This window comes from Veillonella sp. ZSJB6 (genome assembly GCF_051549505.1).
Classification (GTDB): Bacteria; Bacillota; Negativicutes; order Veillonellales; family Veillonellaceae; genus Veillonella.
In genome coordinates, this window is record NZ_JBPUGE010000007.1 from 1 (window position 1) to 57671 (window position 57671).

Annotated in this window: 44 protein-coding genes and 4 tRNA genes (1 of these 48 running past the window's edge); 9 read left to right on the forward strand and 39 right to left on the reverse strand. The window is 39.1% G+C overall.

The features are described from left to right. Positions 1-485: 485 nt before the first annotated feature. Positions 486-1217, forward strand: a complete 732-nt coding sequence (locus tag ACSV5T_RS08110; RefSeq protein WP_438320740.1) for an SIMPL domain-containing protein — start codon at positions 486-488, stop codon at positions 1215-1217. Here ACSV5T_RS08110 and ACSV5T_RS08115 read toward each other — a convergent pair. Next, on the reverse strand, positions 1198-1944 hold the full coding sequence (locus ACSV5T_RS08115) for a ubiquinone/menaquinone biosynthesis methyltransferase (RefSeq protein ID WP_105090261.1): 747 nt from the start codon (positions 1942-1944) through the stop codon (positions 1198-1200). The two genes, ACSV5T_RS08110 and ACSV5T_RS08115, sit on opposite strands and share 20 nt — an antisense overlap. A 343-nt stretch (positions 1945-2287) precedes the next feature. Between ACSV5T_RS08115 and sstT the strand changes: the two genes are divergently transcribed. Continuing rightward, positions 2288-3508, forward strand: coding sequence for a serine/threonine transporter SstT (sstT, locus tag ACSV5T_RS08120; protein WP_438320741.1), 1221 nt, complete (start codon positions 2288-2290; stop codon positions 3506-3508). Positions 3509-3652: 144 nt separating this feature from the next. Beyond that, the gene (locus ACSV5T_RS08125; RefSeq protein WP_438320742.1) at positions 3653-5170 is read left to right on the forward strand and encodes a dihydrolipoyl dehydrogenase family protein; all 1518 of its coding nucleotides are present in this window, start codon (positions 3653-3655) and stop codon (positions 5168-5170) included. A 98-nt stretch (positions 5171-5268) separates the two neighbouring features. Here the strand turns inward: ACSV5T_RS08125 and ACSV5T_RS08130 are convergent, their stop codons facing one another. The 4 genes from ACSV5T_RS08130 to ACSV5T_RS08145 form a co-directional block, all read right to left on the reverse strand. Beyond that, a complete protein-coding gene (locus tag ACSV5T_RS08130; protein WP_438320743.1) occupies positions 5269-5925 on the reverse strand; it encodes a peptidase in 657 nt (218 codons plus the stop codon). A gap of 134 nt (positions 5926-6059) precedes the next feature. Further along, positions 6060-7181, reverse strand: a complete 1122-nt coding sequence (locus tag ACSV5T_RS08135; protein ID WP_438320744.1) for an AI-2E family transporter — start codon at positions 7179-7181, stop codon at positions 6060-6062. Between the two features lie 191 nt (positions 7182-7372). Beyond that, complete coding sequence (locus ACSV5T_RS08140; RefSeq protein ID WP_295825046.1) at positions 7373-8398, reverse strand: OmpA family protein; 1026 nt, start codon at positions 8396-8398, stop codon at positions 7373-7375. Positions 8399-8724: 326 nt separating this feature from the next. Beyond that, on the reverse strand, positions 8725-9420 hold the full coding sequence (locus ACSV5T_RS08145) for an MIP family channel protein (protein WP_438320745.1): 696 nt from the start codon (positions 9418-9420) through the stop codon (positions 8725-8727). A gap of 311 nt (positions 9421-9731) precedes the next feature. Here ACSV5T_RS08145 and ACSV5T_RS08150 point away from each other — a divergent pair, with 311 nt between their 5' ends. Next, entirely contained in the window at positions 9732-10439 is a 708-nt protein-coding gene (locus ACSV5T_RS08150; protein WP_438320746.1) for a glutamine amidotransferase, read from the forward strand. 350 nt (positions 10440-10789) lie between these two features. On the opposite strand, the gene ACSV5T_RS08155 is transcribed toward ACSV5T_RS08150, so the two are convergent. The 8 genes from ACSV5T_RS08155 to ACSV5T_RS08190 form a co-directional block, all read right to left on the reverse strand. Continuing rightward, positions 10790-12199: an MATE family efflux transporter gene (locus ACSV5T_RS08155; protein WP_438320748.1), complete on the reverse strand. Its 1410-nt coding sequence runs from the start codon at positions 12197-12199 to the stop codon at positions 10790-10792. A gap of 256 nt (positions 12200-12455) precedes the next feature. Continuing rightward, the gene (locus ACSV5T_RS08160; RefSeq protein WP_438320749.1) at positions 12456-20588 is read right to left on the reverse strand and encodes an ESPR-type extended signal peptide-containing protein; all 8133 of its coding nucleotides are present in this window, start codon (positions 20586-20588) and stop codon (positions 12456-12458) included. Positions 20589-21135: 547 nt separating this feature from the next. Then, entirely contained in the window at positions 21136-26961 is a 5826-nt protein-coding gene (locus tag ACSV5T_RS08165) for an ESPR-type extended signal peptide-containing protein (protein WP_438320750.1), read from the reverse strand. Between the two features lie 405 nt (positions 26962-27366). Continuing rightward, positions 27367-28401 carry a biotin-dependent carboxyltransferase family protein gene (locus tag ACSV5T_RS08170; RefSeq protein WP_105093990.1) on the reverse strand — a complete coding sequence of 345 codons (1035 nt, stop codon included), beginning with the start codon at positions 28399-28401 and terminating at the stop codon, positions 27367-27369. Then, complete coding sequence (gene pxpB / locus ACSV5T_RS08175; RefSeq protein WP_438320751.1) at positions 28391-29131, reverse strand: 5-oxoprolinase subunit PxpB; 741 nt, start codon at positions 29129-29131, stop codon at positions 28391-28393. The genes ACSV5T_RS08170 and pxpB overlap by 11 nt, the downstream gene beginning before the upstream one ends. Before the next feature lie 74 nt (positions 29132-29205). Beyond that, a complete protein-coding gene (locus ACSV5T_RS08180; RefSeq protein WP_438320752.1) occupies positions 29206-30402 on the reverse strand; it encodes an NRAMP family divalent metal transporter in 1197 nt (398 codons plus the stop codon). Between the two features lie 159 nt (positions 30403-30561). Then, a complete protein-coding gene (locus tag ACSV5T_RS08185; protein ID WP_295825983.1) occupies positions 30562-31332 on the reverse strand; it encodes a LamB/YcsF family protein in 771 nt (256 codons plus the stop codon). A 260-nt stretch (positions 31333-31592) separates the two neighbouring features. Beyond that, complete coding sequence (locus ACSV5T_RS08190; RefSeq protein WP_438320754.1) at positions 31593-33782, reverse strand: ATP-dependent Clp protease ATP-binding subunit; 2190 nt, start codon at positions 33780-33782, stop codon at positions 31593-31595. 337 nt (positions 33783-34119) lie between these two features. Here ACSV5T_RS08190 and ACSV5T_RS08195 point away from each other — a divergent pair, with 337 nt between their 5' ends. Both ACSV5T_RS08195 and ACSV5T_RS08200 read left to right on the forward strand, forming a co-directional pair. Further along, the gene (locus tag ACSV5T_RS08195; RefSeq protein ID WP_438320755.1) at positions 34120-34281 is read left to right on the forward strand and encodes a hypothetical protein; all 162 of its coding nucleotides are present in this window, start codon (positions 34120-34122) and stop codon (positions 34279-34281) included. Then, positions 34278-34682 (forward strand): type II toxin-antitoxin system death-on-curing family toxin, encoded by a 405-nt coding sequence (locus ACSV5T_RS08200; RefSeq protein ID WP_438320756.1) that lies wholly within the window; start codon positions 34278-34280, stop codon positions 34680-34682. The genes ACSV5T_RS08195 and ACSV5T_RS08200 overlap by 4 nt, the downstream gene beginning before the upstream one ends. A gap of 263 nt (positions 34683-34945) precedes the next feature. Here ACSV5T_RS08200 and ACSV5T_RS08205 read toward each other — a convergent pair whose 3' ends face one another. From ACSV5T_RS08205 to ACSV5T_RS08330, 26 genes are all read right to left on the reverse strand, one after another. After that, positions 34946-35818 carry a DUF2806 domain-containing protein gene (locus tag ACSV5T_RS08205; RefSeq protein WP_438320758.1) on the reverse strand — a complete coding sequence of 291 codons (873 nt, stop codon included), beginning with the start codon at positions 35816-35818 and terminating at the stop codon, positions 34946-34948. Positions 35819-35882: 64 nt separating this feature from the next. Beyond that, a tRNA-Arg gene (locus ACSV5T_RS08210) sits at positions 35883-35959 on the reverse strand. A gap of 97 nt (positions 35960-36056) precedes the next feature. Then, positions 36057-36130: transfer RNA gene (locus ACSV5T_RS08215), tRNA-Gly, on the reverse strand. A gap of 9 nt (positions 36131-36139) precedes the next feature. Beyond that, positions 36140-36216: transfer RNA gene (locus ACSV5T_RS08220), tRNA-Pro, on the reverse strand. 272 nt (positions 36217-36488) lie between these two features. Beyond that, a complete protein-coding gene (locus ACSV5T_RS08225; protein WP_325192068.1) occupies positions 36489-37694 on the reverse strand; it encodes an NAD(P)-dependent malic enzyme in 1206 nt (401 codons plus the stop codon). Positions 37695-37962: 268 nt separating this feature from the next. Further along, positions 37963-38745: an adenosylmethionine decarboxylase gene (speD, locus tag ACSV5T_RS08230; protein ID WP_438320759.1), complete on the reverse strand. Its 783-nt coding sequence runs from the start codon at positions 38743-38745 to the stop codon at positions 37963-37965. 76 nt (positions 38746-38821) lie between these two features. Then, positions 38822-39319 carry a metallophosphoesterase family protein gene (locus ACSV5T_RS08235; protein ID WP_438320760.1) on the reverse strand — a complete coding sequence of 166 codons (498 nt, stop codon included), beginning with the start codon at positions 39317-39319 and terminating at the stop codon, positions 38822-38824. A 66-nt stretch (positions 39320-39385) separates the two neighbouring features. Further along, positions 39386-39961 (reverse strand): XTP/dITP diphosphatase, encoded by a 576-nt coding sequence (locus tag ACSV5T_RS08240; RefSeq protein WP_438320761.1) that lies wholly within the window; start codon positions 39959-39961, stop codon positions 39386-39388. 1 nt (position 39962) lies between these two features. Next, the gene (rph, locus tag ACSV5T_RS08245) at positions 39963-40718 is read right to left on the reverse strand and encodes a ribonuclease PH (protein ID WP_156719664.1); all 756 of its coding nucleotides are present in this window, start codon (positions 40716-40718) and stop codon (positions 39963-39965) included. 201 nt (positions 40719-40919) lie between these two features. Continuing rightward, complete coding sequence (locus tag ACSV5T_RS08250; protein ID WP_438320762.1) at positions 40920-42350, reverse strand: histone deacetylase family protein; 1431 nt, start codon at positions 42348-42350, stop codon at positions 40920-40922. Continuing rightward, positions 42340-44061 (reverse strand): hydantoinase/oxoprolinase family protein, encoded by a 1722-nt coding sequence (locus tag ACSV5T_RS08255; protein WP_438320763.1) that lies wholly within the window; start codon positions 44059-44061, stop codon positions 42340-42342. Before ACSV5T_RS08255 ends, ACSV5T_RS08250 begins: the two co-directional genes overlap by 11 nt. A gap of 71 nt (positions 44062-44132) precedes the next feature. Then, positions 44133-44783, reverse strand: a complete 651-nt coding sequence (locus tag ACSV5T_RS08260; protein WP_295206244.1) for a coenzyme F420-0:L-glutamate ligase — start codon at positions 44781-44783, stop codon at positions 44133-44135. A gap of 12 nt (positions 44784-44795) precedes the next feature. After that, complete coding sequence (locus tag ACSV5T_RS08265; protein WP_105085335.1) at positions 44796-45335, reverse strand: hypothetical protein; 540 nt, start codon at positions 45333-45335, stop codon at positions 44796-44798. A 12-nt stretch (positions 45336-45347) separates the two neighbouring features. Next, the gene (gene murI, locus ACSV5T_RS08270) at positions 45348-46151 is read right to left on the reverse strand and encodes a glutamate racemase (protein ID WP_438320764.1); all 804 of its coding nucleotides are present in this window, start codon (positions 46149-46151) and stop codon (positions 45348-45350) included. Then, positions 46144-46563, reverse strand: a complete 420-nt coding sequence (locus ACSV5T_RS08275; protein ID WP_295206252.1) for an acyl-CoA thioesterase — start codon at positions 46561-46563, stop codon at positions 46144-46146. Before ACSV5T_RS08275 ends, murI begins: the two co-directional genes overlap by 8 nt. Positions 46564-46681: 118 nt before the next feature. Next, complete coding sequence (locus tag ACSV5T_RS08280) at positions 46682-47026, reverse strand: YkvA family protein (RefSeq protein WP_314357304.1); 345 nt, start codon at positions 47024-47026, stop codon at positions 46682-46684. A gap of 19 nt (positions 47027-47045) precedes the next feature. Beyond that, complete coding sequence (locus ACSV5T_RS08285) at positions 47046-47897, reverse strand: hypothetical protein (RefSeq protein WP_156719658.1); 852 nt, start codon at positions 47895-47897, stop codon at positions 47046-47048. Between the two features lie 137 nt (positions 47898-48034). Further along, a complete protein-coding gene (locus ACSV5T_RS08290) occupies positions 48035-48802 on the reverse strand; it encodes an SDR family NAD(P)-dependent oxidoreductase (RefSeq protein ID WP_257847276.1) in 768 nt (255 codons plus the stop codon). Between the two features lie 11 nt (positions 48803-48813). Continuing rightward, positions 48814-49608 carry a TSUP family transporter gene (locus tag ACSV5T_RS08295; RefSeq protein ID WP_438320766.1) on the reverse strand — a complete coding sequence of 265 codons (795 nt, stop codon included), beginning with the start codon at positions 49606-49608 and terminating at the stop codon, positions 48814-48816. A gap of 64 nt (positions 49609-49672) precedes the next feature. Beyond that, positions 49673-49969, reverse strand: a complete 297-nt coding sequence (locus tag ACSV5T_RS08300) for a YerC/YecD family TrpR-related protein (RefSeq protein ID WP_005387967.1) — start codon at positions 49967-49969, stop codon at positions 49673-49675. 9 nt (positions 49970-49978) lie between these two features. Continuing rightward, a complete protein-coding gene (locus tag ACSV5T_RS08305; protein ID WP_005387966.1) occupies positions 49979-50632 on the reverse strand; it encodes a methionine ABC transporter permease in 654 nt (217 codons plus the stop codon). Further along, positions 50613-51659 carry a methionine ABC transporter ATP-binding protein gene (locus ACSV5T_RS08310; protein WP_005387964.1) on the reverse strand — a complete coding sequence of 349 codons (1047 nt, stop codon included), beginning with the start codon at positions 51657-51659 and terminating at the stop codon, positions 50613-50615. The genes ACSV5T_RS08305 and ACSV5T_RS08310 overlap by 20 nt, the downstream gene beginning before the upstream one ends. Positions 51660-51714: 55 nt before the next feature. Continuing rightward, on the reverse strand, positions 51715-52572 hold the full coding sequence (locus tag ACSV5T_RS08315) for an aminotransferase class IV (RefSeq protein WP_005387963.1): 858 nt from the start codon (positions 52570-52572) through the stop codon (positions 51715-51717). A 174-nt stretch (positions 52573-52746) separates the two neighbouring features. Beyond that, a complete protein-coding gene (locus ACSV5T_RS08320) occupies positions 52747-53868 on the reverse strand; it encodes an acyltransferase (protein WP_227721511.1) in 1122 nt (373 codons plus the stop codon). 10 nt (positions 53869-53878) lie between these two features. Beyond that, the gene (locus ACSV5T_RS08325) at positions 53879-55693 is read right to left on the reverse strand and encodes a DUF4127 family protein (protein ID WP_438320769.1); all 1815 of its coding nucleotides are present in this window, start codon (positions 55691-55693) and stop codon (positions 53879-53881) included. 128 nt (positions 55694-55821) lie between these two features. Further along, positions 55822-56469, reverse strand: coding sequence for a trimeric intracellular cation channel family protein (locus tag ACSV5T_RS08330; protein WP_105085324.1), 648 nt, complete (start codon positions 56467-56469; stop codon positions 55822-55824). An 83-nt stretch (positions 56470-56552) separates the two neighbouring features. On the opposite strand from ACSV5T_RS08330, the gene tadA reads away from it, so the two are divergent. The 3 genes from tadA to ACSV5T_RS08345 all read left to right on the forward strand — a co-directional run. After that, positions 56553-57098, forward strand: coding sequence for a tRNA adenosine(34) deaminase TadA (gene tadA, locus ACSV5T_RS08335; RefSeq protein ID WP_438320791.1), 546 nt, complete (start codon positions 56553-56555; stop codon positions 57096-57098). Further along, positions 57052-57142 (forward strand) — tRNA-Ser (locus ACSV5T_RS08340). Before tadA ends, ACSV5T_RS08340 begins: the two co-directional genes overlap by 47 nt. Positions 57143-57278: 136 nt before the next feature. Further along, positions 57279-57671: the 5' portion of an MFS transporter gene (locus ACSV5T_RS08345; protein WP_060924120.1), read on the forward strand. The gene runs 795 nt beyond the window's last position; only the first 393 of its 1188 coding nucleotides appear in the window; it begins with the start codon at positions 57279-57281; its stop codon lies beyond the right edge, outside the window.

Genomic DNA, 57671 nt, shown 5'->3' on the forward strand with positions numbered 1-57671 from the left:
ATGTCAAAACCCGCACTCTGGCATATGTTCAATCATATGATTGATTACCTATCATTGTTCAGTTTTCAAAGATCTGTTATCAGTTTCACGCTTCAGTGAAGCGCCATCTGACGACTTGATTATAATAACATGTGAACATTTTCATGTCAACACATTTTATAATCTTTTTTGAAGTTCTTTTGAACCTCTAAGTGCATTACTACACTCATTAAGAAACAGTCGCTCGAACGACTGTATGCATATTATAGTATAACCAAAATATAATGGCAACCCCTAATTCTCAATTTCACACAACTTTCATTACAGGTTCATTTTACAGTCCAAAATCAAAAGATTGATTTCATACAACCAATTATGTATAATGTAGCTGTAATATAGACTTTTCCGCTTATTCACTTCTATATTCTGATGTGATTCTATATTACGAATTAGTTCTATATTATAGTATTTATAAATAATACTATAATAGTGTAAGGAGATTGAGTATGAAATTATCCAAACGTTTATTATCTAAAACAGTTGCTATTGCTGCTGTATGTGCAACTATGGCTACTGCAGCCTTTGCTGCGCCACAAGGTACTTTTGATTCTTCTGAAATTCAAATTACAGGACAAGCCTCTCGTTCTGTAGCACCTAACTATGCGATCTTAACACTTGGTATTACTAGCGAAAACACTAATATCAATGCTGCAAAATCTAACAATGACCGCATCATGAGTGATTTGATTAGTAAATTAGGTCATTTAGGTATCGATAAAAAAGATATTTATACCTCTAATATTTCTATTAACCCTACTAGTGATTACCAAGAAGGCAAACGAATCAATACGGGTTATAATGTGTCTAATCGTGTAACTGTAAAAATCAATAATCTTGATAATGTAGGAAAAGCCGTTGATGCTGCTGTTAGCGCTGGGGCTAATGATATCAACAACCTTTCTTTCCAAAATGATGTATCTCAACAACTATCTGATTCATTAACTACAGAAGCAATTCAAGACGGTCGTCATAAAGCTGAGGTTATCGCTGCAGCCCTTGGCCGTACATTAGGACCTGTAAAAACAGTTTCTATCAGTACACCTCAAACAAGCTCTATGGACTCTGGTTACTATCGTAACGCAGTAATGTTAAAAGCGTCTCTCGAAACTGCTACTCCTGTTGAAAAAGGATCATTAGTAGTTTCTCAAGACGCTAATATTACTTATTATTTACAATAGAATTTTCTGGTACCACACCTTCGTGTACCGCTACAATGCCGCCTGTCAATTCATGATAGGTGGCATTTTCATATCCTAAAGATTTCCAAATTTCAAGAATCTCACTTTGATGTGGATATCTACGTAAGGATTCTGGTAACCACGCATAGGAGGAGTTATCCTTACTTAATTTACCTATAATAGGTAATATATAGGAGAAATAGAAATTATATAGCTGTTTGAAACCAAACATACTTGGTTTCGCTAACTCCAACACAACTACTTTCCCACCTGGTTTTACAACACGTTGCATTTCAGACAATACTTGTTTAATATCCGGTACGTTACGCATAGCAAAGCCGCTCATAGCCGCATCAAATGTATTATCTGCATATGGTAATGCCATTGCATCACCTTGAACAAGATTAACTTGATCTAGTAAACCAGCATCTTCAATGCGTACGCGACCTTGATCAAGCATCTCACTATTAAAGTCCAAAGCCTCTACCTTTAATGTTGGTTCTTGACGTAATGCTTCTTTTGTAAATACACAAGTACCACAAGCTACATCAAGTATTCGTTGATTTGGACCTATATTCATTGCTTTTACAGAAAATTTGCGCCAGTAATAATCTTGGCCAAAGCTTAAGACTGTATTCATCAAATCATAATTCTTAGCAATATTAGAGAATACACCTTGCACAAACTCTTCTTTATCTGCATATGTTTTAAATTCTTTCGTATTCATTATGGTCCTTTCACTAATCAAGAACTATATTCAAACTCTTTACTCGCATAGTATATCATACTATGACGCCTATCAAAAGAATCCTATTATATATACTATATATAGTAACTATGTAAAGAGCACATATTTAGTTAAAGTAAAATATTCATTACGCTTAAAACTAGCTTATTACAAAATAAACATCGTTATCAGTCACAGTAGATCCAATTTAACTATATATTAATAACTATGATATTCTCTATTGCCACTAATCTATGTTCGTTGTATAATGACATATGTCCATGTTGAAAAGATATTTTTTCCATGGTCTTTTATTAGTTTTTATTAAGTATTGGAGTGTACTATGAATCGATTTGTAAAATCAATCAATAGAGTCAGTCTAATCCAACAAATTATCATAGGTTTGATTATTGGTATTTTGACAGCTCTATATGTGCCAGAAGTGGCAAATGAACTTGCTTTATTAGGCGTTCTCTTTGTTGGTGCTTTAAAAGGGATTGCACCAATCCTCGTATTCTTCCTTGTTATTGCGGCTATCAGTAAACACCGTTCTGGTCAAAAAACAGGGATGGGATCTGTAATCACATTATATTTATTAGGTACATTCCTTTCTGCAGCGCTTGCTGTAGTCGTAAGCTTTATGTTCCCTACTACATTACACCTTGCAGCTAGTGCAGCTGATGCAGCTCCACCACAAGGGATCGTAGAGGTTATGAAAACACTTTTAAAAAATATTGTTGATAACCCTGTGAAAGCCTTAATGACCGCTAACTATATCGGCATTTTAGGTTGGGCCCTTATCATTGGTGGTGCGTTACGCCATGCACCAATGAATACTAAAGAAGTAATGGAGTCTATCGCTCAAGCTATTACAACTGTAGTAGGTTGGATTATCCGCTTTGCTCCTCTAGGTATTATGGGTCTCGTAGCTGACTCTATCGCTACTAACGGTATTGAAGCTTTAATCGGCTACTTCCAATTACTCGTATTACTACTTGGTTCTATGATTTTCGTAGCATTAGTAGTAAATCCACTTCTATCTTTTGTATACCTTCGTCGCAATCCATATCCATTGGTATTTAAATGTTTGCGTGAATCTGCTATCTATGCGTTCTTTACTCGTAGCTCTGCAGCAAACATTCCTGTTAACCTTGATTTAGCAAAACGTTTAAAACTTAACCCTGATATGTATTCCGTATCCATTCCATTGGGTGCTACTATCAACATGGGTGGTGCAGCGATCACAATTACAATCATGACATTAGCTGCTGCACATACACTTGGTATCGTTGTAGATGTCCCTACAGCAATCCTTTTATCTGTTATTGCTACAATCGGTGCTTGTGGCGCTTCTGGCGTTGCTGGTGGTTCCCTACTTCTAATTCCTCTAGCTTGTTCTCTATTTGGTATCTCCAATGATATTGCAATGCAAGTTGTAGGTGTAGGTTTCATCATTGGTGTTTTACAAGACTCCACAGAAACAGCTCTTAACTCCAGTACAGACATTCTCTTCACAGCTACTGCAGATTATGCAAAACGTGGCTACCACGAAAACTGGAATTAACACCTATAGGCGGTCCTTCGGGACCGTCTTTTTTTGTGTTCAATGGATAGAAAATCAGCCATCTATATTGATTTTCTTCAATATAATGTTATAATAGAGTTAATGATAATAACTATTAATAGATATAAATAGAAAGGAATCAACATGAAACAATACGATATTATTGTAGTTGGTACAGGTGGTGCAACCATCGTAGCTGATGCTGCTATCAAAGTGGGTAAAAAAGTAGCTATCATTGAAAAAGGCAAATTTGGTGGCACATGCCTAACTCGCGGTTGTATTCCTACAAAGGTTATGGTTACAGCAGCTAATGCAATCCAAGAGGTAGAAGAATTCAAAAAAATCGGTATTAATGTTAGCAATGCTACTATGGACTGGGACACCGTTTCTAAACGTACATGGTTTAAGATTGACGAATCCGCAGGCATCTACGATTATTACAACGCTTTCGATAATGTTGACGTATACCGTGGTGCAGCTAGCTTTGTATCCGATAAGGTTATGAACATTCATCTCAACGATGGCTCTGGTACTGTAGAAATCACAGCCCCTACTATTATTCTTGGTACTGGTGGCTATAGCAATATTCCGAATGTACCAGGCTTACAAGAGGCAGGTTATCTTTCTAGTGAAAGCCTTTTTGGCGATAAATTCCCTAAACAACCATATAAATCCCTCGCAGTACTCGGTGCTGGTCCTATCGGTGTAGAGTTTGGCCATGTATTTGATGCTGCTGGTACTGAAGTTACCATCATTCAGCATAATGTACGTCTTGTACCTAAGGAAGACGAAGAGATGTCTGAACATCTTCTCCAAAACTATCGTGCTCGCGGCATCAATGTTATATTGAACCAAGACACTGTTGAAATCCGTCAAGAAGACGGCCTCAAGGTAGTAGTCACAAAAGATCGTACTACTGGTGAAATTACAGAGACAAAGGTTGAAGAAATTCTAGTTGCTGCCGGTATTCGCCCTGCTGTCGAAGAATTACACCTTGAAAATACAGGTATTGAAACATTACCAAAAGGCTGGATCAAAACAAATGAATTCCTCGAAACATCTGTAGATGGTATCTATGCATTAGGTGATGTAAACGGCGAGCCTGCATTCCGCCACCGCGCAAACTACGAAGCAGATATTATCGCCCATAATCTATACTTTGCAAAAAACGAAGAAGATTTCCGTTGGGCACGCTATGATACATTGCCAAAGGTTACCTTCTCCTACCCTGAAATCGGTAGCGTAGGGCTAACTGAAGCAGAAGCTATTAAAGCGGGTTACAATGTAGGTGTAGGTAAAAACTACTACTCCTCTACAGCTAAAGGTTATGCAATGGGTATTAATCCTGGCGATGTAAATGATGGCTTTGTAAAAATCGTAGTCGATAAAGATACAAATCATATCCTTGGTATGCATGTAACAGGCCCTCAAGCCTCCATCTTATTCCAACCTTACGTTAACCTTATGAATAGCGGTGTAACACCATTGACAGCTATCAATGAAGAAATCGCTTCTGAACGTACAAAACGGTTACGTGAAAAAGGTATTACTCGTGATATGGATCCTAAATCCGTTATCACTGTAGGTGAAACTATGAGTCCACACCCTTCTCTTGTAGAGGTAATTATGTGGACACAAGTATACTACGAACACCGTTGGTAATACTAACTACATAATAACTACGTAATAACAATGTAACAACGACAAAAAGGACTGTGTATAAACACAGTCCTTTTATTATGTCGAATATTCTAAATGGATTAACGGCCCATATCAATAGTGTTATCCCAAATAATATTTGTTCTGCGACCATCGAAGCCTTGATCTGGTTCAGGAGGTAATTTACTAGATTTAGTTTGACCTACATAAGCACCTGTTTCAGCGTCTACAGTAACTACAGTCTTTTTACCGTCTTGATGCATTGTCATATAGTATAGGATTTTACCTTCATGAGCTTCAATTTTCCAGCCTTTTACAACTGCATCAGCACCAAGTTGTTGTTTTGCAACGCGTTCAGCTTGAGCTGCTTCAATTACTTTATCCTTATTGAAAATCTCACCAATAACTTTTTTAGGTTTGCCACCCTCTTCCATATCGGAAGTATTACCAGTGATTACGTCTATTTTCATTTTGTATTGATGATATTTACTATAACCTACTACTTTGTAACCATAGTTCAAATCGTTGGAGTTAAGCTCTACAGAATGTAGTGCTGCATTAGGATAGCGATTTTGGAAAATAGTACCAATTTTACTCATAGTCATAACCATGGATTCGCCTGGTGCACGTTGTACAGAAATATCAGTACTTGTTTCAGGTTTTGTTTTACGCGCATCTGCTACACTTGGTGTAGCAACGGACAATACGCCAACCGCTAATACACCTGTTAATGCCATAGAAATTAACTTTTTATTCATTACATATCCTCCTACTATATACAATGCTTTTACCAATAATAAAAGTCATCTGTATACTAGAATTACTATAAGTTCGTGCTATATACAACAGCACACAAAACATACATAAATAGATATATTATTTAGACAATATACTATAAACCTTCATTTGATGCAAGTCGATCATCTACGTCAGTCATGAGCAATTTGTAACATGTAGCTACTAAAGGTACGCCAATCAACATGCCAGTAACGCCCATTAAACTACCGCCAACAATAACAGCTGCAAACACCCACAAACCAGGTAAGCCAACGGAATTACCTACGATCTTAGGATAAATAAAGTTACTTTCAATTTGATGAAGCACTTCTAAGATAATCACATAGATCAATGCATCCATAGGGCTTACAGTGAGTAAAATAACCGCACCTATCACGCCGCCCACATAAATACCTAGCAATGGAATTAATGCAGTAAGGCCGATAACACAGGCAATTGTAGTGGCATATTCAATATTGAATGCCCATAATGAAATACCAACCATGATACCTAAAATCAAGGCATCTATGAACTGGCCTACAAAGAAGTTACTGAACGTTTGAACAGCAACACGTGTAACATAACTAACACGGTTAACCCACTCATCAGATGCATAGGCCCTTAAAATACGTTTACCTTGCATCATAAGTCGCTCTTTATCGAGCAACATATAAATGGCAAAGATTAAACCTAAACCTATATTCAAAGTCCACGATAAGGCTGTCCCCATCGCATTCACAAGGTATGTACCACCCTTTGTGCCCCACTCGCGCGTATACTTCACAACACTTTCACCACTCAAGGTATCCATCAATGTTTGATTGGATGCCATTGGAATAGTTGATGTAAGATGTTGCATCCAAGATTGGAAGTCTGTATACAACTGCGGTGAAGAAGCCACGATGATCGACATGGAGTGAATCAATTGTGGAATCGCCATGCGAGCAATAAAATAGACGATAGCACTGATTGTGACAAAGGATAAAACGAGGCTTAAAGGTCGTCTAATTTTATTTTTCCAACCTGTTTTACTCTTGGGCCACAGCCAGCGTTCATAACGCACCACTAGAATATCTAGCACAAATGCGATACAAGCACCTACTATAAGCGGAACAAAAGCTGTAACGACGGCATCAATAGCATTAGCAATATCGCTGATACGCAGTGCCATCATAATCATAACACCCGCCAATATTATGGCCCCTATGAGCGGTTTATAATACTTAAATCTTTTCATATATAACCTACTTTACTATACTCACAACGCATACATTACCAAAACTTAATGAACATTGTATGACCTACGATTGTATGCAAGCTTAGTATAACACAAAAGTCCACCTTATCACATGCTCGGTCCCCCGATGAACACGAGAGCATGATAGAAGGTGGACTATATTGTATGTCTAATCTAAATTAGATTAAAGATTAGCGATGAATGTAAACGTCTACACGACGGTTTTCAGCTTTACCTGCTGCAGTGGAGTTAGTTGCAACTGGTTTAGTGTCGCCATTAGCAATACCGATTAAACGATCAGCAGATACGCCGTTGTTTACTAAGTATTGAGCTACGTATTGTACGCGGCGTTCAGACAAGCCAACGTTGTATTGAGGAGTTGCGTCAGTATCAGCATTACCCAACAATTTAACTTGGTCTTGAGAGTATTGGTTAGCAGCATTTACAGCAGCTGTTAAGTTTGGATATTGGTCTGCACGAGCTACATCTTGGTCGGAATCGAAGTAGATGGAGTCTACATAGTAATCCAATTTAGGAGTTTTGTATACAGGAGCTTCTACAACAGGAGCTGGAGCTGGAGTGTATACAGGTGCTGGTGCTGGAGTTGCTACAGGAGCTACTGTTTTGTGACCACCGAAACGGTAGGACAAACCAACTACAGGACCTTGGAAGGATACGTTTTCAGTATCAGTATCTTGTGTATTGATATAACGGTAACCAGCGTTGATATCCAAGTCTTCGTTTACTTTGTAGCCTAAGCCAGCTTCCCAAGTTGTAGTTTTCTTAGTACCTACACCAGCTTTACCGTAAACTTCTACTTTGGAGCCAAGGTTAGCTTTACCAATTACACCTGCTTGTGCAATGTTGTTAGTGCCATCACCATCATTATTATGGATGCGTGCATAACCACCATATACTGCGAAGTTTTTATTCAAGGATTGAACCAAGTTAACTTCATGCATGTTTGTATCAAGATGTTTGGAATTTAAACCATGGTAACCATATTGAACAGCAGTTTTGTCAGACAAAGCATAAGTCAAACCACCATCAAAGTTCCATTTGTGAGCATCTTTAAAACCTTCAGTTTTAGTTTCAACATTTGCTGCACCAAGATCAACTTGGAATTCACCTTTGTTGAATTGAGTTTGTGGAGTTGCGCCAGCTACGGATACGCCTACAGCAGCAACTGCCAATAAAGCTAATAATTTTTTGTTCATTATAATTCCCTCCAATAACAGCCTTTAACAATACACAGGCCTTTGGTAATAATATACTTTCATTGTACACAACTTTTCGATAAATTTCAATATCTTTTATGAAATTATCATGAGGATTTCGAAATTTATCTATACATAGATGTTATAAATTCTAAATTCAGAAATATAACTATCTTTATAATATAGGAATATTGAGGTTCTAATTATAGGATAGATGAGCTAATCCTTTATTCTTTTAAGATATATCTTATACTTATCTTAGCAAATCTTTAAATTCAACTGAATAAAAGAAAACACCTACGTTTCCGTAGGCGTTATAGATTCAATTAGTTTTCTTTCACAGAGAACCATGCACGATGGAATACAGCTGCAATCGCACCACCTACTAAAGGAGCCACGATGAAGAGCCATACTTGAGCCAATGCTTCACCACCAGTGAATACAGCTGGAGCTAATGCACGAGCTGGGTTTACAGATGTACCTGTCAACGGAATACCGATCAAGTGAACCATTGTCAATGTAGCACCAATTACAAGACCTGCAAGAGCAGATGTTTTTTCACTAGCTGTTACGCCAAGGATTACAAGTACGAATACAAATGTAAGGAATGTTTCCACTACAAATGCACCGCCCATGGAAAGGCCAACTGTACTTAATGTACCGTAGCCATCAGCACCAAAACCAGAAAGTGTTTCAGAGCCATTTACGACTACACTCAATAAACCTGTACCAGCGAAAGCACCGATAACTTGAGCTACAACATAACCGGCAAAATCCTTAGCAGACATACGACCAGAAAGCCATACACCAATGGATACTGCAGGGTTTACGTGGCAACCAGATACGTGACCGATTGCGTATGCGCCGGCAACGATTGTCAAACCGAATGCTAATGCAATGGCAACAACGCCCAAGTAACCCAAACCAAGACCACCAGTAAAGCCACCTGTTACAACGGCAGTACCAGTACCAAAGAATACCAAAATCATTGTGCCAATAAATTCAGCAATATACTTGTTCATGTTCTTCCTCCTTACAATACCTTCATGAACTAAAAGGCATGTCTTCCCTCTCTATGGGATTTCATGTTACTCTCATCATTATAAACATTTTCTAAATTATGTCAACGACTTTTTTCGATATAATTTCACAAAATGTATTTTCCTGAATTTTAATATCTATATCTGTTAATAAGACAGTATTTACCTAGTATTTTTATATATCATGATTTTCATCACACAATAAATTCTATAGAATATGATATACTGATACTACATACTTTGTAGAAATTACTATTATATATAGAGTTATATCGAGCTATATAGGAGGAACCATGAGCAAAACAGCTTATATTGTACGTCATATTAACTTTGAAAATGCCGGTATTTTAGAGTCAGTCCTTACTAATCGAGGGTTTGAACTAACATACATCGAGGCTCCCCTTGCCAATTTTGAACACTATGATGCAACAGCGGCTAATTTAGTCATCGTCTGCGGTGCCCCTATTGGCGCTTACGATGAAGAACTCTATCCGTTCTTAACTGATGAAATCAAATTCATTACAGATCGTATTAATAGTAAAAAGCCATTGCTAGGCATCTGTTTAGGCGCTCAACTCATTTCCCGTATCATGGGTGGTCACGTAGGACCTATGAAGCATGGTAAGAAAGAAATTGGCTTTGGCCCGCTAGAATATACGCCTGAAGGCGCCTCCTCCCCACTAGCATTGCTAGGCAATGTACCAGTTCTTCACTGGCATGGTGATGAATTTGAAATCCCTAAAGGTGCGGTGCGCCTTGCTAAAACAGAGTTATGCCCAAATCAAGCATTCTCCGTAGGCACACATATTTTAGGTCTTCAATTCCATATGGAGGCTGATCCTGCTTTCATTGAAAGTTGGCTTGTAGGCCATTGTGCAGAGCTTTCTAATGCAGGTATCGATATTCCTAAACTTAGAGAAGATGCAAAACGCCTACTCCAAGAGTTACCTGCTGCAGGAAAAGCCGCATGTATCGCCTGGCTTGAACAAAATCATTTATAAAACAAAAACCGCCTTAGCTGAACTAAGGCGGTTTTTGTTTGTTTCTTATATATATCCCTTACATATATACATGAAATCATAGATTTCTGGTCCGATAACACATTCCCCAATGTGTCATTTTTTCCACATTTCGTATTGTACATCAAACAAATTGAATATGCAAGAACTTTTTCATAAACCTTTCATAAATTATTTTAATTTTTTCAATATAGAAAGTGATAAGTAGCAGAAAACACAGATATTATCTATACCAAAGCTCTATATCGAATACTATAAAATTTAGGTTTTATATGAAAAAATACTATTTAAATGATAGTCAAAGTTAATATTCCTGTCATTTCCATGTAAGATTAAACTATCTTATGCTGCCATGCACCACGAATAAATCGAATATAGGAGCAACATAATCGTAAGGACTGGTCAAAGCATAAGGATAACCATGCGCCTAAAAGCCCTAAACCTAATGTAATACACAATAGGTATGTAATGATAGGCCGAATAATAGCTACACTAACAAGGGAATATTTCATAATATAATATGTATCCCCTGCCCCTTTTAGAACACCAGAATATACTTGCTGTAATGCTTGAGGGAATGCTGCAACAGCCATAATCCCCATTAAGGCACCCGCTAAGGTAACGACTTCACTTTCACGAGTATACAACTGTACTAATAGATCGCCAGGGCCAATAAATATGAGAGCACTTACAAGGCCTACTACTAGACCGATGCGGGCACCAATTTTACCATAGGTTTTCGCAATATCTGGTCGTTTATGACCAAGACACTGTCCCGTATGAGACGCACCGGCAAAGCCGAGGCCCATCGCAAAGTAATAGAATATATCCATCAAATTCATACATACATAATGTGCTGCTAAAGGTACGGCACCTAAGGAGGCAACAATCATGGTGTACGTATACATACCAAAACGTTCAAAGAACTGTTCCCCTAGTGAACTACCACCAACGTGGAACATGGTATGTAACACCGTTCGTTCGAACTTCCATTTTGAAGGATGCCTCAAGGTTAATCCCGTAGTCGTATGTTGTGAAATCGTACGCAATAATAATAGTGCAATGACAGCACTACTGATCATTGTAGAAACGCCAGCGCCCATAACGCCGAGCTCAGGGAAGAAACCAATACCATAAATTAAGAAGAAGTTCATTATCGTATTCAGTATATTCCCTACTACATTGGATTTAAAAATAACCTTTGTATTGCCATATCCAATAAGTGCAGCCCCTACAATTTGACTAAAGGATTGGAATATAAGACTAATGACAATAAAACGTCCATACCACACAGCCGTTTCAATATAGCCATCTTCAGCACCGGTAAAGCGTAAGATATGTTCTAAATTAAAGAGACATATCGCTAATAGAGGTACATAAATCAAGAAATTCAATAGAATGGATTGTTTAAGTACAGCATTCATGCCATCTACTTCGCCTTCACCGTGACGGCGAGCTATAATAGCCGTTACCGCAATCGATAAAGCACGACAGAATATGAGCATCACCATCTCTGGCTGTCCCATAATCCCTACCGAAGCAAGAGCAGATGCACCAAGAGCACCAACCATTGCCAAATCGATGGCCGTCATAAATTGTAACATTAAGCCTTGTAATGTAGCTGGCCAAGCTATTTTCAAGTAATTACCATATAGCTGCTTTGTAGTCCCTACAGGGCCTAATCGTTCTGCAGCAGGCAACATAGAATCTATGGAAAGCCATCGTTGTATGCGGTCTAACATAGTATCTCCTATTCATGCAAGATCGTACAAGGTAGAGCTAACATCTAACTCCTAATATCTTCTGTATTATATCACAATAATATATGAAAAGTCATTCATATATTATGATTATATTTAATAATCTATATCAAAATTGCAAAAAAGAACCTCTTATAGTATCCGAATATACCCTACTAGGTATATCAGTATATAAGAGGTTCTTTTATTTCTGATCAGACTTTATATTAGCCTAGATTTTGATACGAACTATCAATTACTAGCCTTTAGATGCTAACAATTGGCTAACTGCTGCACGCAAGTCCTCTAAACCTTGTTTAGTTTCAGCTAACTCTTGACGTTGACGTTCATTTTCTGCTTCCAACGTATTGAGACGAGCTGCTTGATCTGCGATAACAGTCTTTTGTTCGCTATTTTCTTTCTTGAGACTAGATACTTCATCTTGCATTACATACACAGAGCTAATAGGGCCTGCTTTGTAACGATCAGGAATATTTTTCTTTTCTGGGCTAGAGCCAAATTTGTGAGTTACCCCAGCATTTACCATATTACGGTTTGCACCGAGAGATACGCCAACATTGAACATTGTATCTTCGTTTGTATAGTGTGCAAGACCTAAGGCCGCTGCTGTTTCACCGCGATAGTTACCAACACCAGCCATCACTTGAGTTGGTTCCAATGGGTCATATTGAATTGGTTTCAACGCTGCCATTGCTGCTGCATGCGCACCTACGCGTTGTACCTCACCTGCTACTTGACCAATAGCATCGCCGATTCTAGCATTAGATGCTTTCAACTGACTAACATTAACAGCATCAGTATCATCTGTACCAGGTGCAATACCTTTAAGTTGGTTATTACCATTATTAAGGCCATCCTTAGTCAAAGAAATAGTGCCTGCATTAGGATTATTAGGATTTGCACTGCCTGGTGTAATTGTTATGCCATTACCATCTGTGACAGTTGTGTTACCTGCTGCATCTTTAAATGTAGCAGACTTCATATCCTTCAGTTCAGGATTTACTGCATAACTAATTGTTTTACCTGCTTGGCTAACCATCATATTATTGCCCGCTTTGAAAGTAACTGTTTCATCAGTTTTTACTTTTTCAGCTGTTGCAGTAGGTGTGCTGTTAATACCAGAGCCTTCTGTACCAATAGTTGCATTCCATCCAGCATTTTCAACGGCGGATTTAACTTGATCTTCCGTAGCAGCTCGGCCAGATGCAATATTATTTGGATCCCAAGTTTTGTTAGTTAATCCTGTAACAACACCATCTTTGCCATTTACTGCAACAGGATTATTACCACCTGTAGTAATAATGCCATCTTTACCATCGATACCTACAGTACCAATTGTAGCCTTGCCATCCTTACCATCAAGAGCAATCTTATCGCCAGCTTTTACAGAACCATTTTTGCCATCGATAGCAACTGCATTAGCACCATCACCAGCCTTGATTGTACCAGTTGTACCATCTACAGTAACTGCCTTAGTTGGATCTGTACCCAATGTAACCTTATCATTCAACTTGTTATCGTAAATGATATGTCCATCAGCGGCAGTTGTTTTAGTCAATACAATATTTCCTGTAGTACTACCAGCACTTTCACCACCATTAGCAGTCAATTCTGTTTTAGACGCCTTAGACTTAGCCTCTAATTGACGTACATTGACAGCATCGGTATCATCTGTACCATCTGCAATGTTAGAAATCTTATTGCCACCATTATTGAGACCATCCTTAGTCAAGGATACAGGATTCTTACCAGATGTAGTAATAGTTACACCATCTTTAGTAAGAGCTGTGTTATTACCATTACCATCATCGATAACTGTACTATCTGCTGTAGAAGTATTTGTTTTTGTACCATCCGTAATCTTAGTACCATCTGCAGTTGTTGCTGTAGACTTAGTACCATCTGCTACTGTATTACCAGCTGCAGTAGATGTATTGGTTTGAGTACCCGCAGTTTGTGTAATGGAATCACCATTGATAACAGTTGTGTTATTACCAGTACCATTGAAGCTTGCAGAGTTCATATTCACAAGGTCTTTATTCAAGGAATATGTGAAGTCACGCTCATTTTGGTTGATGGTGATATTTTCACCAGCAATCATTGTAACCTTTGCGTCTTTACCTACTTTTGCATCTGTCTTAGTACCAGTTTGTTTACCAGATGTAGCAGCATCTTTATCTGCCGTAATTTGCCATGTTTGGTTAGCTGCAGCATCAGCTACTACTTTCAATTGATCCTCAGTAGCAGCACGGCCAGAAACAGCATTACCATCCCAAGTCGTATTAGCGAGACCTGTTACATGGTTATTTGTACCATCTACTGTAACGCCACCAATATTAGCAGCTTTACCTGTAATAGTACCAGTAGTACCATCTAACGTTACTGCCTTATTACCACCTGTTGTAATTGTATTATTTACACCATCGATAGCTGCACTACCAATAGTAGCCTTACCAGCTGTACCATCAATAACAATGGCATTAGCACCAGTACCAAATGTCAATGTATCATTAAGTTTTACATTATATACTGTATGACCATCTGCAGCAGTTGTAGATGTTAATTTTACATTGCCAGTTGTTGCGTTAGCCGCTTCATCATCATTAGCAGTAATTTCTGTTTTAGATGCTTTTTTAGCTGCATTAATAGCATCTGCTACATTCTTAGCTGTTGCCACACCATCTGTAGCAGGGCCTGTAACAGTGCCATCTGTACCAGCTGTGATAGCCGCTGTTTTTACATCATATTTAACAACGCCTGCATCATCGATAGTAGCAGTTGTTAACGTGCCATCTTTAAAGTTCAAGCCATCAGCTAAGGATACTTGTTTAGCTGTACCATCATTTGCTTTATAAGACAATTTAGTCTTAGTCGCAACTTTAGCGCCATCAATAGTTACCTTGTAGTCCTTAGTTGTGCCATCTGCACTTGGTGTGCCTGTAACAGTCAACGGATTATCCGCATCAGTTGTATCAGTACTTACTGTAACTGCACTTACCGCAGATTTCTTAACCTCTGCTTCAGATACTTTTACAGTTAAGTTTTTACCATCTGCATCAGTTGTTACGTATTTACCGTCACCTTTGATGCCCAATATATCATCTTTAAGATTTACTATACCGGCAGATGTATTAGTATCGCCAGCAAATTTCAAGTTGATTGCATCAGTACTTGCTTTAGCAGCCTTGTTGATAGCATCTGCTACATTTTTAGCTGTTGCTAAGCCATCATCACCTGTTACAGATGCCGCACCTGTTGTGGCATTGCTATCGATAGTAGCACGTTTTGTAGAAACCTCTACAGTATTGCCATTCATCTTTGTAGATACAAAGTCGCCTGTAGCCCCTTTTACATTGAATGCTACATCACCATCTTTTAAAGATTGGCTAGATGTTGTGCCACTATCTGCGCCAAGAGAAACCTTACGACTCACAGCCGCTGCAGCATCATTGATCTTGGTCTTAGTATCATCATTAATATCAAATGTTACCTTGCCATCATTATCTACAGTAGCTTTTGTCATTGTTCCATCTACAAAGTCTAAGCCTTTAGACAATTTAACGGACTTAGCATCTGTATCAGCTGCGCTATTAGCACGATATGTTAACGTTTGGCTTGCTACAGTATCTTTCAACTGTTTTACATTTACCACATCAGTATCATCTGTACCTTCTGCAACCTCTTTAATTTTGTTGCCACCAGCATTGATTTCATCAAGGGTAAATTGAACTTCTTTACCTGCTGCAGATTGGAATGCCATGCCTTGAGCACTACCTTGAGCAAAATTCCCATCTTCATCATTAAACATGAGATTTTTAGAATCAAGAGAGCTGCTATTAGGTCCGGCTTGTAAAGATAAAGTACCAACGTCTAAATAAGTATTTGCTGTATTCGGTTGATTTACATCAATACCATTATTGATTCTAATACCATCACGGTCAATTTGTGTATAATTACCTACAGCTGGATCACCAAACTTACCGCTAGCATTAATTGCATCAAACTTGATTGTCTCACCCACACCATTTTCAAGAGAAATAGAGTTTAATTTCTTAAGATCTTTATTTAATGTGGTAGCAATATTTTTGCCAGTTTGTGTAACTGTAATATTGTTATCACCAGTAAAGTCTACAGTATCTCCGCCGGCTACAGTGGTCGGTGTATCACCATTAGCAGATAGTTTCCATGCTGCACCATCTTTAGCTTGGCTAGCCGCTTTGTTAATAGCATCGGCCACGTTCTTAGCAGTTGCTAAGCCATCATCACCTGTAACAGAAGCAGTACCTGCAGCATCGCTGTTGATAGTAGCACGTTTTGTAGAAACTTCTACAGTGTCGCCATTCATCTTCGTAGAAATGAAATCACCAGTAGCACCTTTTACATTGAATGCTACATCACCATCTTTTAAGGATTGGCTAGATGCTGTACCACTATCTGCACCAAGGGAAATATTACGAGCTACTGCATTAGAAGAATTATCAACTTTAGTTTTAGTATCTGCATCTAAACCAACTGTAATAGTTTGACCATTTACAGTTGCAGTTACACCATTTGTACCAGCTACATTAAGTTTTTGGTTTTTAAGATCAATGGTACCGTTATTTGTACCATCTGTAATATTTAAGTTTTGAGACAAGTTAGCAACAGCTTGCTTAACATCACCAATATTTGCTGCATTAGTATCAGTTGTACCGCCACTAGCAACATTAGTAATTGTCTTGTTACCACCGTTGATACCATCAGTTTTATCAATGGAGATACCTCCTACAGTTACTTTATCTGTTGTGATACCAGTACCTGTAATAGCAGTCGTACCATTTGTTAAGCCAGATGTATTCATTACTGTGTTACCAGCAGTAATAGAATCTACTGTAAGATCTTTCTTTGTGGCTACAGTAATTTTCTTTTTATCTGTACCATCTTGAGTGATTACGATATTATCGCCATTGATAAGATCTACTGTATCCCCACCTTGTACAGATGTTTTATCTGTTGTGCTGGAATTTGTTGTAAGATTCCATGCTGCACCAGCTTTAGCCGCATCAGCTGCTTTATTAATAGCATCAGCTACATTTTTAGATGTTGCTAAGCCATCATCGCCTGTTACAGATGCTGCTCCTGTATTAGCATCGCTAGTAATAGCTGCACGCTTAGTGGAAATTTCAACAGTGTCGCCATTCATCTTCGTAGAAATGAAATCACCTGTCGCACCTTTCACATTGAATGCCACATCACCATCTTTTAAGGATTGGCTAGATGCTGTGCCGCTATCTGCACCAAGAGAGATGTTACGAGCTACTGCTGTGGACGCATTATCTACTTTAGTTTTTGTAGCTGCATCAAGACCTACTGTAACAGTTTGGCCATTTACAGTTGTAGTTACACCATTAGTGCCAGATACAGTAAGCTTTTGATTTTTAAGGTTAACAGCACCATCTGTAGTGCCATCAGAAACAGTAAGATTTTGAGACAAACCGTCTACCGCTTTATTGATAGAATCCGCTACATTTTTAGCAGTCGCTAAACCATCTGTAGGGCTATTTACTTTAGCTTTACCATCAGCATCATTAGTAATCGTTTCAGTGGCAGTAGAAATAGTTACAGTACCATTTGTACCTACCGTAGCTTTTGTAAAAGTACCATCTGTAAAGTTTAAACCATTTGCCAAGGACACTTTGTTTGCATTAGCACCATTAGCTTTGTATGTTAATTGTGTTTGATTAGCTAGCTTAGTAGTATCGATACCAACAGCATAATCCTTGGAGTTAGTACCCGCTGTTGGTGTTACAGTAATAGGATTATTCGCCGTATTAGCCTTGCTAACAGTTACTGCACCTACAGCTAAATCTTTTACTTTAGCAGAATCAACAGCTACTTGTACACCTGTAGCAGAAGCCTTAGTAGTAACTAGATCGCCATCACCAGCTACTTTAAAGGTCGCATCACCGTCTTTAAGATACTTAAGACCTGTAGATCCTGTATCACCGGTTAAACTAATACCTTTAGTCGTAGCATTTACCGTATTCTTGTCTAGACCAACAACAAGACTACCATTATTCGTACCCAATAAATCAGTTCTAATACCATTAGCCCCAATTACTTTTAGTGGACTTTCACTAAGCTTAACAGTACCAGTTTTAGAATTTGTATCTAGGTTTAATGTAACAGCAGCTACAGCATTCTTTACATCTGTAATATTGGCTGCATTAGTACCTACATTACCACCGCTAGAAACATTGGTAATTTGTTGACCACCTGCACTAATACCATCTGTACCAAACTTAACAGTTTTCGTAGCAGTTTTTGCAGTTAAACCATCACGAGTTATGGTCACATTATTACTACCAGTAGTCGAACCAATTTGAAGCGTTGTATTACTCAATACATTATAGCCGGCTTTAAATGAATCGCCAGTAAAGTTTCTACCTTTTACAGAACCATTTGTACCATCTAGAGTAATTTGATTGCCACCAGAAGAAACCGTAACAGATCTATTAGCTTTCACAGTATCTACAGTAATCGCCTTATTCAAAGAAGTAGTAATTTTTTTGCCACTACGAGTTACTGTAATATTGTTGTCCCCACCAAAGATTACAGTATCTGATTTATTAATTACTTCAGGAGCACTAGGATCCCTGTCTGCCGCTAATTTCCAATGATATGAATTGGCAGAAATGGCTTTATTGATAGCATCCGCTACATTTTTAGAATCAGCCATGCCTGCAGCATTTGCAGAAGCTTGACCATTTGTGACATTAATATTTTGTGTTTTACCGGAAATTGTAAGATTTTGACCGTTGGCAGCTGTTGTAATATATGTATTATCGCCCTTAATGCCTAATGTACTATTTGCAATATTTACATTGCCAGTATTTACATTACCAGAGAACGCAAGGTTAACGCTCTTTAATTGGGCTACGTTAACTGCATCTGTATCTTTTGTGCCCGCTGCAAGACCTGTAAGTTGACGTGTTACAGTAGTACCATTACCAATAGAAACGGCACCAGTTGTACTAGTAAGTACATTGCCAGTTAAACCAGAATAAATATCTGTACGGTTTGTATTAGGATTATAACCTTTATTAGTAACACCACCTATTACATTAGCAACTGAATCTCGACCTAAAGCAACACCACCATCTACGGTAGCTATAGAATCAGGACCAATAGCAACAGATTTAACAGCACTTGCATTAGCTCTAGTACCAATAGCAATAGAATGTTGAGATGTGGAGTTAACGCGACTGCCTATGGCAATTGATTCTAGACCATTAGCTGTCGTAGCAGAACCGATTGCAAGAGCTCTATTGCCTGTAGCTTTCGTTGGAGTAGATCCATAAGAACCAATGGCAATAGTTCCATCACTATTTGCTGAAGCACTACCACCTAACGCCACAGAATTATCACCATCAGCCGTTACATTCATCCCCATAGCAACACTATTAAATTTATTAGACTTAGCAGCTTGACCAACTGCAACACCGCCTAACGCAGCCGTAGTTTCATTAGTACCAACAGCAACACCATTTTTACCAGATGCAGAGGACTTATGACCTACTGCAAGGGAATTTTCCCCAGTAGCAGTAGTTTGCATACCAACAGCAGTAGCCGATGTAGCATTAGCGGTAGACAAAATGCCTAAAACTGTTGAAGACGCACCTGTAGATGTATTCTTTCTACCTACTGCTACCGCACCTTCACCAGTAGCTTGAGATTCAGAACCAACAGCTAGAGAATTAGATGTTTTAGCATTTGTCTTATAACCAATACTTACACCTGCACCCCCATCTGCCTTAGCAGCAGTACCAATAGCTACGCTATATCCACCAGAAGCAACAGCATAATTATTAAATTGATCGGATGATGCGCCACCAATAGCAACATCGCCAGCATTAGTTGCTTGTGCATATGTACCACCCGCGAAAGCACCAAAACCAGTCGCATTAGTAGCACTACCAATAGCAGTACCACGAACACTAGAATTCGCGATTAGGCCTAAGGATACACCACCTCTGCCAGTCGCATGAGCACCAGCACCAATAGCTACAGCTGGTTGAGCTGGATCAGCATATTGTGAATTAGCTATTGCTCTGTAACCGATAGCAATAGATTGATTACTGTTGGACTGGGATTCATTACCGATAGCAAGACCATTAGTTAAGTTTGAATATATTTTAGTACCGCCCTCAATAGTTCCAGTCGGTCTATCTGCTGCAGTTACATCTGCAACTACACCAACTTGCATTGCCAAGGCAGCTAAGATACTTGCTACTACGATTTTCTTTTTCCCTGTTTTATTTTTTGCCATTTCAGATACTACAACATAGCACTGTTTGGACTTAGACCAAATGACTTTAAATATCTTATTCATACATTTTCCTTCTTTAAATTACTAACCCTCAACTATATGAATTATATGTTCCATACTTCTCTCAGTCTGGAAATAATGAAAGCTACATAGCTTTACATTTATAAAACTTATCTTTTATTTTATCATAATTTATCTAATTTTCTCAATTTAAAAGTGTAATTTTTGGATATTTAATATTATCTCAATTATGTATAGAGCATGCTTAAACACGCAGTATCATCATAATTCATTTATAATTCACCTTAATAAATTGCATATTATATGAATTTTTATGCTTCTAATTGAGAATGCAAAGAATATTAGATTTCATTACAAAATTAATCATCGCCTAAAAATATTCATAAATTATTCCTTATATACAGTTTTATTGATAATTTTATTAATTATTAAATCAGAATTTTCAGACTATTTTATTTTACAGATATAGCTTTAATAAACTATTTTTATTTTCATACTAAAAAGAGCCTCCTCTTTCGAGGAAGGCTCTTTATAGTTTTACATATCCATTCACGGGATATACATAGTTCTAACTATATGTACAATATGATTATGCTTTATTTGCCAACAATTGGTTAACTGCTGCTTTCAACGCATCAATTTCAGATTGTTGTTGTTCAAGCTTGGATTTGTACTCTTCATTTTGGGAACGCAAGTGACTTACTTCATCTTGCATTACGTAGATAGAGCTGATAGGACCCGCTTTATAACGTTCTGGAATCGCATCTTTTCTATCACGGCTACCACCAAATTTATGAGTTACACCAGCATTAATCATGTTATGGCTAGAACCAAGTGTAACACCAACATTGAACATAGTATCTTCAGTTTTGTAATGGGCAAGACCGATTGCACCAGCTGTTTCACCACGGTAGTTACCAATACCAGCCATAATTTGTGTTGGTTCCAATGGATCGTATTGGATTGGTTTCAACGCTGCCATAGCTGCTGCATGAGCACCAACACGTTGTGTTTCAACGCCTACGCGATTAATAGCTTCTTGTAAGCCTGCTTGTGCGCCTTTCAATTGGCTAACGTTTACTGCATCTGTATCAGCTGTACCAGGTGCTACACCATGAATTTGGTTACCACCATTGTTCAAGCCATCTACAGTAAGGGATACAGGGCTAGCTGCAGCGTTTGCAGGATTAATAGTCATGCCTGCACCATTAACTGTTGTAGCGTTACCAGCTGCATCTTTTACAGTTGTACCAGCAGGAGTAATCTTAGTGGATGGACCATTTTCATCGCCTACAGTTACACTGTTAAGACCTTTCACGTCTTTAGCTAGGCTATATGTGAAAGTAGTACCGTCTTGTTTAACTTCAAGGTTATCACCAGCTTGGAATTTAACAGTATCTCCACCTTGTACTTTTTCAACAGTACCGCCAGCTGCAGTTACATTCCATGCAGATAAATCTTTAACTTGTTGTTTACCAGCATCTGTTAAGTTGCTCAAGTCTTGGTTTGCTGCATTATCGATTTTAGCTTTTGTTGCATCATCGATTTTAACAGTTACATCTTCACCATTAGCTACCGTTGTTAAGCCGTTTTCGCCTTTGATGTTAAATTTCACATCGCCTGTGCTCAAGGATTTTTTATCAGTAGAACCAGTGTTACCACCTAAGGAAATCTTACGACCGATTGCTTCTGTGTTTTTATCAATTTGAGCTTTATTTGCTGCAATATTATCAGCATTTTTACCAATGTTAGTTTTATTTTCCGCTACTTGATCATCAACTGCTTTCAATTGATCTTCAGTTGCCGCACGACCAGATACAGGTTGTGTTTGACCTGGAACCCAAGTTTTATTAGTCAAGCCTGTTACTTCTGGAGTTTCTACACCATCAGTTGCTTTTACTTTTGGAGCTGTAATTGTGTCATTAGCAGTTACAGTATCAAATGTTACATCTTTCTTAGTTGCAATTGTGAAGTCTTTACCATTTTGAGTAATGGAGATGTTATCACCATCGATGAACTTAACTGTGTTACCACCTTCAACCTTTTCAGCTGTACCGTTGTTCGCCACTACATTCCATGCGGATAAATCTTTAACTTGTTGTTTACCAGCATCTGTTAAGTTGCTCAAATCAGTATTTGCTGCGTTGTTGATTTTATTTGCAGTATCATCATCTAACTTAACAGTTACATCATCACCATTAGCTTCAGTAACGATACCGTTTTGCCCTTTAATATTGAATTTCACATCGCCTGTGCTCAAGGATTTTTTGTCAGTAGAACCAGTGTCACCACCTAAGGAGATTTTACGAGCGATTGCTGTTGTATTTTTGTCAATATTATCTTTATTTGTTTTAATATCGCCAGCATTTTTATCGATAGCAGTTTTGTTATCAGCAATATTTTTCTTGTTCTTAGCTACTTCATCATCAACTGCTTTCAATTGATCTTCAGTCGCAGCACGACCAGATACAGGTTGTGTTACACCTGGATTCCAAGTAGTATTTGTTAAACCACTCACTTCAGGAGCTGTAATTTTTTGGTTTGCTGTAACGTTGTCAAATGTTACATCTTTCTTTGTGGCAACAGTGAACTCTTTACCATTTTGTGTAATGGTAACATTATCACCATCGATGAATTTAACTGTATCGCCACCTTGAACCTTTTCAGCAGTACCGTTGTTAGCTACTACATTCCAAGCTGCTAAATCTTTAACTTGTTGTTTACCAGTTGGAGTCAAGTTGCTCAAGTCTTTATTTGCTGCGTTGTCGATTTTGTCTTTTGTAGCATCGTCCAATTTAACAGTTACATCTACGCCATTAGCTGCAGTAGTAATGCCATTTTCACCTTTAATATTGAACTTCACATCACCTGTGCTCAAAGATTTTTTATCTGTATCACCATCATCACTACCTAAGGAGATATTACGAGCAATAGCCGTTGTATTTTGGTCAATTTTATCTTTGTTTGCCGCAATTTCCCTTGCATTGTTAGCAATATCGTCAGCATTTTTATTGATAGCAGTTTTGTTAGCCGCAATATCACCAGCATTTTTGTCGATTGCTTTTTTGTTATCTGCAATGTTATCAGCATTTTTGCCGATTTTATCTTTATTATCAGCTACTTGATCATCTACAGCTTTCAATTGGTCTTCAGTCGCTGCACGACCAGATACTGGTTGTGTTTGACCTGGAACCCAAGTTTTATTAGTTAAACCAGTTACTTGAGGCGTTTCCACACCAGTTGTAGCTTTAACTTTTGGAGCTGTAATAGTATCGTTAGCCGTTACCGTATTGAATGTTACATCTGGCTTAGTAGCAAATGTGAAGTCTTTACCAGATTGTGTAATAACAATGTTATCACCATTAATGTACTTAACAGTGTCGCCACCTAATACTTTTTCTGCAGTACCATTATTAGCCACTACATTCCAAGCCGCTAAATCTTTAACTTGCTTTTTACCATCTGGAGTCAAGTTGCTCAAATCTTGGTCAGCAGCGTTATCAATTTTTGCTTTAGTAGTATCATCAAGTTTAACTGTTACATCGTCACCATTAGCAACAGTAGTAAGACCATTATCGCCTTTAATAGTGAAGTCTACATCACCATTGCTTAAAGATTTCTTAGTTGTAGTACCAGTGTTACCATTTAAGAAAATCTTACGAGCGATTGCTGTTTTATTATCCGCAATATCAGTAGTATTTTGAGTGATATTGTCTTTATTAGCTTTAACTTGATCATCAACTTTTTTCAATTGATCTTCAGTTGCCGCACGACCAGATACTGGTTGTGTTTGACCTGGAACCCAAGTTTTATTAGTCAAGCCAGTTACTTCTGGAGTTTCAACACCAGTTGTAGCCTTAACTTTTGGAGCTGTAATTGTTTGGTTAGCAGTAATATTATCGAATGTTACATCTTTTTTAGTAGAGATTGTGAAGTCTTTACCAGCTTGAGTAATTTCGATGTTATCACCATCGATGAACTTAACAGTGTCGCCACCTTTAACATTTTCAGCAGTACCACTGTTAGCTACAACTTTCCATGCTGCTAAATCTTTAACCTTTTGCTCACCTGCTGGGTTCAAATTGCTTAAATCTTTGTCAGCAGCGTTATTGATTTTATTTTTAGTATCTGTATCAAGTTTAACAGTTACATCATTACCAGCAGCTGTTGTAGCAATACCATCTTCACCTTTAATTTTGAAGCTTACAGCTCCATCATTTAAAGATTTCTCTGTTGTAGAACCAGTATTACCTTCTAAGGAAATTTTATTAGCAAGCGCTGTAGTATTTTTATCGATTGCTGTTTTATTAGCTTCTGCTTTAGCGTCTGTTTTCTTCAATTGAGATACATTGACAGCATCTTTATCATCTACGCCATCAGCTACGTTAGTAACTTTCATGTCGCCTGCATTGATACCTTTATCGCCATCAATTTTTACAGTCGGATTGCCAGCAGCATTGTTGAAGGATGCACTGTTCAAGCCAGTAAGATCTTTCTTCAAGGATACAGAGATATTTTTATCATTTCTAGCAACTGTAATATTATCGTCGCCAGAGAAATCTACTTTATTACCTTTTTCAACTGTTACTGGTGTTGCTTCACCATTAGCGGAAAGGTTCCATCCGTATTTATTTTGATCAATAGCCTTATTAATTGCATCAGCCACGTTAGCAGCATCTGCCATGCCCGCTGTGCCTGTAGCTGTACCATTTGTTACAGTAATATCTTGCTTTTTACCAGCAATTGTAATTTTCTTGCCATTAGCTGTAGTTTCAATGTATGTGTTATCGCCATTTACAGCTAATTTGCTATTTGCTAAATTCACATCGCCACTACCAGTGTCGCCTGTGAAAGCAAGGTTAACGCTCTTCAATTGTGCTACGTTAACAGCATCTGTATCAGCTGTACCAGCAGCAACATAGTTGATTTGGCGAGTTTGATCTGTTGTACCTACTGCCACACCGCCTAATGTAGATGTTAAAGTTGTACCAGTTAAGTTAGCATATGTATCAGTACGACCAGTATTGGCATTATAGCCTGCTACACCTGCAGCTGTACTAGCAACAGATTTAGAACCAATAGCTACGCCATTAGCTGTCGTTGCACTCGCACCATCACCAATAACTACAGATTTTTCTGCAGCTGCAGTTGTAGATGCATTTGGACCAATAGCAATAGAGTTATTTGCTGTTGCGCCTGTATTATCCGCATTTGGAGTATCAGTAGATTTAATAGATACATATTTATAAGCAATTTGATCCACGATAGCAGCTAACTGAGAGCCGTTGATGGCATCTGTAGAAGTAGCACTTACTTCACCAGGAGCGACGTTTTTTAACTGACGTTCATATCCTTCAGCACCGAAAGATACAATATCACCTTCTAACGTTTTGTCACCACCAGCCCATGTTGCTGTAATACCATTTGGCAATGTATAGCTAGATTGTTTAGTACCTGCCTTATCTGTAGTAGAACCACCACCTAAAGCGACAGAGTTATCACGGTTTGCTTTAGCACCTGTACCAATAGCGATGGCATTTGTTACAGATGTATTATCGGCAGCACTTGTATTTACGCCATTTAAAGCACCGGCAATACGATTTTTAGAGTCAGCGCCAGTACCAATAGCAATACCAGCATTACCAGATTGCCCTTTAGTACCCACTGTGATACCGATATGATCTGCTGTAGCATTATTATAATCACGCCACTTAATTTCATACCCTGTTAAAGCTTTAACAGCATCAGAAACAGTAGCGACAGCAGCTTTTCCTGTATTAATATCGGTATAAACGGCTCTCGTACTTGTCATTCTATCAGCGTCATCACCACCAATAACAATTGAGGAGTGACCAATGGCTTTAGTATTACCACCAATAGCAATACTTTGGTCACCTATAACGGTAGCCCCTTGCCCCGGTAATGCACCACCACCAATGGCAATACCTTGTGAAAATGAAGTACCAGCTTCGTTTACTGCCGCATTAGTACCAATAGCAATCGCAGTACCACCATTTGCAATTGAATCTTTACCTACAGCAACACTTGGTGTATTACCATATAGACCTTTTGATTTAGCATTTTGACCAATAGCAACCCCACCACCAGCAGTCTCTACTTTTGCAGCAGTACCAATTGCAACAACATCACTAAGAGTAGCTTTTACATTTGTACCTAAGCCAACAGAATTCCTACCAGAAACATTAGCTCCAGCACCAAAGCCAACAGAAGTTGGATCAGCTACGATAGGTAAAGTATTTGCTGCCAACGCCACATTAGCATTAGTCATAGCCAATGCTGCAAAGATACCCGCTACTACAATTTTCTTTTTACCGCTATTATTTTTAGCGAATTCAGATACTACTACGTAGCATTCTTTAGATTTGCTCCAAACCACCTTAAAAATTTTGTTCATCCTTCTTTTCTCCTTTTTCTCCAATAAACCTTCTTATAATCTCTCTATATATATTTACTATGATATGTTAGTCATAATTGACTTTCAATTTTTTCGATGTAGTTAGTATATCAAAATCTTCGATATAGTTGCAAGTGTTTTCATCAAACTTTCACAAAAATAATAACCTATGCAAATACTGCAATTATGCGGATTTTTTTATGATTTCTATCAAAATTTTACCACATATGTGTCATATTTACACCATAAATAAAATTCTAAGATGAATATAAACTCATAATTAAATTTTTAAACCGAGTTTATATGATTGCAGGCACAGAAAAACACCTCTATAACTGAATAGTACAGCTCAAACTGTACATCTTCATTACAGAGGTGTTCACTTCATTAAATCTATATAAACTTTTAAATTTTATTCCTTACCTTAAAAACATAAGCACTTTGTTCATGTGCTAATTTAATCCGCTTATGTAAACGTTCCATATACGCTCGGTATATATCTTGCGCTTCGTCAATAGATACGATATTAAAGTTAATCCCATCCCCTACCGGCAATTGGCTAAGCCGAGGTAGGTCCGCGGTAATGATAGTGCCTATTTTTGTATAGCCCCCTGTTGTTTGGCGATCTGCCATAAGGACAATGGGATGTCCATTCGATGGCACTTGGATAGAGCCAAATACGGCACCATCAGAAATTATATCTGCACTGTCTACGTGTTCAATTTCAGGACCATCTAAGCGGAAGCCCATACGGTCACATTCTACAGTCAGTGTATAGATGTTATCACTAAAGGTCTTGATTCCCTTCCCGGTGAAATGTTTTGCCTGATCACCTAATACAACGCGTAATGGTTCATGACATTCACGGCCACCACGGTTATACAAGGCTGTATTGAACAGAGTATGATCTTCACCACGATAATCGCATACATGTACTTCGTCTCGAGTAAAAGCTTTAATACCTAGCTCATCGCCCTTTTGTAATGGGCGCCCCTCAAGGCCACCTATTTTTGCCTTTGTATGGGTAGAAACACTGCCGTTGATACTTGGCACATCGATGCCACCAGAGAATGAAATGTACATGCGCACACCACATTGGCTAAAGCCACCGGAAATAACATCACCATCGTGACATACGAATGGAATATATCGAGGCACCCGTACATTATTAATTGTCGGTTCCATGTCGGCCCCTGTGAAAGCAACGATACATGTGCCTTTCACGGTTAGTGTAGGTGGTAATAAGGTACATTCTAAGGCACCTACTGTTTCTACATTACCTACGAGAGCTTGACCCAAGAGGTAGCTTTCACTATCCATAGGACCTGCTACAGGCATACCGTATTGTTGGAACCCAACACGACCTTCATCTTGAATTGTCGTATACATACCAGGTGCAGTTACGTAGATTGATGATTTCTTAAATTCATTAATAGCCACGCAACTCACCTACCTCTACTTTATACATGGACGGTACATAGTCCGAACCCAATGCTTTAATACGATTATATTCTGCTTCATCAATTGGTACATAGCGTACATAGTCGCCGGCACTCAATAGTGCCGCTTGTTCCTTGGACATATCATACATGGTTACAGGTGTACGTCCAATAATCTGCCAGCCCCCTGGAGAGTCAGACGGATACGTCCCCGTCTGCTCCCCTGCAATACCTACAGAACCTGCTGGTATCAATGTTCTTGGAGAGGACAAACGAGGCGTCGCAATACGTGGGTCCATACCGCCTAAATAGGTAAAGCCAGGAATGAAGCCAAGCATATATACCAAGTAATCCGTACCACTATGAATGGCTACAACCTCATCTTCGCTTAAGTTATTATGAGAGGCCACAAAGCCAAGGTCTGGACCAAACTCACCACCATACACGGTAGGAATTTCTACAACAGTAACAAGCTCATTATCATTATCTGTTATGGTCTGCTCCAACGTAGGCTCAATGATGTTACACAATTCCGAATAGGAATATAGCATAGCATCATATTGTAAAAGTAATGCACAATAGGTAGGAACTAATTCAATGATTCCCTCTAGATGCAGCTCTTGAATTCGCTCTATCGTTTGACGTATATGTCGATTAATCTTTGGATCGATCACTTGACCAAAATCAATAGAGATAGCACAATCGCCTACAGGTGAAATTGTAGGTTTCATAGGTACCTCCTTCCTAAAACCAGAAAGAACCATTACCTTCAACCGAAAATAATGGTACTTTCACAACGATTACATTAACCAAGTAATTTAGCAATGCCTTGTAAGGATGTAACACCGATATAGGCTGTTACAAGTACTACAATCCAACCTGTATAGTATAAGAATTTATTATGTTTGTAGTCCCCTACGATTTCAGATTTATGAGTGGCAAAAAGCATCACTGCCAATGTGATTGGCAAGATCAAGCCATTTACGGAACCAGCCAAAATCAACAAGGATGCTGGTTTACCAATGAAGATCAAAATACATGTAGAAACGAAGATAAATGCCATAATGGTCAATTTTTCATTTCTTTCAACTACTTTGAACAATGTTTTTAAGAAGGATACGGATGTGTACGCCGCACCTACTACAGATGTTAAGGCTGCACAGAAGAATACAATACCAAACAATTTATGGCCGATTTCACCAGCACCAAGAAGGAATGCAGAACCAGCTGGGTCCTTAGGATCTAAGGCAAAGCCCATGGACACAACACCAAGAACTGCCAAGAATAACAAGATACGAACCACTGCATCTACAGACATACCCATGAAGGCTGCACGACGCACATCTTTCAAATGCTCTTGACCAGTGATGCCTGCATCGATAAGACGGTGACCACCGGAGAATGTAATGTAACCACCTACAGTACCACCGATTAACGTAATAGTAGCAAGCCATGGGTAATGTGTTGGTGCCACCGCATGAGTAACCGCTTCAGCCACTGGAGGGTTTGTAGAGAATGCCACATAACCAATCAATACTAGCATAACAGTACCAAGGATTTTTGCGGTGTTATCTAGAACACCACCCATTTTTGGGGATGCGAATAATAGAATACCCAAGATACCACTGATAGCCGCCGCAGTCGTTGTATCAATACCAAATACAATGTTTAGACCCATGGACGCGCCCCCAATATTACCGATATTGAAAGCAAGACCGCCAAGGGATATCAAGAATGCTACGAAATAGCCAAGACCTGGCAATACTTTATTGGCAATATCTTGACCGCGCATTTTAGATATGCCAATGATAGTCCACACATTGAGCTGTGCCACAATAGAGAAAATAACAGAAACAACGATGGCAAATGCAAAATCAGACTTCAACTCATTTGTAAATGCCGCCGTTTGTAACATAAAGCCCGGCCCAATAGAGGACGTAGCCATCAAGAAAGCTGCCCCAAGCAGGACAGATAAACTTGCTTTACCTGCAATTGGTTTCATAAAAACCTCCACACAATAACTTATTTATTCATTAATCAACTAATTATCTATTATGTACTTATTGTTTATTATGTACTTATTGTTTATTATGTACGTATTGTTTATTACATATTTACTACGTATTTTCTATGTATCGCTTATTTTCTAATCGCCGTTTTACTATTTACGGTTCTGAAAATTAGCTACCGTAACGCCCGCTTTTGTAAGGCCTTCACGGATATAATTTGTGAAAGCAATCGCTTCTGGGTTATCGCCGTGTACGCATACGGAATCAGCTACAATATCGATAGTATTTCCTGTATTAGTAACAACCTTGCCTTCTGTAACCATCATGAGCACTCGTTCAAGAGCCTCTTGAGGGTCTTTAATAAAAGCACCAGGCTCTGTACGAGGTACCAATGTACCTTCATCGGTATAACCACGATCAGCAAATACTTCTTGAATAACAGGAATGCCTCGGCGTTGTGCCTCTTTTGCAATATAGCTACCGCTCAACACCATGGCTGCAATATTAGGGTTTACTGCTTGTAAGCCATCTAATACGGCATCTGCCAATGCAGGAGTTACACAGGCAGTATTATAAAAAGCACCATGTAATTTCATATGTTGCAATGTAACGCCATAGCTATCACAGAAGGCTTGCAATGCACCCACTTGATATATCATATACGCCTTTGCCTCTGCCGGATTTACGGCCATCGCACGGCGGCCAAAGCCCATTAAATCAGGATATCCTGGATGAGCCCCTACGGCTACGCCCTTCTCCTTGCACATGCGAACCGTCGCATCCATAATGAGAGGATCCCCAGCATGCCATCCACAAGCAACATTAGCACTAGTTACATGATTTAATACTTCACTATCCATGCCTAATGTGTAGTTGCCAAAACTTTCACCTAAATCACTGTTTAGATCTACATAATGTGACATCAATATCTCCTCCCTTTCTTCATCTCTTTTTTAAATTCTATAGAATATTGAATTAAGTGATATGATTATACTAAATACATCGATGTATTAGCAATGATTTTTGTCATGTATACAAAATTCTTTTATTAATACACAGCTATTAATACATAAAAAAGCACCCGACATATTGTCGGGTGCTTTCACCATCAATAGGGCTATTATTTATTTGTGTATGGAGAGAGTTGTAAGGGATTCATTAGTTAGTGTTAATAGCCTACTGATTATTTATTGTCCTTGGATGCAGCATCATCAGCTTGTTTGCTGTCGTCTGCAGATTTTTTATCAGTATCTTTATCAGTGTCTTTCTCACTGATAACAATGTGACCATCTACAACATCAGCAAGCAAGTGTTTTGCATCGATGTGATCCAAGTAGAAGTCAGTTACATTATCGCGGATTTCAGATTCGATAACACGGCGTAATGGACGAGCGCCCATAGTTTTATCATAACCTTGTTCCATCAATAATTCTTTAGCTGCATCAGTTACATCAAGAGTGATGTCTTTTTTAGCCAAAGTTTTGTTAACTTGATCAAGCATCAAGTCTACGATTTTCTTCAAGTCGTCTTTGCTTAATTGGTTGAACTCAATTACTGCATTGAAACGGTTCAAGAATTCTGGACGGAAGAATGGAGCGATACGTTCCATTACATCAACTTTGTTTTCATCGTCATTATTTTGACCATAACCAAAGCCTGCGTTAGATGTAGCAATGATAACTGTATTTTTGAAGTTTACTGTGTTACCTTGACCATCTGTTAAGCGGCCATCATCCAATACTTGAAGAAGTAATGTAATAACTTGAGGGTCTGCTTTTTCGATTTCGTCGAACAATACGATGGAGTAAGGATTACGACGAACGCGTTCAGTCAATGTGTTGGAGTTATCTTCATAACCAACATAACCAGCTGTAGCACCAATCAATTTAGAAACGGCTGTGCGATCACTGTATTCGGACATATCCAAGCGAATGATAGCATCTTTGTTACCAAACATATCGAGTGCTAATTGTTTAGCCAATTCTGTTTTACCAACGCCAGTAGGACCTACGAATAAGAAGCTACCGATTGGACGGTTACCTTCGTCAAAGCCTGCACGGTTACGACGAATAGCTTTAGATACAGCTTCTACTGCTTTATCTTGACCAATTACATGAGCTTGTAAACGAGATTTCATGTCTTTCAAGCGTTCAATATCAGATGCACCCATTTGAGATACAGGGATACCAGTCATTCTTTCAACAGCTTCCGCTACATCGTTAACTTGAGCTACAACCTTTTGGTTATCAGTGTGTTTGTCGATTTCTTCTTGTAATTTTTGAATACGCATTTTTTCATTAATAGCGGATTCGTAATCTTCTTTTTGAGCAAACTCTTCTTGTTTTGCTTTAGCTTCTGCAATATCTGCTTCTAATGTTTTAATATCAGTTACAGGATGTTGGGAAGCCAAGTGAGCTGCTGTTACATCAATCAAGTCGATAGCTTTATCTGGTAAGCTACGTTGAGGAATGTATTGTACGGAATAATCTACAGCGGCTTTCAACACAGCATCTGGCAATTCGATATTATGATGCGCTTCATACAATGGACGAATGCCTTGTAAAATTTTGAAAGTATCTTCTGGAGATGGTGCATTTACCTTAACTTCATTGAAACGACGAGCAAGAGCTGCGTTTTTCATGATTGTGTTACGGTATTCATCTTGTGTTGTAGCACCGATAACGGTCATTTCACCACGGGACAAAGCAGGTTTCAAGATATCTGCTAAACCTTTAGAACCTTGACCATCACCTGTGGAACCAGCACCCAAGATTTGGTGGATTTCGTCGAAGAACAAGATAATGTTACCAGCAGCCTTAACCTCTTTGATAAGGTTTTGGATATTTTCTTCGAAGGAACCACGATATTGAGTACCAGCTTCCAAACCGGAAATATCGATGGAAATGATTTCTTTATTTTTAATAGCTGCTGGAACATCGCCATTAACGATAGCTTGTGCCAAGCCTTCTACTACTGCTGTTTTACCAACACCAGCATCACCTACGAGTACAGGATTGTTTTTAGTACGACGTGCAAGGATTTCTGCTGTTTCTTGGATTTCTTTATTACGACCAATTACTGGATCAAGTTTACCATCACGAGCTTGTTGCGTTAAGTTTGTACCTAACTTAGCAAGGATGCCATCTTGTTTCATTTTACCTTGTTGTGCAGCTTGAGCAGCTTGCATTTCTTCGTTAGAAGGCAAACGACCAGTTTGACGATAATACGCAAACTCTTCAGGAGTTACCTCGCGACCATTAATTTTATAACGACGGTTTTCTGTGGAATAACCACCCATGTTACCCATCAATTGATTGAACAAGTCGTTCATGCTACCGAAATCGCTACCAAAGTTATTGAAGTTGTTGTTCATATTAATTACCTCACTTTTTTTACTACAAGTATATTTATTTGACCTTTTATGTCTATCTAATTTCTTGCTTTATTTCTAGGTTTCTTCAACCTTATGTCATTATAATAATCTGATTAAGTCAAAAAGTCAATAGGTCAAAGTAAAAATTTTTGACTTTTTTTGACTTTTATTTTGACTAGTTTGATTTATGTGGCAAGAATACAGATAAATACTGGGTTTATGGTGAATAATTAATTTTGAACTTTTGAATTATTTCTTATAAATCAGATTGTTTATATTGATTTATTCCCTATATAATAGATATAAAAGTCAAATAAATAGTAAAGGAGTTTAATCTATGACACTGAAAGATCCGAAAATCGGCAATCTCCAAACAACCAAAGAGTCCTCCATCATGACCAGTGACACTCATAAAGAATTAAAACAGCGGATAAAAGACATTTCGCTACAAGTGTTAGAACGTAATTACAAATTATATAAAGCATTGGAGAATAAATGAGTACACCCAACATTCAATTCACTGTACAAGATATCTATGAACTTCATATTCAATTAGAGAAAACCTTTATTCTCTCCTCCGGCATTCGAGACGAAAAGCTTTTAGCTTCAGCCGTAAACACCCCATTTCAAACCTTTATGGGAAACGATTTATATCCATCTATCTACGATAAAGCAGCACAATTATGTTATGGCATCGCCAAAAATCATCCTTTTACAGATGGCAATAAACGAACTGCACTACACAGCATGTATGTATATCTCATTATCAATGGATTTGATATTACAGCTACACAACAAGAAGTTGAAGATCTAATTATCGATGTGGCAGCGGGAAAAATGACAAACACTGAATTAGTACAATGGTTGCGAAAGAATACTATAGAAATAAATGTAAATTAACGAACCTCAAACTACACACAAAGTTTTAAAAATTAGTGCACGGCTTAAATATTTCTAAAGAGAGAAGATAATATAAATTACACCCCAAAAATTAGACATAATTTTTGGGGTGTAATTTAATTTAAAATTCTTTTTTGTTAAAGTTGCCAAAGCAACTATCAAAAGCCATCATATATATTCATATTATTATAAAATCATAATAACTAAATGTGTAATCTAAAATCTAATTTAATAATTCAATATTTCAAATTTTTAATTGAGAATTATTTTACCTCAACAGTCACAGTAGGTACAATTTTAATTTCTAATTCATTATGATTCTTTTCTAAAACTTCTTTAAATGAATATAAGATCTTATCATTTGTTAAAGAGCCAATTATTAATAATAATTGATAAGCAAATACAGTAAATGGGTAAAATTCAATCTTTAGTGTTTGTTCTTTTTTCCCTATATTTTTCACTTGAAGCGTATGTTGATTAGACATACATAAATTAACCGTCTCATCAACCAATATTTGAATTGACATAGTTAATCCTTGAGGTATCTTCAACAAACCATAATCCTCTAGCAACAACAAATCTTCATATTTAATATCATTATGCTTTAAAAAATCTTCATCCCTAGGAATAAAACAATTATTACGTATTAATATGCTTTTATTCAATAATTTTTCCAGTAAACGTGCTTCTTTTGATGACATATTTTTTAATAGCTCTATAGTCTTATATGATATAGATTTAGGCTCATTAATTTCACTAGCTAATAGCTTAGCCCAAATCTCTTGCATCTCTTCATTACTAACAGTACCGACTGCGTCATAAAATTTAATAAACCAATCAAAATCAAATTTATGAATAGTATCTTCTGTAGGTTTATCTGAGATATATTTATCAGCTATTACTGCAATCCTCTCAAAATTTGATGCTTTATAAAACTCAGTATATGTAATTAGCTTATTATCTAGCAACGTTTGTGCCATTTCACCAAGCTTAGCAATTTTTAGTTTTTCAAACTCAATAGCTTCTGTATTTTTCCTACAAAAAATAGTAGCAAAAATTCCTTTCGCCAATACCGTTACAATTGGGGTAGCAGGTGAGAGTGCCTGAACAATCGGAATCATACTATTTATATCCATATTGAATACTCCTATAAACCTATCAAAAGCGGATAGCTCATTACGAGCTATCCGCTTATTTCTTTGGTGATCCAGGAGGGATTCGAACCCCCGACCCACGGCTTAGAAGGCCGTTGCTCTATCCAACTGAGCTACTGAACCATGTGGATTACCTATATATGTAATTATCTATTATAGTATAAATTATGTACTATATATCGTCAATATTACGTTTTACCCTAAAAAAGGCAAAAAAAAATGGAGCGGGTGAAGGGAATCGAACCCTCGCGACCAGCTTGGAAGGCTGGGGCTCTACCATTGAGCTACACCCGCAAAAAAAAATGGTCGGAGCAGCAGGATTCGAACCTGCGACCCCCTGGTCCCAAGCCAGGTGCGCTACCAAACTGCGCTATGCCCCGTCATTAATTACTTGCTAATTATAGCAAACCTGGTAGTTGATGTCAACCACTACTCTTGCTGAGTTTTGTACTCTTTTGAGTATCGCTCTGCAACGAAAATTATTATATCATCGATATAAAATAGTGACAAGTACTTTTTTACAACTTCATTAATTTTTTAAAATTTATTAGTTCATATGAAAAAACATGCACCTCTTTCGAGGTGCATGTCATTATAGTTTATATTATCTTACCCGATTCTTAAAGATTAAAGTAAGCCTATTAGCTATTTATTAACCTTCGTAGCTACCGTCTTCAACTACTTGAGGTTTTTTAGCGATGCCTTGTTTTACAGCAACATCAGCAACTGCTTTTGCAACAGCTGGAGCTACACGAGGATCGAATACGGATGGCATGATGTTTTCTTCGTTCAATTCGCTATCTGGAATCAAATGAGCCAATGCGTCAGCAGCAGCCAATTTCATTTCATCAGTGATTTTGGATGCACGAACATCGATAGCACCGCGGAAGACGCCAGGGAATACTGCTACGTTGTTGATTTGGTTAGGAGCATCGGAACGGCCAGTACCAGCAATGCGAACACCAGCTGCTTTCATGTCAGCATATGTTGCTTCTGGATTAGGGTTAGCCATTGCAAATACGATAGCATCGTCAGCCAAGTTTTCCAAAATTTCTTTTGTGAATACGCCTGCTGCAGATACGCCAAGAAGAATGTCAGCGCCTTTAGCGTTTTCAGCCAAGTTGCCATGTTTTTCTTCAAGTTTAAGCAAGTCGATCAATTCAGATTGCAAGGAATCAAGACGTTTGTAGTCTTTGTGCAATACGCCAGAGGATACTAACAATGTAATATCGCGAGCGCCTGCAAGGTACAACAAACGAGCGATGTTTGCACCAGCAGCACCAGCACCGTTTACAACGATTTTAGCTGTTGCTAAGTCTTTTTTAACAAGGCGAAGAGCACCTTTAACACCAGCTAAACAAGCGATAGCTGTACCGTGTTGGTCATCATGGAATACAGGGATTTCCAATTCTTCTTTCAAACGGTTTTCGATTTCATAGCATTTAGGAGAAGAAATATCTTCCAAGTTAATGCCAGCAAAGTTCTTTTGCAATAATTTTACAGTGTTGATCAAAGTATCAGCATCTTTTGTATCTACAACCAATGGAATGCAGTCTACATCGCCGAATTTTTTGAACAATAAGGATTTACCTTCCATTACAGGCAATGCTGCGGCAGCGCCGATATCACCAAGACCAAGTACACGAGTACCGTCGGATACAACGGCAACCATGTTGGAACGGCAAGTTAATTCGAAGGATTCTGCTTCATTATCTTTAATACGCAAGCATGGTTCTGCAACACCTGGTGTGTAAGCTACAGATAAATCATGAGCGTCTTTTAATTCATATTTAGTTCCTACAGTAAGGAAACCTTTTAATTCACGTTTTTTTTGTACAGCTAATTCACGTACGTCCATAATAATTCTCCTTTGTGGATAAACTCGGACTCTTTTGAGTCGGTATTTAATACCTTTAACTAATTGTATTATACAAAATGAAATATAACAATTCAAGTTTTTTCGATATAGTTTTTCGAACATTTTAGAATTAAATTCTATTAATTTACATTAGTAATAAAAATGATAACTAAAGAAAAAGTAGATAAGCCATATAGGGCTTATCTACTTTGGTACTGTATACGCATTATCTAATAGGACAAAGAGCATACAAAATATACATTTTTATTTATGCTTTTACGGATGGCAAGTTACGGCCATAGAAAATTTCCATCATTTCTTGCTTTAATTGATGTTTAATTTGTTTGATTTCTCGTTCGCTCAATTCAGCTTCAGTAATGCCAAATAGATAATTATCTAAATCAAACTCTTTTAACATCATTTTTGTATGGAAGATATTCTCTTGGTATACGTTTACATCAATCATGTTGTACATGTTGCGAGTTTTTGCATTGATGTAGTTTTGGATAGAGTTGATGCGATGATCGATGTAAATTTTCTTACCAGATACATCACGCGTAAAGCCACGTACATGGTAGTCCAATGTAAGGATATCGGAGTCAAAGCTTTGAATCAAATAGTTAAGTGCTTTAAGTGGAGAGATTTGACCACATGTGGACACTTCAATGTCTGCACGGAATGTACTAATCCCTTTGTGCGGATGGCTTTCAGGATAGGTATGTACAGTAAGATGGGATTTATCAAGATGCATTACTACATCTTCTTTTTCAATTTCCTCTTCAGAAATCAAAATCGTTACAGACGCGCCTTGTGGATCATAGTCTTGTTTCGCTACGTTAAGGATGTTGGCACCAATAATATGGCTAACCTCTGTTAAGATAGCTGTTAAACGATCTGCATTGTATACTTCATCAATGTACTGAATGTATTGTTTTTTCTCTTCTTCTGTACGAGTATAACAAATATCATAAATATTAAAACTCAATGTCTTTGTGAGATTATTAAAACCATATAATTTCATTTTAGGCTTTGCTTTAACTAGTGTATCCATGATATGTCATAACCCTTTCCATGCATAGACTTACTATTTCTTTTGAAAGTTTCAAAACGAAGCTTTCACCATATAACTAAACAAGATCTTGTTTATACACAAACTCTACATCAAACTGTCCATTATCGTAGGTAACAATAGCAAAGGTACCACCAGAGCGGTCTCGAGGCAAGGAAATACTGCCAGGATTGACGAACACCGCATCACCAGAACGAACCTCACCATGATGATGGCTGTGACCAGCCACGATGAGACGCGCCCCCATTGAGGTTCCTAAATGAGTCAGTTCTTGTATTCGATTATAATATGATACCTTATCTCCATGAGTCATGTAAATATAGGTATCCTCTAGAGGAATCAACTGTTCTCGCGGTTCAAGAGGCTGTACACGGTCATTATTACCGCGCACTGCATACACAGGAATATCCGTATGTTCCTGCATATAGCGCGCATCATCACCAAAATCTCCAGCGTGAAGCCACATATCAATGTCTTGATCTGCTGTAGCCTCTAAGACGAGGTCAATATCCTCTAGATACCCATGGGTATCGCTTAAAATACCAATTCGTTTCATTTTATAAGTTCTCTAATACTATTATATTACATATTTATATGAACTATACCATATAGTTCGAAAATATCAAAGCTTGTTAATTAATTCGCGTAGTGCACGGCCACGATGACTAATTGTTTCCTTTTCTTCGATACGAAGTTCAGCCATTGTTTTCTTGAACTCAGGCACATAGAAATACGGATCATAGCCAAAGCCGTTATCCCCTTTTGGCTCGTCTTGTACGAGGCCATCACAATAGCCTTCTGCTGTCACTTCACGACCATCAGGATATACGAGAGCTAAGGCACATACATAATGACCTGTGCGGTCGCTTTTACCTTGCAATTCGCGAATTAATTTTTCATTATTAGCTTGATCATCACCGTGATGGCCGGCATAACGAGCAGAATACACACCTGGAGCCCCATTAAGAGCATCTACAGTGATACCAGAGTCATCAGCAAGGCATGGACGATTCGTAGCCTTTGCATAATAGTGAGCTTTTAAAAGAGCATTTTCCATAAAGGTTGTACCAGTTTCCTCTGGTTCCTCAATGGAAATGACATCTTTCACCGGTACACAGTCGATAGATAAATGGGAGAACGCCTCAGAAAATTCACGGATTTTCCCTTTATTTCCTGTAGCAAGTACGATTTGTTCCATCTTACACCTCCGGAGCTGTAGGATATACCTTACCTACTTTATCTGCTGTTGTGCCAAGTACTTCACGTTGTTTTGCCATGAGCTCATCTGTAGCAGCCTCTGCTAAATCAAGTAATGCATTGAGCTCATCACGGTTAAAGGTACCATGTTCACCAGTACCTTGTACCTCAACCATGTTGCCAGAACCGGTGCGCACCACATTCATATCTACGATAGCAGCACTGTCCTCTTCATAGCAAAGATCTGTAATAGGACCGTCAGGACCAATGCCTACAGAAATAGCAGCACAGAAATCAGTAATTGGGAATTTGCCTGCTCCACCAAAGGTGAAGTCCACCGCATCAACAAGGGCCACAAAGGCGCCTGTAATAGAGGCTGTACGCGTACCGCCATCGGCTTGAATTACATCGCAGTCGATTGTAATAGAACGTTCACCAAGAGCTTCAAGGTCTACGACAGCGCGCAATGCACGGCCGATAAGACGTTGAATTTCTACGGTACGGCCCGTTTGTTTCCCCTTTGCCGCCTCACGGCTTACACGAGTTTGCGTAGAACGTGGCAACAAAGAATATTCGGCTGTTACCCATCCTTGGCCAGAACCTTTTAGCCAGCGCGGCACAGAATCCTCCACAGTAGCCGTGCAGATAACCTTAGTCTTACCGCACTCAATGAGTACAGAACCTTCTGCATACTCTGTAAAATTCCGTGTTATTTTAATAGGTCGCAATTGACCTGCTGTTCTATTATCACTGCGCATAGGAACCTCACCATTCTAAAACTAAACATTAGAACGCCCCTTACACAAAGGGGCGTTATTTCTTCTTATTATATCACATGTTAACTATTTTTTATTACCATGAATCGGATTGTAATGTCCGTTGTGAACATAATACGGTGCATTTCTATAAAAAATCCTTACCATATTATAAGAATCTCTACCATGTTATAAGAATCACGATCATAGTTCATATTGGCCTGCACCAAGTGGATCGACCACAACATAGCGGCTAGCTCCACCTTCTGCTTTAGCCTTTTCAGCCTCTGCAATCGCATCTTGACGAGTACCTTCGTTCGCTTGCCAAGGGATAAACATAGCATATACGCTTTGTGGTCCATAAGGTCCGTATTGGCCTCGTGAAAGTACGCTATGCCAGCCTACTTTATCTGCATACATGCGCACCTTTTCAAGTCGTTCCTCTTGTACGCCCGTTTCATCATAGTACACATTGTAGCGGTTCGACCATATATCTCCTACACCTGTTCGTTCCTCTTCGGCCATTTTATGCCGATTAGCCCATTGGATTTTCCACTTAACAATAAGGTCATCAATATAAGCGGTTACACTTTGGCTTTGCTTATATTTAACAGGGTCAAAAGCAGGTTCTACGACCTTACTATAATCAAGACCTGCCATGGATAAGATGATACCTGTATTTACATAGGGCAATGCTTCTTGTACAGAATAACCACCTTCTAATACTGCAATATCTGCTTGTAATAAATCCACCAGCTCAGCATAGCCCTTTGCAGTAACCTGCATATTCGCTAAAGGATCACTAAAGTGATTATCTTGCCCTGCAGAGTTAATAACAATATCTGGATTAAACTCTTCTAAGATAGGCAATACAAGTTCACGCATGACCTTCATCAAGCCTTCGTCACCTGTTCCTGGCGGTAACGGGATATCTATATTGCCACCGATTGCTTGGGGCCCACCAAATTCATCCATAAATCCTGTGCCAGGATATAGGGTTCGTCCATCTTGGTGGAAACTAATGTATAGCGTATCTGGATCATGATAGAACACATCTTGAGAGCCATCGCCATGATGTACATCTGTATCTACTACAGCAACGCGTTTAATACCATAGGTTTGGCGCATGTGCTGTATCATGACGGCTTCAATGTTTATAGTACAAAATCCACGAATACCATGCACCATGGCCATTGCATGATGCCCTGGCGGTCTAACGAGGGCAAAGGCACGATCTACTTCACCTCGCATAACCGCATCAGCTGCTGCAATAGCACCGCCTGCTGACACACGGTGTGCTTCCGTTACCCAAGATTCTAAATCAGGGGCGCCCACATGGACACGCTCTATGGTATCCCAATCGGCAACGATAGGATTATATTCTTTAATATTAGGTATATCTAATAACCCTTCCTCTACGATTTGATCCCGAGTGTACAGTAATCTCTCTTGTCGTTCTGGATGGGTTTCAGAAATCTTCCAGTCAAAGGCAGGGAAAAACACTAAACCTAAACTATGTTTTGGTGCATTTTCATCAGTATGTAACGTATCATCTACATTTGTATGAATGCCTTCATTTGTACCCTTGTGTCCAAGTCCATGACGTTCACGATAGGATAGTCCTTTATTCCACATACTGTTTCACCCCCGCTGCTAGTTGTACTTTTACAGTGATTAACCGTTCCATTGATTGCCAGCCCTCTACTACAGGGAAGTCTTCGATACTAATCACCTCTATATCCTGGTCCTTACCAAGTCCTAAACGCAATGCTTCTTCACCGAGTACCTCTTTAGCGCGTTCCACAACTTGTTCCACCCGCTTTAAGGTACATGTTTGTTGCTTGATTCCCAACTCAGGAATGACGAGCAAACGCCGTTTTGTATCGACGTGAACCGTAAGTTCGATAGTCGATAACGCTAGGGCCGCACCGATAGCATTAGCCACGGCTGCATTATCTGGAATTGTAACAGGCAAATGCAAATAATCGCCGATACTTGATCCCAAGCTAGGCGCCGTACCGCCTACTACAACGATTTGAGCAGGTACAAATACATCGGGATTCACAATATCCGCCACTACATAAATAGGTCGTTTATTCTCTGCCGTTACCACCTCATCTATACCATGCTGAATTGTTTCTAATGCCTTATTGACTATTAAGCGTGCCACATCAGAAGCCGTAATAGAATCACCTAATTGCTGTTGAACTTTAGTCGAGTCAGATGTTAAGCTGTCATGTAATGACGCAGGTAATCTATTGGCTAATGCCTCCATAGATTGGATGGCTAGCTTCATATCACCATAGTTTGCATGGCCCAGTACAATGAGTGCATCCCCTAATGTAGGTTCCGCGCCACCTAAGGCCGCCGATGGGCCCACCCGTTCTGGTCCGACTGTAACGTCACCATCTACTATGCGAACCACAGATTCACCACCAATACCGACGGAGGTAACTGCAAAGGATCGAACTGCACTTGGATACTCACGGATGGATACACCATTTTTCGTCATTAATGGTTTGCCGTGTTTCCACAGAGAAATATCCGTTGTAGTGCCCCCAATATCTAAAGCAACTGTATGCTCTTCACCAATTGCACCAAGGGCAGATAAGCCAAGCACAGTAGCTGCAGGTCCCGTAAAAGCAGTCTCTACAGGTCGACTCACCATATGCTCCATAGGCAAGGAACCGCCATCAGCTTTCAAAATATGGAGTGGAGCCTTAATATTACGAATGCTAAGGGCCTCTTCAACATTACATTTAAAAATAGTAAATACAGGTGTAACAGCACTATTAAAATAGGCGCTAATGGTACGGCGAGGGAAATTCAATGAACCACTTAATAAGCTGCCATTAGAAATGGTATTATACTTATCTTTCAGTTCTTCTGTTATCGATAGTTCCTCTTGAGGATTTCGTACCCCAAATTTAGCAGATACAGCGGCTAAATCAGTGCCACTACGGGATTGAACCATTTTAGCAATATCTCGCACTGCATTTAGAGGTGTGCTTTCTACCACAATCCCTCTATGATCTGTATAGCCTTGAAGATATATAGGACTCACAGGGAATATATCGTCTACGTTACGACCAGGCCCAGTTACTACATAGAGATCTACTACTTGTTCCTTCTGTTCTACAATGGTATTTGTTACCACTGTAGTGGATAGAGTAACTTGTTCAATATTTGATGTATTACAGCCTGTCAAAACTGCATCTAATGCCTCACCTATTCCTTGCATTAGATTATCCTTCGTAGTCCGTCTTTTAGCAGATGCTACTACACGATGACCGTCGATGATGACCGCATCTGTGAAAGTACCACCTACGTCTAACCCTAGTAACATATAACCTCCTTTAACTTTCACAATATATAAAAAGGCTGTACCCATCTCTATGTGATGAGTACAGCCTTCTGTTATTTACCAGATACAGATGCGTAATTTTTAATGATAACAATCGGAGTCATTTGGCTATCATTACCAAATGGATTATCAATCAATAATTGTGCAATTTTATTACCGTCAATGCCACGGCTTGTACCTAATACAGCGGAACGTTTTAAGTCATTAACGTCTGCTACAACGGCACCGTAACAACCTGTGCGAGATACGATTTTCTCAGCTACTTTATCTGGATCCTTTGGACCAAATACAATGTGCTTATCAAATGGAGGCATTGTGCCAGTTACGTCATCAGTTAAGGATGCCGCACGAGCAATTGCATAGAATACACCTGGTTTGCGGAAAATTTTAGCAATAGCACCTAAAATAAAGGCACCTAATACTTTCCATTTACCATCCAAGTTCATAGCGGATTGCATGCCATAAATGGATGCCATAGAACCATCTGGATGGATAAAACGATTGATTAAACGAGCTTGCCAGCATACATCTAGCTCTTCAGGACGTGTAAAACGACCTTGTGTAATAGCTACTACAGATTCAGCTACACAAACGATATCTTCAGGTCCAATATTATGACCGCCAAATTCAACGATAGCATCCACGATGTCATCATTATCTGTAAGAATACGTGTTGGCACACATACTAACTCTAATTCTGCCATTGTTATGCCTCCTTATTGAACCAATGCTGCTTGAACTTCTTCAGCAGTCAAACGAATACGTTGTTTATCGATATGATAATCTGTACGGCCTACGATTTGGTAGTAAATATCGATGTCCATATAAGGGAAGCCCTTAATATCTTCACGAATATTGCCATTTTTACCTGTCAATGTAACGAATACACGAATAGTACCGCCTTTGCGAGGTTTGATGATAACTGCTTCAAAATAGCCATCATGACGAGGACGATTAATGTCCATAGCCCATGCATCTACTTTTACCGCATCAAAATGTTCCTCTGGCAACAATGGACGTGGGAACAAATCCATAATTGTACCAAGTTGACGGCCTTTGTTCACAAATGGAATGTCACAGAACAAGGTAATGGATTCAAAATTACGATCAGATACTTGGAAGTTTGTCGCACGTTTTGGCAACAAGATAACCTTTTCATTACCTTGTTTCAATACGAACAAACGGAATAATAAATACAAAGCGGCAATAGCTACAATAATAGCTATTACTACACTTAGGATGTTATAAAACCACATAGGGCATCTCCTTTACAATGTAATATGTTCAATAGTACGACGATTTGTATCGAGGAAGGAAGCACTCAATGTATCACCAAGCTCTACATCCTTTGTAAAATACAATGTCACAGTGCCTGCAGATTTTTGAGGATTAATCAAATCCTTACTCTCTAATCTACGACGAACTAACTCACTTGTTTCAAAAGCAGGGTCGATAAATTGAATGCGCCCTGACGTTAGCTCCTCTAGCAAAGGTTGTACAAATGGGAAATGTGTACAGCCCAACACTACGACCTCAATTTCTCGAGACAATAAAGGCTCTAAATACTCAGTACATACATCACGTACAAAGAAGTCATCTAAATGACCTTGCTCGATGAGGCCTGCTAGTTCAGGACAAGGTTGTTCCCAAACAAACACTTCATGATCAACTTCAAGTGCTACATGTTTATGAATATGACTATTCACAGTCGCTACTGTCGCCATGATGCCGATCGTCTTGCTTTTGCTTTGACTAATCGCTGTTTTCACACCTTGTGACACACCAATAACTGGTACAGATACGCGTTCGCGCACCGCATCAAGGGCTACAACAGTAAACGTGTTGCAAGCAATGACCATCAATTTAACAGGCTGTTTTTCAAGAGCCTCTGCAATACGACAAGCTAAATATGTAATTTCATCATCGCTGCGATTTCCCACAGGGTTGTTCGCATTGTCGCCAATATAGATGAAGTCTTCGTTAGGAAATTGTTCTTGTAAGACCTTTAAAACAGATAGCCCGCCTACACCGGAGTCAAATACGCCGATAGGCAATTGTTGTACATTATTCATTAGGCATCTCCTCAACAGCTGCTAACATAGGCTGATAAAAAGTGTCGTCTAATCGCACAATTTTACCTGTTGATTTTGACATAAATGCATTCTTAGTCTCTCCCGTAGCTAGGAGAGCACCATCACTGGCACGGCGCATACGATACCTGAATACCATTTGAGCACGTGTCATTTTAACCAAGTATGTTTCGATGTGAAGCTCATCATCGAAATTTGCTGGTTCTTTATAATTGCAGGATACATTCATGATAGGAAATACAATATCCTCATTCATCATATCCCACAGGGTTACACCGATTTTACGAAGGAATTCAATGCGCGCCAGTTCAAACCATCTAAAATGGTTACTATGGTGTGCAATACCCATCATATCGGTTTCGTAAAAGCGTACATTTACTGAAGCAATATGCATACATTTTTCCTTCTCTTTTCATAGAATACAATCTTCATTGTATATCTATTACTTTAGTGTGTCAAATAAATAAAGGCAGTTCAACCGCAACGGATCAAACTGCCTTTATGGTTAAAAGCTAGTTACTGCCACCAAATGGGAAGTATTTTTTTGCCTCTTCTTGATGACTAGTTTTGATGTAACGATTGGCAACCTTGAAAGCAAGGCCAAGCACTGCTACATCATCTATCCAACCTAATACAGGAATTGTATCCGGCACAATATCAATAGGTAATACGAGATACCCTAAGGCACCAGCAATGACTGCTTTTACATATTTTGGAGTGTCCTTGTCACGCATGCAGAGGAACAAGGTCACTGCTCGTTGTACAAAGGCAAGCTTCTTACCATATCGCCCTAAAAAAGCGACGAATTTAGATTCGTTAAAATACTTACCATATGTAATAATTTTTAATGGATTCATCTTCATAATCCTTTAGCGCCTATTTGCGCAAACCACCAATTTTATCTTTTGCTGTATTAACAGTGTTTGTAGCAACATCTTTTGCTGTTTCAACAGCATCATTAGCTTTAGTTTTTGCAGTTTCTACTGCAGCTTGTGCAGAAGCTTTAGCTACTTCTACGCCACCTTTAGCTAATTCTTTAGCTACATCGATATTTTCTTTAGCAACATCAATTTTCTCTTTTGCCGCATCGGTTACTTTCGCCACAACTTCTGCTGCATTGTCATGAAGTTGATATTTTGTTTCTGTATTCCATTTATCGATAGCAGGTGTTACTTTTTCTTCGTAAACTTGTTTCAAAGTTTCTTTAGCAAGACCTGTTTCATTAGCAATACCAGCCCAAACGTCGCGTTGACCTTGTGTGAAAGGAATGCTAGCGCTTGCATCACGGATGATGTCACCTGCTATAGCTTTACCGCTTTCAAGGAATTCAGCAACCATTGGTTTATAACGTTCGATATCAGAAGGCATACCATCTTGGATCCAAATGTGAGCAATTTTACCAATAGCATATGTTAAACCAACTGCTACAGGAACGCGAACTGCTTTTAGAGGAACAAGAAGAGAAATAGCCGCTGTACCTACAGCTGTGCTAAGACCACCAACTAGACCCACTACGGCACCAGATTGTAATTCTACTTCGTAAAGATGTGCAATGCGAGTTACCATATACGTTGCATTGGCGCACAAAGCAACACTGCTGAATTTAGGGGATAATGCCAATGCCGCTGCACGACCTGCACCCCAGAAAATAAATTGTTCAACTTGATAGTCACGGTCTTGAGAACCATCCATAAGTGGCTCAAGTGTTACGCCATTATATTCTGCCATAAGTATTCTCCTTTGTTGTGAACCAACTATAGGTCATATTATTAGTATTATTATACCATTCTATTGCTAGAAGTGAAATGAATTTTTCTAATTATCTATAGATTTAAAAAATAAAATAACTTCCAATATTTTCTATCTTACCAACTAGTGAGACCACCATCGATAGTCCATGCTGCCCCCGTTACAAAGGAAGCTTTATTGCTCAATAAAAATACAATAACCTCCCCAATTTCATGAGGTTGACCAATGCGTCCCAAGGGATAATGTTGGCCCATTTCAGCCTTAGCAGCCTCTGCATCTTGCTGAGCATTTGCAATTTGTTTATCTACTAAAGAGGTATCCACATCACCAGGACAAACACAGTTAACGCGCACATTATGTGGTGCCATTTCAAGGGATAGTGATTTCGTAAAACTCACTACCGCACCTTTTGAAGCGCCGTATACAGAGCAAGCCACATTACCTTGTAAGCCTGCATCACTAGCTACCGTTACGATACTGCCCTTTGTAGCGCGCAAATAGGGCAATGCCGCTTGGCACAAGAAAACCGTACCTTTCACATTGGTGCCAAACATTTCATCAAAGGCTGCTTCCGTTACATCTGCTAGAAGCTCTTCTTCATAATAGCCTGCTGCTGTTACGAGAGCAGAAACACCGCCGAATAATTTAACGGTTTCTTTTACAATACGCTGACAATCTTCAATCTTCGATACATCCCCTTGGATGTACTGCACCCTTGAAGAATAGCGGCGCAATTTCATCTTAGCCGTTTGTCCTGATTTTTCATCACGACCGTTAATGACAACACACCAGCCTTCTTTAAGAAGCAATTTTGCCGTAGCAAATCCGATGCCCGATGTGCCACCACTAATCAATGCCACTTGTACATCACTTTTATGAGGCATACCTTGCCCTCCTATAATGTGGAAACATAGTCATAGACTAATTTCAACAACATAACTGTCGTTACCGACAAGAATACAACACGTACCAACGACGAACCCTTAGCAATAGCTAAATGAGATCCTAGGTAAGCACCTATAATTTGGCCTACCCCTGTAGCTAAACCGTACTTAATATTGACGTGACCTAAATAGAAAAATACGATTAAGGATGCTAAATTACTGGTAAAATTCAATATTTTTGCATTCGCTGAAGCATGCAGAAAATCAAAGCCAGTAAAAATAAAGCCCATAATCAAAAACGTGCCTGTACCAGGTCCAATAAAGCCATCGTAGATACCGATGCCAAGAGCGAAGGCCATGCAGATATATAAGGCTTTGCCCGCCACTTGGGATGTACGATTTACCTCGCCCCAATCCTTTTTAAATACCACAAATAGTGTGACACCAACAAGAAGGACAATAATGATAGGTTTTACATATAACGGTGGCAATGATACGACGGCCAAGGTACCAAGCATGGAACCTATAAATGTAAAGGGTAGTAATTTGCGAACCAAGGAAAAATCAACCATATGATTTCTTAAGAATGTAATTGACGCACTACCAGCACCAAAGATACTAGATAATTTATTACTACCTAATGCCATACTGGGTGGAAGATTCGTCAATAGCATAGCAGGAACAGAAATTAGGCCCCCACCGCCCACAATGGAGTCTACAAAGCCTGCAAAGGCACCTGCTACAGCGAGCAAAACGAGAATTAGGATATCAAAGGGTAACCCCGTTACCTCAATAAGCCACTCCATATAAACCTCCTACAGATAGCACATCAACGGTCGCCAAAGGCCACCGTTGTCATGCTAGTTTATTTTATTTTGCACCTAGTCGATCTAGAGCTAATGTGTATCCATCAGCACCATAGACTAAGCATCTTTTAACACGACTAATGGTAGCCGTGCTTGCACCTGTTTCTTCTACAATTTTTTCGTAGCTATCACCGGCACGTAGCATTTTTGCTACTTGTAAGCGTTGAGACAAAGCTTTCAATTCATTAATCGTACAGATATCTTCAAAGAATGCATAGCACTCCTCAGTATTTTCAAGCGTTAATATAGCGGTGAATAGCTCATCGTTTTGTTCACTTCTCAACTTCTCATTGATACTCATAGGATCCTCCTACTTCTTATTCATCGCTTTAGACCAAGCATCGCCAATCATTTGGACTAATTGTACCAAAATAACCAAGATGATAATGGTAGCAATCATAATATCAGCTTGGAAACGTTGGTAACCATAGCGGATAGCAATATCACCAAGGCCACCGCCACCGATAGCACCAGCCATTGCAGAGTAACTGATGAGGTTAACGATAAGAACCGTTACATTATCGATAATCGTAGGCAATGCTTCAGGTAATAATACTTTCCAAATGATTTGGAGTGGACTTGCACCCATGGATTGGGCCGCTTCAATTACGCCAAAGTTAATATCTTTAATAGATGTTTCTACAAGACGTGCTAAGAATGGAATTGCAGCGATTGTTAAAGGCACACAAGCTGCAGTGGTACCAATAGATGTGCCTGCCACCATACGAGTGAATGGAATGATAGCTACCATCAAAATGATAAATGGTACGGAACGCGTTGCATTGACGATAGCACCTAGCACCTTATTAAGCGCTACATTTTCTAAGATATGACCCTTAGAGGTTACTACCAAAATAACACCGAGAGGGATACCAAGTAACATAGCCATGACCGTAGAAATAATGGTCATTTGCAATGTATCAAGGGTACCAGTTATGAGAAGATTAATGATTTGCTCTGACATAACCGATCACCTCGCTTTCAATTGGTAATGTTTTGATGTAGTCTAAACCCTCTTGCGCATTTTCTGGGTCACCATTCAAGATAACGATAAGGCGACCAACACATGTATTTTGGATATAGTCGATACCACCAAAGAGGATACTTACATCGAGGTTAAAGCGTCGTACGAGACCTGCCACTACAGGTTCATCTGTAGATTGGCCTGTGAATTTAAGGCGTACTAATGGAGCTGTACCTGCAATCCATTGATCATGCAATTCCAAATGTTCTAACGCTTCTGGCGGTAAGTTATCACTTACTACAGAGCTAATGAATTCTTTTGTGGTATTTTCACGAGGATGTGTAAATACTTCAACAGTGCTACCTTCCTCGAGGATTACACCACCTTCAATAACCGCTACGCGATCACAGATTTCACGGATTACGTGCATTTCATGAGTGATGAGAACGATAGTAAGGCCCATTTTTTCGTTGATATCTTTCAACAATTTCAAAATGGATTCTGTTGTTTGCGGATCCAGAGCAGATGTAGCTTCATCACAAAGAAGAACCTTTGGATTAGACGCTAAGGCACGAGCGATACCAACACGTTGTTTTTGACCACCAGACAATTGAGATGGATAGTTGTTCATACGCTCAGTAAGACCTACGATATCAAGGATTGGCGTAATGCGTTCCTTGATTTCGGATTTGCTCAAGCCTTGTAATTCCAACGGAAATGCCACATTGTCATACACTGTACGAGAGGACAAAAGGTTAAAATGTTGGAAAATCATACCAATATCTTTGCGTGCTTTACGTAAATCGGATTTGCTAAGTGTTGTTAAATCTGTACCATTGACGATAACAGAGCCAGATGTAGGAGCTTCGAGCATGTTGATGCATCGAATTAATGTGGATTTACCGGCCCCAGATTGACCGATAATGCCAAAGATTTCACCTTCTTTAACATCAAGGCTAATATCTTTTAATGCTTCCACACGAGTAGCGCCTTCATAGACTTTACTAATGTGTTGTAATTGAATCAAAATAATGTCCTTTCTTAAGGTAAAAGTTTACCATGTAATGAAAGTAGATTACCTATTAAGGCAAACCTTCTTCCATCAATTTTTCTAGTGCTTCGCGTAGACGAAGTGTAATAGCACCTGGTTTACCACCGGATACTGGATTTCTGTCTAGCTTAGTAATTGGGATGACACCACCAATTGTATCGGTAAAGAATAATTCGTCCGCATCATCTACAAAGGCGCGGTCAAATTCTTTTTCGATAAGAGTAATACCTAGAGATGGTGCTACGCGAGTCAAAATCATTTGGCGCGTAATACCTTTTAAGATATGATTATCTGCTGGATGCGTATACAAGATACCATCTTTGACAGCAAATACATTGGATGTTGCACCTTCTGTACAAACGCCATCACGGAACAACATGGCAGTATAAGCAAATTTCTTCTCCGCTTTAGTTTGTGCCAAAATATTTGGAATCAAATTAGTAGTCTTAACATCTACATGGTCCCAACGCTCATCAGGTAATGCAATCGCTTTTACACCTTCACCCAATTTATTAACTGCATCCATATCCAAATTACGGATAGACATGAGCATTTGTGGTTCTAGTTTGGAACGATCATATGCATGATGGCGTGGCGCTACGCCACGAGAGATTTGCAAATAAATATAGCCCTCTTTGATTTCACTTTGCTCGATTAAAATTTCGTGCAATTCTGTTAAATCATCTGGGGTCATTTTTACGGGAATATCCATTTCACGCATAGAGCGATACAAGCGATCTTGATGGTAAGACAATGCGAAGCAACGGCCTTTTACGACACGTACCACTTCGTATACAGAGTCACCAAACAAATAACCACGGTCATCAATACTGATAACTTTGGCACCTGGTTCAACAAACTCGCCATTAAAATATGTTAATTCTTGCATAGGAGCACCTCTTTTTCTATATCGTTACTCTATCAAGTAGTAATCATCATGGACTTATTATATCACAATTACTTTCAAATTTTCACACTTTACTTTGTGAAAGATATAACTTAGATATACAAAAATCCGCTAGGATGCCATAGCTAAAAACTATATCCTAGCGGATGTATATTATTAATGTCCTAATATAAATTTACGTAATGGTTTAGGTACATGGTTTAATGTCACAGCAGTCAAATAGGACAGGCCTAGCGCCATCACATACATCGCAAGCACATTGACCACGGTATACAAAAGATTATATTTAGCCATCACACCAGAGATAATTAACAACCAGAATGGATGCGCTAAATAAATGCCGTAGGACTTATCCCCTATTTCTGACCAAGTAGATTCCATAGTCGCATTCATTGGTAAGGTTTGGAATAAGAACAGACTAAATAGTGTTCCCAGTCCAGTATAGAGAACACCCATTGGGCTCATTTGATGAACTGTATAAATTGCTTCAAGCACTGTATAATGCCATACGTCCATGACATAGTAGTAGGATCCAAGCATCAATAAAATAGAGCCTACCGCACTAACACCTAATAAGTAACGATAGCGCCACATGTATTCACATACCGTTTCATAGCGCTCAGCACATACGGCACCCAACAAGAATATCCACACATAATGGATAACCCAATAATTTAGTCTCATATCAAAGAGATATTTCAATACAGGGTTATTACTAAGATGTTCTGTTACCCAACGGCCGAGCATGTAAGATGATACATAATCGATGCCAACTTGGATGATAAATAGTAATACCATCCAGAATACAGGACGTTTTAAGATGACTTTCACCATAGCTCGCCATAGAGGCATCATCACGTAGAACCATAAGAGGATAACCATAAAGTATAAATGATACATAGACGTACCAAATAATAGATTTACAGCCAATGGTCCCGGATGCAAATTACCTAGATTATGCGCCGTTAGTCCCGTGTAGAGCAAATAAAATATGGACCACGTAATATATGGAAATAGCACCACCTGAATACGGCGGTGCATAAATTCCTTATATGAGAATGGTCCCTCTACAGATGTATGGTAGAACAATCCAAATGCAGAGAGGAAGAAAAATGCTGGTACTCCAAAGCGCGATAGAATTTCTAAGACGCTAATGAGTTCTAAATTTACAAAAGGATTTTGTAATGCGTAAGAACCTACATGAATGCCGATAACACCGAGCATACAGAGTCCACGCATATATGTAATTTCCGGTAAAAATGCTTTTTTCATGTCCATTCCCTATTCACTATTGACCAGGTACAACTGCAGGTGTTGGCACAAGGCGTGGACCTTGAGATGTTGTAGCCGGTTGTTTAACTACTGGAATTACAGATGATGTAATTTGAACAGCTGTTGTCTTTACTGGTTGAGCAGGTTGTGCTGGTGCAGCTTGACCATTAGCCTTAGCTGCTGCTTCTGCCTTAGCCTTAGCTTCTGCCTCAGCTTTAGCTTTCGCTTCTGCTTCACGTTTCAAGCGCAATTCTTTTTCAAGAGGTACTACAGGTTTATCGTAGATTGTAATATCTGTTTCGAATAGACGGCCCCAAGGGAATGTAGCCTTTACTGTACGAGGGTCGACTTTAAGGTATTTTTCAGCGAAGTCTTGGATACGTTCACCTAAGTAGCTTTCAAGACGTTCATTCAACTCGCCAGAATAACGTACATTATCTGTGCGAATAGAGTCTTGCATACGGTAAATATCTTTGCGGATATTTGCTTGGTACGCCCAGTTATCCAAATATTGTTGAGTCAACATCTTGCGGTGACCTTCTGGGCTCATAGTTTTGAGCAATACCCCTTGCGCAATGGCGTAGCCTACCGTATTACTTGCGGTATTCCAACCATTGTACGCACCGATTTTGTATAACATATCGCGTTTGTACATAGCAGATACTAATGTATTGTCCGCACCATTGTTATAAGCAATATCAGCAACGCTTACATTTACACCAGAATCAACAGCTTGTTGAATTCGATCTACGAAAGCATTTGTAGAATTAGAAATCATTGGGAAGTTCTCGAAGCTTTCAGATTCACCAGTGCTTGTAGTAAGTGGTGTATTTACTGCTAACAACACAGTTGGTTTACCTTGTGTCACCATTGTGCCACCTACGGCCTCAACGTGTTGAGCAATTGTTTTATCAATCGTTTGGTCTTCGTAACCTGGCAATGTTTTACCGCCACCACCAAGTGGGTAAATTACAGAGAATGTAGGTTTTTCTGTACTTTCATCGGTACGAGAACGAGCCATCAACAAGAGCCCAAGTTGGTCGGCACCAGGGAAGCTACCGTATTTCTCAACAGGAATATCCTTAGAGTATTTACTTAAGTAACGACCTTCTAATGCAGATTGGGACAATTGAGATGTATCATCATGGCCCAATGCAAAGTAATCGAATACACCGCTACGAGTTTCGTCAATCAACTCTTTGTTGATTTTCATATTTTTTTGACGGCGGTCAAACCAGTCTTGTAGATATTCTACAGGAACAGAGGCTTGTAAGCTCATCAATTTTTGAGTTTCCTCTTGTGTTAAGGAGCCAGAGTCTAATTTATCTTGCAATGCTGCAATTTGGAAGATAGTAGGCCCATATTCCGCATAATAAGCTGGTTCAGTGCCGCCACCACTAGCACGTGGAGAACGCATTACAGTGCCAAAACCATAAATACGCACGTTTTTATTACGAGCTTTTAAGGATTCAATACGTTTTAAACGGCTTTCCAATGTGGAAAGTGGAATATTATGTTTACGAGAGTCTACAAGACCACCATAAATAAGCGTATCTGTACTCAATACCATCACATCAGCACGACCTGCATTTTGTTCAACCCAAGCCATGATTTGATCTGCTTGACCTTGGTAATTCTTACCAGAAATCAAGTTCTGAGGTGGTGTCAATATAGTCATACCTGCTTCGCGAGCTGTATCTACAGTATATTGTAAGCTTACAGGGCGATCATCTTGAGGTACATACAACACGGTTTCCGCATCAATTTTAATAGATGTACCAGTAGCGATAGCTGCAGCCATAAGTGCTACTTTCAACCATTTATTCGTCATAAATCAAATCTCCTTCTGTGTAGCGAGTACTCCCGACTCGCGAAATTAACTGTTTCATAATACTCTCTTTTTCTGACACTTTTATGAAATGTTCATATGCTCAATAGTATAATTATATCATTTGACTATTATTTCGCAACCGGCTTGGTTTTCCCTACCTTAGGCAGACTCCAATTGTACTTGATGGCTAGCAGACGGATAACGAGTACTACTGTGAAAGCACCATATACGGCCATACTGTCCCAACTCGATGTGACCATAAGATAATAAACGATGCCACCAATAATACTAGGCAAAGCATATACATCCTCTTTCAAAACAGATGGGATGCGTTGCGCCAACATATCGCGGATAATACCGCCACCAACAGCAGTGATTGTACCGAGCAACACAATAAAGATAGGCAACTCTGGATAGAGTTTAAAACCTGCAGAAGCACCTGTTACGGTAAATGATGCTAATCCTAACGCATCGGCCAACAAGTAACTAGCTCGACTACGAGGCCCCATCGCATGCTTGCGATATCGGCTGTTATAAATCAAGAACACGATAACAGTTACCACTAAAACAACGGTAACATACACTACATTTCGCAATGAATTCGGCGGAAAATAGCCGAGCAACACGTCCCGTACAATACCACCACCAATAGCAGTAGCCAATGCAAGGACAGTCATACCAAATATATCCATCTTCCGAGCTACTCCAACGAGTGCACCGGATACAGCAAAGGCAATGGTGCCAATCATATCAAATATATACCAAATAATGTCCATAATTCCCCCAAATAATCTATTCGCATAACTGCGTACACTATGATAGACTTTATGTAAGATATTATACATGAAGAGGTATGCCAATGACAAAAGACATTACACCTACAGACATTGAAAATATGGATGAACGCACACGGGACGAATATTTTATGGCCATTGCCATGGAAGAAGCTCGCAAAGCTTATGAACTTGGAGAAATCCCTATCGGTGCCATTCTCGTAAAAGATAATACCATTGTTTCGCGCCACCATAATCGTCGTGAACTCGATCATGATGCAACGGCCCATGCAGAGGTCCTCGTAATCCGCGAAGCATGCGATGTTCTCAAGCGCTGGCGGTTGACTGGTTGTACCCTGTATGTTACGATAGAGCCGTGTCCGATGTGCGCTGGAGCCATTATTAACAGTCGTATTGACCGTGTTGTATATGGTGCAAGTGATTACAAAGGAGGCGCCGTGGAATCGCTATTCAATGTGCTCTCTCATCCTGGTTTAAATCATGAACCAAAACTAGCATCTGGTGTGCTTGGTGATGAATGCAGCCAAATTATGAAAGACTTCTTTAAAGAGCGCCGTAAAGCACGGAGGAGTACCCAAGAGGCTGAAGGGTCCGCACTCGAAATGCGGTAGGTCGGGCAACCGGCGCGGGGGTTCAAATCCCTCCTCCTCTGCCAACTAAACTATATAAAGCGCTAACTATGGTTAGCGCTTTTTTTGTATCTATATTTATCAATACTTTAGTAACTTTATGAGTTATAATATACACAAGATATAATTACTGCTATTAAATAGACTCAAGGGGACACTACTATGAAAAAATATTACCCTTATCTCATTACAGTGAGTCATATGATTAACGATTCCTGTCAAAGTGTATTGCCTGCCCTCTTACCTCTGTTCATTTATACCTATGGACTGAGCTTAGAGCAAGCAGGTTTTCTCATCTTAGCTAATACAGCATTATCATCATTATTACAGCCTTTACTAGGCTATATTTCAGACAAGATCAATCAACCGCGGCTCATTGCCTTCGGCGTTTTATTGTCTGCATGTAGTACAGGTATGATGGGCTTTGTTACCTCTTATGAAAGCCTCCTCGTTTGTGCCACATTAGCGGGCGTTGGCTCTTCCATCTTCCATCCTGAAGGCGCAAAGATTATGAACCGTCTCGGTGGAGGCAAGAAAGGGAAGGCCATGGGCACC

Coding starts and splice junctions, on each gene's coding strand:
- murI (WP_438320764.1), bottom strand. CDS start 46,151: ATGAATAATGTACAACAATTGCCTATCGGCGTATTTGACTCCGGTGTA.
- ACSV5T_RS08325 (WP_438320769.1), bottom strand. CDS start 55,693: ATGACGAATAAATGGTTGAAAGTAGCACTTATGGCTGCAGCTATCGCT.
- ACSV5T_RS08200 (WP_438320756.1), top strand. CDS start 34,278: ATGAGTACACCCAACATTCAATTCACTGTACAAGATATCTATGAACTT.
- ACSV5T_RS08250 (WP_438320762.1), bottom strand. CDS start 42,350: ATGTGGAATAAAGGACTATCCTATCGTGAACGTCATGGACTTGGACAC.
- ACSV5T_RS08280 (WP_314357304.1), bottom strand. CDS start 47,026: ATGAATCCATTAAAAATTATTACATATGGTAAGTATTTTAACGAATCT.
- ACSV5T_RS08115 (WP_105090261.1), bottom strand. CDS start 1,944: ATGAATACGAAAGAATTTAAAACATATGCAGATAAAGAAGAGTTTGTG.
- ACSV5T_RS08295 (WP_438320766.1), bottom strand. CDS start 49,608: ATGGAGTGGCTTATTGAGGTAACGGGGTTACCCTTTGATATCCTAATT.
- ACSV5T_RS08275 (WP_295206252.1), bottom strand. CDS start 46,563: ATGCATATTGCTTCAGTAAATGTACGCTTTTACGAAACCGATATGATG.
- ACSV5T_RS08255 (WP_438320763.1), bottom strand. CDS start 44,061: ATGTTACTAGGGTTAGACGTAGGTGGTACTTTCACAGATGCGGTCATC.
- ACSV5T_RS08180 (WP_438320752.1), bottom strand. CDS start 30,402: ATGAAACCAATTGCAGGTAAAGCAAGTTTATCTGTCCTGCTTGGGGCA.
- ACSV5T_RS08195 (WP_438320755.1), top strand. CDS start 34,120: ATGACACTGAAAGATCCGAAAATCGGCAATCTCCAAACAACCAAAGAG.
- ACSV5T_RS08265 (WP_105085335.1), bottom strand. CDS start 45,335: ATGTGGTTTTATAACATCCTAAGTGTAGTAATAGCTATTATTGTAGCT.
- ACSV5T_RS08110 (WP_438320740.1), top strand. CDS start 486: ATGAAATTATCCAAACGTTTATTATCTAAAACAGTTGCTATTGCTGCT.
- ACSV5T_RS08330 (WP_105085324.1), bottom strand. CDS start 56,469: ATGGACATTATTTGGTATATATTTGATATGATTGGCACCATTGCCTTT.
- speD (WP_438320759.1), bottom strand. CDS start 38,745: ATGGATACACTAGTTAAAGCAAAGCCTAAAATGAAATTATATGGTTTT.
- ACSV5T_RS08205 (WP_438320758.1), bottom strand. CDS start 35,818: ATGGATATAAATAGTATGATTCCGATTGTTCAGGCACTCTCACCTGCT.
- ACSV5T_RS08290 (WP_257847276.1), bottom strand. CDS start 48,802: ATGCCTCATAAAAGTGATGTACAAGTGGCATTGATTAGTGGTGGCACA.
- ACSV5T_RS08305 (WP_005387966.1), bottom strand. CDS start 50,632: ATGTCAGAGCAAATCATTAATCTTCTCATAACTGGTACCCTTGATACA.
- ACSV5T_RS08320 (WP_227721511.1), bottom strand. CDS start 53,868: ATGGACATGAAAAAAGCATTTTTACCGGAAATTACATATATGCGTGGA.
- ACSV5T_RS08135 (WP_438320744.1), bottom strand. CDS start 7,181: ATGAAAAGATTTAAGTATTATAAACCGCTCATAGGGGCCATAATATTG.
- tadA (WP_438320791.1), top strand. CDS start 56,553: ATGACAAAAGACATTACACCTACAGACATTGAAAATATGGATGAACGC.
- ACSV5T_RS08285 (WP_156719658.1), bottom strand. CDS start 47,897: ATGGCAGAATATAATGGCGTAACACTTGAGCCACTTATGGATGGTTCT.
- pxpB (WP_438320751.1), bottom strand. CDS start 29,131: ATGAAACCTACAATTTCACCTGTAGGCGATTGTGCTATCTCTATTGAT.
- sstT (WP_438320741.1), top strand. CDS start 2,288: ATGAATCGATTTGTAAAATCAATCAATAGAGTCAGTCTAATCCAACAA.
- ACSV5T_RS08155 (WP_438320748.1), bottom strand. CDS start 12,199: ATGTTAGACCGCATACAACGATGGCTTTCCATAGATTCTATGTTGCCT.
- ACSV5T_RS08315 (WP_005387963.1), bottom strand. CDS start 52,572: ATGCAAGAATTAACATATTTTAATGGCGAGTTTGTTGAACCAGGTGCC.
- ACSV5T_RS08240 (WP_438320761.1), bottom strand. CDS start 39,961: ATGGAACAAATCGTACTTGCTACAGGAAATAAAGGGAAAATCCGTGAA.
- ACSV5T_RS08260 (WP_295206244.1), bottom strand. CDS start 44,783: ATGGCAGAATTAGAGTTAGTATGTGTGCCAACACGTATTCTTACAGAT.
- ACSV5T_RS08225 (WP_325192068.1), bottom strand. CDS start 37,694: ATGGACGTACGTGAATTAGCTGTACAAAAAAAACGTGAATTAAAAGGT.
- ACSV5T_RS08150 (WP_438320746.1), top strand. CDS start 9,732: ATGAGCAAAACAGCTTATATTGTACGTCATATTAACTTTGAAAATGCC.
- ACSV5T_RS08140 (WP_295825046.1), bottom strand. CDS start 8,398: ATGAACAAAAAATTATTAGCTTTATTGGCAGTTGCTGCTGTAGGCGTA.
- ACSV5T_RS08235 (WP_438320760.1), bottom strand. CDS start 39,319: ATGAAACGAATTGGTATTTTAAGCGATACCCATGGGTATCTAGAGGAT.
- ACSV5T_RS08145 (WP_438320745.1), bottom strand. CDS start 9,420: ATGAACAAGTATATTGCTGAATTTATTGGCACAATGATTTTGGTATTC.
- ACSV5T_RS08300 (WP_005387967.1), bottom strand. CDS start 49,969: ATGAGTATCAATGAGAAGTTGAGAAGTGAACAAAACGATGAGCTATTC.
- ACSV5T_RS08165 (WP_438320750.1), bottom strand. CDS start 26,961: ATGAACAAAATTTTTAAGGTGGTTTGGAGCAAATCTAAAGAATGCTAC.
- rph (WP_156719664.1), bottom strand. CDS start 40,718: ATGCGCAGTGATAATAGAACAGCAGGTCAATTGCGACCTATTAAAATA.
- ACSV5T_RS08190 (WP_438320754.1), bottom strand. CDS start 33,782: ATGAACAACAACTTCAATAACTTTGGTAGCGATTTCGGTAGCATGAAC.
- ACSV5T_RS08125 (WP_438320742.1), top strand. CDS start 3,653: ATGAAACAATACGATATTATTGTAGTTGGTACAGGTGGTGCAACCATC.
- ACSV5T_RS08130 (WP_438320743.1), bottom strand. CDS start 5,925: ATGAATAAAAAGTTAATTTCTATGGCATTAACAGGTGTATTAGCGGTT.
- ACSV5T_RS08185 (WP_295825983.1), bottom strand. CDS start 31,332: ATGTCACATTATGTAGATCTAAACAGTGATTTAGGTGAAAGTTTTGGC.
- ACSV5T_RS08160 (WP_438320749.1), bottom strand. CDS start 20,588: ATGAATAAGATATTTAAAGTCATTTGGTCTAAGTCCAAACAGTGCTAT.